This is a genomic window from Veillonellaceae bacterium (assembly GCA_012523975.1).
In the GTDB taxonomy this organism is placed as follows: domain Bacteria; phylum Bacillota; class Negativicutes; order JAAYSF01; family JAAYSF01; genus JAAYSF01.
Genome location: JAAYSF010000050.1, coordinates 1 through 56,774 on the forward strand (window position 1 = coordinate 1; position 56,774 = coordinate 56,774).

The 56,774-nt window shown below is 44.9% G+C and carries 64 protein-coding genes, 8 tRNA genes and 2 other annotated features (1 of these 74 running past the window's edge); of the genes, 68 read left to right on the forward strand and 4 right to left on the reverse strand.

Translation table 11 applies throughout. The annotated features are described in order from the left end of the window. Positions 1-522: 522 nt before the first annotated feature. On the forward strand, positions 523-1,098 hold the full coding sequence (locus GX348_06720; protein NLP41881.1) for a carbonic anhydrase: 576 nt from the start codon (positions 523-525) through the stop codon (positions 1,096-1,098). A 163-nt stretch (positions 1,099-1,261) separates the two neighbouring features. Here GX348_06720 and speD read toward each other — a convergent pair whose 3' ends face one another. Continuing rightward, entirely contained in the window at positions 1,262-1,714 is a 453-nt protein-coding gene (gene speD, locus GX348_06725; protein ID NLP41882.1) for an adenosylmethionine decarboxylase, read from the reverse strand. Between the two features lie 305 nt (positions 1,715-2,019). On the opposite strand from speD, the gene GX348_06730 reads away from it, so the two are divergent. The 7 genes from GX348_06730 to disA all read left to right on the forward strand — a co-directional run bounded on the left by GX348_06730 (position 2,020) and on the right by disA (position 10,205). Next, positions 2,020-2,958, forward strand: coding sequence for an enoyl-[acyl-carrier-protein] reductase FabK (locus GX348_06730; protein NLP41883.1), 939 nt, complete (start codon positions 2,020-2,022; stop codon positions 2,956-2,958). 186 nt (positions 2,959-3,144) lie between these two features. Then, positions 3,145-3,588, forward strand: coding sequence for a CtsR family transcriptional regulator (locus GX348_06735; protein ID NLP41884.1), 444 nt, complete (start codon positions 3,145-3,147; stop codon positions 3,586-3,588). Positions 3,589-3,604: 16 nt separating this feature from the next. After that, entirely contained in the window at positions 3,605-4,117 is a 513-nt protein-coding gene (locus GX348_06740; protein ID NLP41885.1) for a hypothetical protein, read from the forward strand. A 12-nt stretch (positions 4,118-4,129) separates the two neighbouring features. After that, complete coding sequence (locus tag GX348_06745) at positions 4,130-5,206, forward strand: protein arginine kinase (GenBank protein NLP41886.1); 1,077 nt, start codon at positions 4,130-4,132, stop codon at positions 5,204-5,206. Further along, complete coding sequence (locus tag GX348_06750) at positions 5,206-7,644, forward strand: ATP-dependent Clp protease ATP-binding subunit (protein NLP41887.1); 2,439 nt, start codon at positions 5,206-5,208, stop codon at positions 7,642-7,644. Before GX348_06745 ends, GX348_06750 begins: the two co-directional genes overlap by 1 nt. A 120-nt stretch (positions 7,645-7,764) precedes the next feature. Beyond that, positions 7,765-9,126, forward strand: a complete 1,362-nt coding sequence (radA, locus tag GX348_06755) for a DNA repair protein RadA (GenBank protein NLP41888.1) — start codon at positions 7,765-7,767, stop codon at positions 9,124-9,126. Between the two features lie 20 nt (positions 9,127-9,146). Continuing rightward, positions 9,147-10,205 (forward strand): DNA integrity scanning protein DisA, encoded by a 1,059-nt coding sequence (disA, locus tag GX348_06760; GenBank protein NLP41889.1) that lies wholly within the window; start codon positions 9,147-9,149, stop codon positions 10,203-10,205. An 8-nt stretch (positions 10,206-10,213) separates the two neighbouring features. Here the strand turns inward: disA and GX348_06765 are convergent, their stop codons facing one another. The 3 genes from GX348_06765 to GX348_06775 form a co-directional block, all read right to left on the reverse strand. Continuing rightward, positions 10,214-10,555, reverse strand: a complete 342-nt coding sequence (locus GX348_06765) for a stage II sporulation protein P (GenBank protein NLP41890.1) — start codon at positions 10,553-10,555, stop codon at positions 10,214-10,216. A gap of 49 nt (positions 10,556-10,604) precedes the next feature. Further along, positions 10,605-11,789 (reverse strand): stage II sporulation protein P, encoded by a 1,185-nt coding sequence (locus GX348_06770; GenBank protein NLP41891.1) that lies wholly within the window; start codon positions 11,787-11,789, stop codon positions 10,605-10,607. Positions 11,790-11,987: 198 nt separating this feature from the next. Next, entirely contained in the window at positions 11,988-12,383 is a 396-nt protein-coding gene (locus tag GX348_06775; protein NLP41892.1) for a DUF1573 domain-containing protein, read from the reverse strand. A gap of 239 nt (positions 12,384-12,622) precedes the next feature. On the opposite strand from GX348_06775, the gene GX348_06780 reads away from it, so the two are divergent. The 60 genes from GX348_06780 to rpmD all read left to right on the forward strand — a co-directional run. Next, on the forward strand, positions 12,623-13,117 hold the full coding sequence (locus GX348_06780; protein ID NLP41893.1) for a CarD family transcriptional regulator: 495 nt from the start codon (positions 12,623-12,625) through the stop codon (positions 13,115-13,117). Between the two features lie 179 nt (positions 13,118-13,296). After that, positions 13,297-14,361, forward strand: a complete 1,065-nt coding sequence (locus GX348_06785) for a PIN/TRAM domain-containing protein (GenBank protein ID NLP41894.1) — start codon at positions 13,297-13,299, stop codon at positions 14,359-14,361. Between the two features lie 177 nt (positions 14,362-14,538). After that, positions 14,539-15,234: a 2-C-methyl-D-erythritol 4-phosphate cytidylyltransferase gene (ispD, locus tag GX348_06790; GenBank protein NLP41895.1), complete on the forward strand. Its 696-nt coding sequence runs from the start codon at positions 14,539-14,541 to the stop codon at positions 15,232-15,234. After that, positions 15,231-15,707, forward strand: coding sequence for a 2-C-methyl-D-erythritol 2,4-cyclodiphosphate synthase (locus GX348_06795; GenBank protein ID NLP41896.1), 477 nt, complete (start codon positions 15,231-15,233; stop codon positions 15,705-15,707). The genes ispD and GX348_06795 overlap by 4 nt, the downstream gene beginning before the upstream one ends. Before the next feature lie 144 nt (positions 15,708-15,851). Then, complete coding sequence (locus GX348_06800) at positions 15,852-16,118, forward strand: hypothetical protein (protein NLP41897.1); 267 nt, start codon at positions 15,852-15,854, stop codon at positions 16,116-16,118. Positions 16,119-16,280: 162 nt separating this feature from the next. Continuing rightward, positions 16,281-17,750, forward strand: coding sequence for a glutamate--tRNA ligase (locus GX348_06805; GenBank protein ID NLP41898.1), 1,470 nt, complete (start codon positions 16,281-16,283; stop codon positions 17,748-17,750). A 43-nt stretch (positions 17,751-17,793) separates the two neighbouring features. After that, positions 17,794-18,015 (forward strand) — a binding site (T-box leader). Positions 18,016-18,076: 61 nt separating this feature from the next. Continuing rightward, complete coding sequence (cysE, locus tag GX348_06810) at positions 18,077-18,742, forward strand: serine O-acetyltransferase (protein NLP41899.1); 666 nt, start codon at positions 18,077-18,079, stop codon at positions 18,740-18,742. Next, positions 18,739-20,181 (forward strand): cysteine--tRNA ligase, encoded by a 1,443-nt coding sequence (locus tag GX348_06815; protein ID NLP41900.1) that lies wholly within the window; start codon positions 18,739-18,741, stop codon positions 20,179-20,181. Before cysE ends, GX348_06815 begins: the two co-directional genes overlap by 4 nt. Further along, positions 20,178-20,672 (forward strand): ribonuclease III, encoded by a 495-nt coding sequence (locus GX348_06820; GenBank protein NLP41901.1) that lies wholly within the window; start codon positions 20,178-20,180, stop codon positions 20,670-20,672. Before GX348_06815 ends, GX348_06820 begins: the two co-directional genes overlap by 4 nt. Position 20,673: 1 nt before the next feature. Beyond that, positions 20,674-21,348: an FAD-dependent thymidylate synthase gene (locus GX348_06825; protein NLP41902.1), complete on the forward strand. Its 675-nt coding sequence runs from the start codon at positions 20,674-20,676 to the stop codon at positions 21,346-21,348. A gap of 351 nt (positions 21,349-21,699) precedes the next feature. Beyond that, a complete protein-coding gene (rlmB, locus tag GX348_06830) occupies positions 21,700-22,452 on the forward strand; it encodes a 23S rRNA (guanosine(2251)-2'-O)-methyltransferase RlmB (GenBank protein ID NLP41903.1) in 753 nt (250 codons plus the stop codon). Further along, complete coding sequence (locus GX348_06835) at positions 22,449-23,798, forward strand: vanomycin resistance protein VanB (GenBank protein ID NLP41904.1); 1,350 nt, start codon at positions 22,449-22,451, stop codon at positions 23,796-23,798. The genes rlmB and GX348_06835 overlap by 4 nt, the downstream gene beginning before the upstream one ends. Before the next feature lie 30 nt (positions 23,799-23,828). Next, positions 23,829-24,350 (forward strand): NYN domain-containing protein, encoded by a 522-nt coding sequence (locus GX348_06840; protein NLP41905.1) that lies wholly within the window; start codon positions 23,829-23,831, stop codon positions 24,348-24,350. A gap of 143 nt (positions 24,351-24,493) precedes the next feature. Next, positions 24,494-25,222, forward strand: a complete 729-nt coding sequence (gene sigH, locus GX348_06845; protein NLP41906.1) for an RNA polymerase sporulation sigma factor SigH — start codon at positions 24,494-24,496, stop codon at positions 25,220-25,222. Positions 25,223-25,305: 83 nt separating this feature from the next. Beyond that, positions 25,306-26,394, forward strand: a complete 1,089-nt coding sequence (locus GX348_06850; GenBank protein NLP41907.1) for a 6-phosphofructokinase — start codon at positions 25,306-25,308, stop codon at positions 26,392-26,394. A gap of 131 nt (positions 26,395-26,525) precedes the next feature. Next, entirely contained in the window at positions 26,526-27,230 is a 705-nt protein-coding gene (locus tag GX348_06855; protein ID NLP41908.1) for a DUF421 domain-containing protein, read from the forward strand. Between the two features lie 124 nt (positions 27,231-27,354). Beyond that, on the forward strand, positions 27,355-28,152 hold the full coding sequence (locus GX348_06860; GenBank protein NLP41909.1) for an undecaprenyl-diphosphate phosphatase: 798 nt from the start codon (positions 27,355-27,357) through the stop codon (positions 28,150-28,152). Between the two features lie 179 nt (positions 28,153-28,331). Next, positions 28,332-28,416 (forward strand) — tRNA-Tyr (locus GX348_06865). Positions 28,417-28,596: 180 nt separating this feature from the next. After that, positions 28,597-28,672 (forward strand) — tRNA-Met (locus GX348_06870). 88 nt (positions 28,673-28,760) lie between these two features. After that, positions 28,761-28,836, forward strand: a tRNA-Thr gene (locus GX348_06875). 3 nt (positions 28,837-28,839) lie between these two features. Continuing rightward, positions 28,840-28,924, forward strand: a tRNA-Tyr gene (locus GX348_06880). A gap of 179 nt (positions 28,925-29,103) precedes the next feature. Further along, a tRNA-Met gene (locus GX348_06885) sits at positions 29,104-29,179 on the forward strand. A 195-nt stretch (positions 29,180-29,374) separates the two neighbouring features. Further along, positions 29,375-29,450 (forward strand) — tRNA-Thr (locus tag GX348_06890). A gap of 11 nt (positions 29,451-29,461) precedes the next feature. Then, positions 29,462-29,538, forward strand: a tRNA-Met gene (locus tag GX348_06895). A 121-nt stretch (positions 29,539-29,659) separates the two neighbouring features. Beyond that, positions 29,660-30,862 (forward strand): elongation factor Tu, encoded by a 1,203-nt coding sequence (gene tuf / locus GX348_06900; protein ID NLP41910.1) that lies wholly within the window; start codon positions 29,660-29,662, stop codon positions 30,860-30,862. A gap of 234 nt (positions 30,863-31,096) precedes the next feature. Continuing rightward, positions 31,097-31,246: a 50S ribosomal protein L33 gene (gene rpmG / locus GX348_06905; GenBank protein ID NLP41911.1), complete on the forward strand. Its 150-nt coding sequence runs from the start codon at positions 31,097-31,099 to the stop codon at positions 31,244-31,246. A gap of 29 nt (positions 31,247-31,275) precedes the next feature. Further along, positions 31,276-31,351, forward strand: a tRNA-Trp gene (locus tag GX348_06910). Positions 31,352-31,404: 53 nt separating this feature from the next. Then, positions 31,405-31,620 carry a preprotein translocase subunit SecE gene (gene secE / locus GX348_06915; GenBank protein NLP41912.1) on the forward strand — a complete coding sequence of 72 codons (216 nt, stop codon included), beginning with the start codon at positions 31,405-31,407 and terminating at the stop codon, positions 31,618-31,620. 41 nt (positions 31,621-31,661) lie between these two features. Further along, on the forward strand, positions 31,662-32,192 hold the full coding sequence (gene nusG / locus GX348_06920; protein ID NLP41913.1) for a transcription termination/antitermination protein NusG: 531 nt from the start codon (positions 31,662-31,664) through the stop codon (positions 32,190-32,192). Positions 32,193-32,236: 44 nt separating this feature from the next. Next, positions 32,237-32,662 (forward strand): 50S ribosomal protein L11, encoded by a 426-nt coding sequence (gene rplK / locus GX348_06925; GenBank protein ID NLP41914.1) that lies wholly within the window; start codon positions 32,237-32,239, stop codon positions 32,660-32,662. Positions 32,663-32,940: 278 nt separating this feature from the next. Next, positions 32,941-33,645, forward strand: a complete 705-nt coding sequence (gene rplA / locus GX348_06930; GenBank protein NLP41915.1) for a 50S ribosomal protein L1 — start codon at positions 32,941-32,943, stop codon at positions 33,643-33,645. Between the two features lie 28 nt (positions 33,646-33,673). Then, positions 33,674-33,828, forward strand: a sequence feature (ribosomal protein L10 leader region). 20 nt (positions 33,829-33,848) lie between these two features. Beyond that, positions 33,849-34,379 (forward strand): 50S ribosomal protein L10, encoded by a 531-nt coding sequence (locus GX348_06935; protein NLP41916.1) that lies wholly within the window; start codon positions 33,849-33,851, stop codon positions 34,377-34,379. Positions 34,380-34,438: 59 nt separating this feature from the next. Further along, on the forward strand, positions 34,439-34,813 hold the full coding sequence (gene rplL / locus GX348_06940) for a 50S ribosomal protein L7/L12 (GenBank protein ID NLP41917.1): 375 nt from the start codon (positions 34,439-34,441) through the stop codon (positions 34,811-34,813). Positions 34,814-35,301: 488 nt separating this feature from the next. Beyond that, positions 35,302-39,120, forward strand: coding sequence for a DNA-directed RNA polymerase subunit beta (rpoB, locus tag GX348_06945; GenBank protein NLP41918.1), 3,819 nt, complete (start codon positions 35,302-35,304; stop codon positions 39,118-39,120). 22 nt (positions 39,121-39,142) lie between these two features. Beyond that, positions 39,143-43,096, forward strand: coding sequence for a DNA-directed RNA polymerase subunit beta' (gene rpoC / locus GX348_06950; protein ID NLP41919.1), 3,954 nt, complete (start codon positions 39,143-39,145; stop codon positions 43,094-43,096). 229 nt (positions 43,097-43,325) lie between these two features. Continuing rightward, on the forward strand, positions 43,326-43,568 hold the full coding sequence (locus GX348_06955; protein ID NLP41920.1) for a 50S ribosomal protein L7ae-like protein: 243 nt from the start codon (positions 43,326-43,328) through the stop codon (positions 43,566-43,568). Positions 43,569-43,657: 89 nt separating this feature from the next. After that, positions 43,658-44,032, forward strand: a complete 375-nt coding sequence (locus tag GX348_06960; protein NLP41921.1) for a 30S ribosomal protein S12 — start codon at positions 43,658-43,660, stop codon at positions 44,030-44,032. 35 nt (positions 44,033-44,067) lie between these two features. Next, on the forward strand, positions 44,068-44,538 hold the full coding sequence (rpsG, locus tag GX348_06965; protein NLP41922.1) for a 30S ribosomal protein S7: 471 nt from the start codon (positions 44,068-44,070) through the stop codon (positions 44,536-44,538). A 31-nt stretch (positions 44,539-44,569) separates the two neighbouring features. Continuing rightward, positions 44,570-46,648: an elongation factor G gene (gene fusA / locus GX348_06970; GenBank protein ID NLP41923.1), complete on the forward strand. Its 2,079-nt coding sequence runs from the start codon at positions 44,570-44,572 to the stop codon at positions 46,646-46,648. A 28-nt stretch (positions 46,649-46,676) separates the two neighbouring features. After that, a complete protein-coding gene (gene tuf, locus GX348_06975) occupies positions 46,677-47,879 on the forward strand; it encodes an elongation factor Tu (protein ID NLP41924.1) in 1,203 nt (400 codons plus the stop codon). Positions 47,880-48,045: 166 nt separating this feature from the next. After that, positions 48,046-48,357, forward strand: coding sequence for a 30S ribosomal protein S10 (gene rpsJ, locus GX348_06980; GenBank protein NLP41925.1), 312 nt, complete (start codon positions 48,046-48,048; stop codon positions 48,355-48,357). 15 nt (positions 48,358-48,372) lie between these two features. Next, positions 48,373-49,014, forward strand: a complete 642-nt coding sequence (rplC, locus tag GX348_06985; GenBank protein ID NLP41926.1) for a 50S ribosomal protein L3 — start codon at positions 48,373-48,375, stop codon at positions 49,012-49,014. Positions 49,015-49,053: 39 nt separating this feature from the next. Beyond that, a complete protein-coding gene (gene rplD / locus GX348_06990; GenBank protein NLP41927.1) occupies positions 49,054-49,680 on the forward strand; it encodes a 50S ribosomal protein L4 in 627 nt (208 codons plus the stop codon). Next, the gene (gene rplW, locus GX348_06995) at positions 49,680-49,967 is read left to right on the forward strand and encodes a 50S ribosomal protein L23 (protein NLP41928.1); all 288 of its coding nucleotides are present in this window, start codon (positions 49,680-49,682) and stop codon (positions 49,965-49,967) included. The genes rplD and rplW overlap by 1 nt, the downstream gene beginning before the upstream one ends. 30 nt (positions 49,968-49,997) lie before the next feature. Next, entirely contained in the window at positions 49,998-50,828 is an 831-nt protein-coding gene (gene rplB, locus GX348_07000; protein ID NLP41929.1) for a 50S ribosomal protein L2, read from the forward strand. Between the two features lie 68 nt (positions 50,829-50,896). After that, positions 50,897-51,178 carry a 30S ribosomal protein S19 gene (gene rpsS / locus GX348_07005; protein NLP41930.1) on the forward strand — a complete coding sequence of 94 codons (282 nt, stop codon included), beginning with the start codon at positions 50,897-50,899 and terminating at the stop codon, positions 51,176-51,178. A 21-nt stretch (positions 51,179-51,199) separates the two neighbouring features. Further along, positions 51,200-51,532, forward strand: a complete 333-nt coding sequence (gene rplV, locus GX348_07010; protein NLP41931.1) for a 50S ribosomal protein L22 — start codon at positions 51,200-51,202, stop codon at positions 51,530-51,532. Positions 51,533-51,554: 22 nt separating this feature from the next. After that, positions 51,555-52,223, forward strand: a complete 669-nt coding sequence (gene rpsC, locus GX348_07015; protein NLP41932.1) for a 30S ribosomal protein S3 — start codon at positions 51,555-51,557, stop codon at positions 52,221-52,223. Continuing rightward, positions 52,223-52,678 (forward strand): 50S ribosomal protein L16, encoded by a 456-nt coding sequence (rplP, locus tag GX348_07020; GenBank protein NLP41933.1) that lies wholly within the window; start codon positions 52,223-52,225, stop codon positions 52,676-52,678. The genes rpsC and rplP overlap by 1 nt, the downstream gene beginning before the upstream one ends. Further along, positions 52,668-52,871 carry a 50S ribosomal protein L29 gene (rpmC, locus tag GX348_07025; protein ID NLP41934.1) on the forward strand — a complete coding sequence of 68 codons (204 nt, stop codon included), beginning with the start codon at positions 52,668-52,670 and terminating at the stop codon, positions 52,869-52,871. Before rplP ends, rpmC begins: the two co-directional genes overlap by 11 nt. A 51-nt stretch (positions 52,872-52,922) precedes the next feature. Continuing rightward, positions 52,923-53,180, forward strand: a complete 258-nt coding sequence (gene rpsQ / locus GX348_07030) for a 30S ribosomal protein S17 (GenBank protein ID NLP41935.1) — start codon at positions 52,923-52,925, stop codon at positions 53,178-53,180. Between the two features lie 30 nt (positions 53,181-53,210). Continuing rightward, positions 53,211-53,579: a 50S ribosomal protein L14 gene (gene rplN, locus GX348_07035; GenBank protein NLP41936.1), complete on the forward strand. Its 369-nt coding sequence runs from the start codon at positions 53,211-53,213 to the stop codon at positions 53,577-53,579. A 17-nt stretch (positions 53,580-53,596) separates the two neighbouring features. Then, the gene (locus GX348_07040) at positions 53,597-53,932 is read left to right on the forward strand and encodes a 50S ribosomal protein L24 (protein ID NLP41937.1); all 336 of its coding nucleotides are present in this window, start codon (positions 53,597-53,599) and stop codon (positions 53,930-53,932) included. 26 nt (positions 53,933-53,958) lie between these two features. Then, complete coding sequence (rplE, locus tag GX348_07045) at positions 53,959-54,498, forward strand: 50S ribosomal protein L5 (GenBank protein NLP41938.1); 540 nt, start codon at positions 53,959-53,961, stop codon at positions 54,496-54,498. A gap of 13 nt (positions 54,499-54,511) precedes the next feature. Next, positions 54,512-54,697: a type Z 30S ribosomal protein S14 gene (locus GX348_07050; GenBank protein NLP41939.1), complete on the forward strand. Its 186-nt coding sequence runs from the start codon at positions 54,512-54,514 to the stop codon at positions 54,695-54,697. Between the two features lie 22 nt (positions 54,698-54,719). Next, positions 54,720-55,118, forward strand: a complete 399-nt coding sequence (rpsH, locus tag GX348_07055) for a 30S ribosomal protein S8 (GenBank protein NLP41940.1) — start codon at positions 54,720-54,722, stop codon at positions 55,116-55,118. 30 nt (positions 55,119-55,148) lie between these two features. After that, positions 55,149-55,697, forward strand: a complete 549-nt coding sequence (rplF, locus tag GX348_07060) for a 50S ribosomal protein L6 (protein ID NLP41941.1) — start codon at positions 55,149-55,151, stop codon at positions 55,695-55,697. A gap of 25 nt (positions 55,698-55,722) precedes the next feature. Beyond that, positions 55,723-56,091 (forward strand): 50S ribosomal protein L18, encoded by a 369-nt coding sequence (rplR, locus tag GX348_07065; GenBank protein NLP41942.1) that lies wholly within the window; start codon positions 55,723-55,725, stop codon positions 56,089-56,091. Positions 56,092-56,108: 17 nt separating this feature from the next. After that, positions 56,109-56,609: a 30S ribosomal protein S5 gene (rpsE, locus tag GX348_07070; GenBank protein NLP41943.1), complete on the forward strand. Its 501-nt coding sequence runs from the start codon at positions 56,109-56,111 to the stop codon at positions 56,607-56,609. Between the two features lie 12 nt (positions 56,610-56,621). Next, positions 56,622-56,774 carry the 5' portion of a 50S ribosomal protein L30 gene (gene rpmD, locus GX348_07075; protein ID NLP41944.1) on the forward strand. It continues 33 nt past the right edge of the window, so only the first 153 of its 186 coding nucleotides appear in the window; the start codon lies at positions 56,622-56,624; its stop codon lies off the right edge, out of view.

Consider the following 56,774-nt stretch of genomic DNA (forward strand, 5'->3'; position numbering starts at 1 on the left):
GGAATCAAAGATTCCGTTTCGCTGCTTAAGCTCGTAAACGCCTATGGAAGACACTTCGTGTCTTTGAACTTTAGCCTGCGTGTCGCAGAAAAGTGCCATTGATGTAAACTAAATGAATTAGCTTAAGCTAACTTGGCTAGAAACGCCCTGCGACGGCCCTAGACGGGCCTAGTACCGGGCGCGCTATGGAAGGCTAGGCGTACGGTGGGAGGATAGGAAGTTGCCGGTTAGAAAAAAGCACTCGTTCTTTTACAGAGCGAGTGCTTTACTATTTTAAAAAAATAATTTAAATTTGTAATATTACGCTTGTGGGACATTTTCTAATCATATAAAATAAGTTACATCGCATATTATTGATGTATGCTACTTAGCGCCAATCCTCATTACACAGTATGATGGTGTTTCAATAGAATAATACCGGGCTATTGACTACGGCGTGGTTAGCAGTAACTTTTGGATTATTATAAATGCAGCAATATATTCTGCGGCTAAAGGCGGTAATGACTATTAATAGGAGGCAATATGACAACTTTAGAACAAGTACTTAAAGCTAACCGCTCTTTTGTGGATAACCTTCCACAGGCATATGATGATGCGGAAGAAGACAGCAAAAAGCCTAATAAACATCTTGCCATTTTTACATGTATGGATACCAGATTAGTAGATTTTCTCGAACCGGCACTCGGAATTAAGCGCGGAGAGGCTAAGGTAATAAAAAATGCTGGCAATTCTGTTACTGGGCCATTTGAGGCGACGATTCGAAGCTTGATAGTTGGGATTTTTGAATTGGACGTTAAGGAAGTAATGGTTATCGGCCACTATGACTGTGGTGTGGCTCACAGCACGTCACAAGGCGTTGTTGAGAAGATGCTTGCTAGAGGCATAGCACCTGAGGCTATTAAGATGGTAGAAGACGAACTGGAGGCCTGGATAGATACTTTTCACCACCCTTGGGATAATGTCGAGCATGTTGTTGACAAAATTAGAAACAATCCCTTAATTCCAATTGATGTACCAATACATGGCCTAATGTTTAACCCTAAGACCGGTGAAATTGAGGTAGTAGTCGACGGTTATCTTATGGCCAAGACGCTATAAGACTCCCTAGCTTCTTAAGTAAAGTCTTAGCACAAGTCCTGGATAAGTTCGGCTAAGCTTCAGATGAAGCTAATGCTGCATTTGAAAAAAAGTGATAGTATATAACTGCAACTGAATAGAATAATACCGGCTGATATTTCAGCCGGTATATTAAACATTATGCTTATTTAGAAGGAGATAACAGGCGCAGCATTTTTGAGCCGGTATCGCGCACACGACGCATTGGGGTTGCGCTGACTTTGATTTTAGGCTTCATATCGGTTACAGAGCCGAAGTCACCGCGTCTGATATTAGTTGTCTTTACTTTGGTAGGCTTTAAAAAGTCTTTAAGAATTGATACTGCCTTATCAGGACGACTATGATCTCCGCAAGTAAAAACGTCAACAGCTGCATACCCTAATTCCGGGTATGTGTGAATACTCATATGACTTTCAGCAAGTAAAGCTAACGCAGTCAGACCTTGCGGTTCGAATTTGTGGGAAGTAAAATCGAGAAGTGTCATTTGAGCTTCGTTGACAGCAGTTAACATAGCATTCTTGACAAAATCCATATTGTCAAGGCTTTCGAAACTACAGCCGTACATGTCTACAGTAATATGTTTGCCAATTATTTTCATCACACATCGCCCCTTTTCCAGTTCAATTATTCTGAGGCGTATACTTTTCCTCAAAAAAGTTTAAAATTCAGGACTTTTCTAACGAAAAGCGTGATTTCCCGGAAGGATTAGTAGTATTACGCCGCTTTTTATGTGTATTATACAGTTTTTCATTATAAATCGCTTGGCCCCGATTGTAAAGAGCAAAATGAAAAATGGAAATAAAATTATTGCTAATAATAGATATAGTTCACTAAATCAGCAGGAATATTGCTGATTTTAGTGAATTTTTCCAAGGGACATAATTAATGTAAAGGAGATAGGTTATGGCTACTAAACTAACTGAGCTATTAGGAATTCAATATCCAATTATACAAGGCGGTATGGCTTGGGTGTCGGACGCTAATCTGGCTGCAGCCGTATCTGAAGCCGGTGGGGCTGGTATCATAGCAGCAGGCGGCCGAACTACCGAATGGGTTAGGGATGAAATTCGCCGTGCTAAAGCACTTACCAATAAGCCTTTTGGCGTAAACGTTCAACTTATGGCTCCCAATAAGGACGAGATTGTTGAGCTTATATGTGAAGAAAATGTCAGCTTTGTTACATTAGGGGCTGGAAACCCAGTGCCTTACATCCCTAAGTTTAAGGCTGCCGGCGTAAAGGTTATTCCTGTTGTGCCAAATGCAAAGCTAGCCAAACGGGTTCAAGACAGCGGTGCAGATGCTTTGGTGGTCGAAGGTATGGAAGCCGGGGGGCATATTGGTGTTATAACGACCATGGCGCATATGACCCAAGTGGTGCCAGCAGTTGACATTCCGGTCATTGTAGCCGGTGGCTTTGCTGATGGGCGCGGTCTTGCAGCAGCTCTTATCATGGGTGCGGCTGGTGTCCAGTTCGGAACCAGATTTATGATAGCGGAAGAATGCTCTATACACCCGAATGTTAAACAAAAACTGATTGAAGCTGTAGATACCGATTCTGTTGTAACAGGACAGGTTTCCGGACATGGCGTCCGCGGACTTAAGAACAAGTTTACTGAGAAATTCCTAGCTTTAGAAAAACAATGCACACCGCAAGAAGAACTTAATCAATTAGCTGCCGGAACAAACCGTTTGGCTGCAATTGACGGTGATGTTGAGAACGGTATGGTTTTGGCTGGGCAAAGTCTTATTCCTTTAAAGAAAATTGAGCCTGCCGCAGTTATTATTGAGACAATAGTGGCGGAGGCCCGCCAAACACTTGCTAAGGCACCAAATTTAATGTAGGAAACAAAAGGAGCTATATAGCTCCTTTTTATTTTCCCTTACACATATCGTTTACCAAAGGGTGAAACAATAATTAATAATACCGGAATTTTTTTACTAATTTAGTGGCAAAGCTATTGCAAAAAGTCAAAATGTCAAATATAATAATTCTAAAGTCAAAAGGTCAAACTAAATGGTGGTGATGTTTTGGGTAATTTAGCTGATATTATTGAACAATTTATTTTAAGTAAGATGACGAACGGAAATGATGATATAGTGATCCTCCAGCGGAATGAAATTGCCGAAGAAATTGATTGTGCTCCTTCACAAGTTAGCTATGTGCTTAGTACCCGGTTTACTGTAGATCGAGGATTTATTGTCGAATCACGCCGCGGCTCGGGTGGATTTATTCGGATTGCGCGTATCCCCCTGCAAAATATTATCTTTGAAGACGCGGCTGAACAAATTTCGGAAACAACTACTATAGAAGAGATTAAATATATTACAAGACATTTGAATAAATATGGCTTTTTGACAATTAGGGAGGCAAGGTTGTTAGTCAATTTCTACGGTCTGATTTTCAAGGAAGTGGAGCCGGCTAAACGTGCCACTATGATGAAAGAATTATTGTCTTCGTTAGCTTATCTGTAAAAAGGAGGGATGCTTGGTGTTGTGTGATGAGTGTAGAAAACGTCCGGCGTGTATGCATATTACTAAAATCGTAAATAATCAAAAGGTTGAAAAGCATTTATGTGAGCAGTGTGCTTCTGAACATGGTGAAATGAAGATTTCATTTGATGATAACTTTTCGGTCCATGACTTCCTAAAAGGGATTTTTAATACTGTATATGGCGACGGCGGCCAGGTGCAAAGCGAGATAGCCTGCCCGCAATGCAGTATGACTTATCGTGATTTCAGCCGAAACGGTAAAATCGGCTGCAATGTGTGCTATGCTACTTTCGGTGAACGGTTAGTGCCATTGCTTAGACGAATTCATGGCTCTAGTGCTCATACTGGGAAAGTGCCTAAACGCAGCGGAGGAAAAATTGCTGTAAAACAGCAGCTCAAAAAGATGCGGCAAGAACTCGAACATTTCGTAGCAAGGGAAGAATATGAAGAGGCTGCAAAACTGCGTGATCAAATTCGTGTTCTTGAAAAGCAGCTGAATAGAGAAAAATAGGGGGTAAGAAGTATGTCTTTTGATGAGTTGCTTGACCAGCCGGCGGTGCCATGGATGAGCGGCAGCGGTGCTGAGGCTGATATCGCATTATCAAGCCGCATACGCCTGGCCCGCAATTTATGCAGCCTGCCATTTCCTAATCGGGCTGCCGGCGAACAATTGGCTAAGGTGGCCGATCAACTGAAGAGTACAGTAAATGTACTGAGGACGGCCGATAGCCACAACTATATGTATATTAAGATGGATCAGCTTTCAGTTTTAGAACGAAATGTTTTAGTAGAAAAACACATTGTCAGCCCGTACTATGTTGAGCACCCTGAACATCGGGCGCTCATTGTCCGGGATGATGCGGCTGTTAGTATAATGATTAATGAAGAAGATCATCTTCGTATCCAATGTATGAGATCCGGTCTTAATTTAGTAGACGCCCTGGCTTTGGCTAACCAAATAGATGACACAATTGAAGCCAAGCATGATATTGCTTTTAACGAACAAATGGGTTATTTAACAGCGTGTCCAACTAATTTAGGCACTGGGCTAAGGGCTTCTGTTATGGTCCATTTACCGGCATTGGTTATTACTCGGCAGATAAATAGGATTATTAATGCTTCTACCCAGCTTGGGCTGGCTATTCGCGGTTTATATGGCGAGGGTACGGAAGCCGCGGGTAATATTTTTCAAATTTCAAATCAATTAACATTAGGCTATACCGAACAAGGCATAATAGATAATCTGAAAAGCGTTGCCCAGCAGATTGTCGATCAGGAGCGGACAGCTAGAGCATATTTGCTGCGGCATTCATCGCAAACGCTTGCTGATAGGCTGTGGCGGGCATACGGAACGCTTAGTTACGCGCGAAGTATGAGCGGGCAGGAGGCTCTATCACTCATAAGTGAGGTGCGGCTGGGCATCGATCTTAAGATAGTCGATGAAGTTCCCGCGACAATTTTCAATGAACTACTGGTTACCACTAGACCAAATTATTTACTAAAATTTGCCGCCAGAAACGGCATTTCCGAAACTGAGCGTGATAAATTGAGAGCGCAGGTAATTCGTGAGACTATAAAACATGTTAAGGAGGGACGTTAATGTTTAGTAGATTTACAGAAAGAGCAACAAAAGTACTAATCCTGGCCCAGCAGGAAGCAGGTAAATTAGGTCATGATTATATTGGTACAGAGCACCTGTTGCTAGGGCTTATTCATGAGGGAGAAGGAGTGGCCGCCAAAGCCCTGAATTCGTTGAATATAAGTCTCGAGGCTGTACGTAGCAGAGTAGAACAAATAATTGGACGCGGCCAGTCTACTGGGCAGCAGGTAGCATATACACCACGGGCTAAAAAGGTTATTGAACTGGCAATGGATGAGGCGCGGAGTTTAGGTCACAACTATGTAGGCACTGAGCATATTATCCTAGGACTTATTCGCGAAGGTGAGGGGGTGGCAGCTCAAGTTCTCGCCAGTCTTGGCGCAGATATTAATGCTGTGCGGCAACGGGTTATTGAACTATTGGGCGGATTTGCAATGCAGGGCGGCAGTACACCTCAGCCTGCTTCCGGTCAGCACCAACAGGCTAGCGGGAGTACGCCGATGCTTGATCAGTATGGGCGCGATCTTAACAAACTAGCCCAAGCTGGCAAGATTGACCCTGTTATCGGCCGTGAGCAAGAAATTGAGCGGGTTCTTCAGATACTTAGCCGCCGTACCAAAAATAACCCTGTACTTATCGGTGAGCCCGGTGTAGGTAAAACAGCGGTAGCTGAAGGACTGGCTCAGCGGATTATTGATAACAGGGTGCCTGAGATTTTGCGCGGCAAACGAGTAATCTCGCTGAATATGGCCGGCATTGTGGCCGGCGCTAAATACCGGGGTGAATTTGAAGAACGGCTAAAAAAAATTATGGATGAAATCCGCCAAGCCGGTAATGTAATTTTGTTTCTCGATGAACTTCACACTTTGATTGGCGCAGGGGCGGCTGAAGGCGCTATTGATGCCGCCAATATCTTAAAGCCTGCTTTAGCGCGCGGTGAGCTCCAGACAATCGGTGCAACAACCCTTAATGAGTATAAAAAATATATTGAAAAGGACGCTGCCCTGGAACGGAGGTTCCAGCCGGTAATGGTCGGTGAGCCGACAGTCGAGGATGCTATCGCAATTTTGCGCGGTATTCGTGATAAATATGAAGCCTTCCATGGAGTCCAAATAACTGATGAAGCTATTACGGCTGCGGTACAGCTTTCGCATCGCTACATCAGCGACCGGTTTCTGCCGGACAAAGCAATTGACCTTATGGATGAAGCGGCGTCACGTGCCCGCTTAAGCGCCTTTTCAACTCCGCCCGATGTAACTGATATCGAGAAGCGTTTAGAAAAAATCAGGACAGAGAAAGAGGCTGCTATTAACGGTCAAGAATTTGAACAGGCCGCAAAACTGCGCGACGAAGAGCAACGGCTTCGCGAGGAACTTGAGTCTAAACAGCAGGCACGACGTCAGACTGGCGAGCGGACGGTAGTAACTGATGAGGATATTGCTCATGTTGTTGCTACCTGGACCGGAATCCCGGTTAAGAAGTTAGCTGAAGAGGAAGCTGACCGTCTGCTTAAGTTGGAAGATGTTCTTCATGAGCGGGTAGTTGGGCAGCAAGACGCTGTAAAAGCCGTAGCGAGGGCGATTAGGAGGGCGCGTGCCGGCCTAAAAGATCCCAAGCGGCCAATTGGATCGTTTATATTCCTGGGACCGACCGGCGTAGGCAAAACCGAGTTGGCGCGAGCCTTAGCGGAAGCTTTATTTGGTGACGAAGCCAATATGATTAGACTTGATATGTCAGAGTATATGGAGAAGCATACAGTATCGCGCTTGGTGGGCGCGCCTCCAGGTTATGTAGGTTATGATGAGGGCGGTCAGTTAACCGATGCTGTTCGGCGCAAGCCTTACTCGGTAATTCTGCTTGATGAGATTGAAAAGGCGCATTACGACGTCTTTAACATCCTGCTTCAAGTCCTTGAAGACGGCCGGCTTACTGACAGCCAGGGGCGGACAGTTGACTTTAAAAATACCGTAATTATTATGACGTCAAATGTTGGTGCTCAGCATCTTCGCAAAGAAACCTCAGCTATGGGCTTCTTGGCCGACACTAAGAGTGACAATGCCGAGGCTGCAAAAGAACGGGTTATGGAGGAGGTTAAGCGGACTTTCCGGCCTGAATTTGTTAATCGTGTTGACGAATTAATCGTCTTTTCCAGTCTAAATGATACTGAGCTTACGCAAATCGTAGACATTATGCTCAAAGATGTAGAAAAGCGGTTGGCTAATAGCGATATTGAGCTTGAGGTCACTGAAAAAGCTATAGCTGAGCTGCTTAAAGAAGGGCGCGATTATGCATACGGTGCAAGGCCTTTGCGGCGGGCTATTCAAAAAATGGTCGAGGACAGCATAGCCGAGATGATGTTAAGCAGGGAAGCAGGCACTGGCGACACTGTAGTGGTCGACGCCGACGAGCAGGGTAAACTTTTATTCACAAAAAAATAGATTACTAATAACTTCAGATAAATTGGCAGGAAAATCCTAATATTTAACGAAAGCACTCTACAGGTCAGTGCGCTACTGATTGTAGGGTGCTTTTTTAATATGGTGAGGTGCAGTTATCAATTGTCGAAGCTAAAGTTAAAATTTGTTTGTCAGGAATGCGGTTATGATTCGCCTAAGTGGCTGGGTAAATGCCCAAGCTGCAATATGTGGAACTGTATGGTTGAGGAGCCTGTGGTCAAAGCGGATAATAAGTCAGTAGTAACGCGCGCTTCAATTAAACCTTGCCCAATTACTGCAGTTGATACTACTGCATTACCACGACGAGCGACTGGAGTGGACGAGTTTGACCGAGTTTTAGGGGGGGGCATTGTACCGGGTGCGCTAATGCTCATCGGGGGTGACCCTGGAATCGGAAAATCGACGCTGCTCCTGCAGGTCGCGGCAGGGGTAAGTCAAAGGTATGGTACTGTTCTTTATGTATCGGGCGAAGAATCTGCCGCCCAGACAAGAATGCGGGCAGAGCGGTTGGATAAACTAAATGATAATCTTTTGATTATGACTGAAACTAATCTTGATATCATTGCCATAGAAACGGCTAATTTGAAGCCAGCGTTAGTGATAATCGATTCTATTCAAACAATGTATAGTTCGGATGTGGCTAGCGCACCCGGAACTGTAGGTCAGGTTCGGGAATCAACCGGTAAGCTTTTGCGCTTGGCAAAAGAAAGTAACATCCCAATTGCGATTATCGGTCATGTAACTAAAGAAGGTAATATTGCCGGGCCGCGGTTACTTGAACATATGGTGGACGTTGTTCTTTATTTTGAAGGTGAACGAAGTTATTCATTTCGGGTACTGAGGGCAATAAAGAACCGGTTTGGTTCAACAAATGAGAGCGGTATTTTCTCGATGGAGGAAACTGGCCTGGCTGAGGTGCAGAATCCTTCAGCGCTGCTTTTAACTGAGCGGCCTCAAAATACGCCGGGTTCAGTAGTGCTTGCTTATCTTGAAGGTGTTAGACCGCTCTTAATTGAAATTCAGGCACTGGTCAGCACAACCTGTTTTGGTATGCCGCGCCGCATGGCGGCCGGTTTCGACTATAACCGACTAATTCTATTGATGGCCGTACTCGAAAAACGGGTGGGGCTGATGCTTGGCAATCAGGATGCTTATGTTAATGCAGTGGGGGGAATTAAAATAGTAGAACCGGCAGCTGATTTGGCGGTAACCTTGGCAGTTGCATCAAGTTTTCGCAATATACCGATTGACGCTCATACTGTTGTGATGGGTGAAGTGGGTTTAACCGGCGAAGTAAGAATGGTACCGCGTATTGATATGCGTATCAGTGAGGCGGCCACTTTAGGTTTTAAAAAGTTTATAATCCCTGCCGGTAATTTAGCAGGTCTGAAAATTCGTCAGCGCGGGCTTGATATTGTAGGAGTAAGCAGTGTCGTTGAGGCAATGGAGGCAGTTTTTATATGATTTAAACCCGTGAGGAGAAATTGTGGGACGAGAGATTTATAAATACGATAAAATCAGTTGCGCCTGGAACACTGTTAAGAGAAGGACTTGAGAATATCCTGCGGGCAAAAATGGGTGCCTTAGTGTTGATTTGTAATAATCCAGCTGTTATGGAACTTGTTGACGGCGGTTTTGCCCTGAATTGCGATTATACGCCTGCTGGGTTTTATGAGCTTGCTAAAATGGATGGCGCTATTGTATTATCAAACGACGCCACGCGCGTATTATGTGCGAACGCTCAACTGGTGCCTAATTCGGCTATCATAACAAAAGAAACCGGCACACGGCACCGGACGGCTGAACGGGTAGCCAAACAAACGGGAGCGCTTGTTATTGCAATTTCGCAGCGGCGCAATCTTATTACTTTATATTTGGGGAACCTGCGTTATACGTTGAAGGATATTACAGTGATCATTAACCGCGCAAATCAGGCGCTGCAGACGCTGGAAAAATATCGCTCAGTGCTTGTTGCCGGACTTGGTACGCTGACGGCGCTTGAGTTTGATGATTTGGTATCACTTTCGGACGTTGCCGCGCTTATTATCAGAGCCGAGCAAGCCAGACGTATCACCCGCGATATTTCCCGCGATGTTATCGAATTGGGGCGGGAGGGGCGGCTTATAAGTATGCAACTGGAAGAACTGACTCCTGATAAAGATGAGGTTCAGCTTCTGGTTAAAGATTACTGTTTAAGCAGTGATCCGGAAATGTATCTTGAAGTGCGTGAGCAGCTGGCAGAACTGCCGGAAGATTCACTTGACCCCTATACGGTCTGCAGGCTACTGGGATATGGTGTTACCGCAAATGCCATTGACGTTCCGATTGCAGCAAGGGGCTATCGGATACTGCAGCTTATCCCAAGACTGCCGGTACCGGTAATTGAAAATCTTGTTATGCACTTTAAAACGCTTAAAAATATTTATAATGCGTCAATTGCCGAACTGGACGATGTTGAAGGCATCGGCGAAGTACGGGCCAAAACAATAAAAGACGGCCTACGGCGTCTGCGGGAGCAAGCGCTGATGGACCGTCGCTTTTAGCATAAAAATTACGGTGAATTGGCTTTTGGCTGATATTTATCTATCTCGATGTGTTTAATGAACCTGGCGTAGGCCCGGTTTTCTTCGATCCGGACAATCTCGTAATACTTATTTTCTTCTGAGATAACTTCATCGCCAATGCTGACGACGAGCGGCACATACATTATAGTTTGATTAGTCTGCTCATCAATGATTAGATAGTAGTCATATACCTTTTGAGGGGCTTGCTCTGGCTTTTGCTGCACTGAAAAGATATTCATAGGTAGCAAGTGCAGAAATGCCAGCGCAGCGATTATTAAGAATAAGGTAATAATACCGGTAATTAGTAGGGTACGGCGCTTGAGCACCATAATACAGCACAACCCCTTTATCAGCCTGTTCTAGAGGTATTGTAATGTTTTACTTTTTACGTCGGCCGAAGAAATTGGTAAATTCATACTTGCGGAATTTTTTCAGCTTGTTTTTTACTTCCTCCCAACTGCCAGTGCTAAGATACAAGTAAGCAAGTATACCTGCAACTAATGCTGCCAGTGTTAGAACAATATCAGTCAGATAGCTTCTAACCTGTGGCGGAGAAGACTCGGCAGCAGCTTGTCCGGCAGCTTGAGCAGTACTTTGCCCGGAACCTTGGTCGGGAGATTGACCGGCAACAGGACCGGCTTGGGCTGCTCCGTTCCGATTAGGCGCTATCAGGCTAGGGAGGACATCAGCAAAAAGCGTTATACCGCGCTCAGCAGCGGCGCGGGTATTAAATTGCGTACCGACTTCTACTAGCATGGCTCGCGGATTTAAATCCTGATTGTAGTTCCCGCGAGCGATAAATATTCCTCGGACTAAGCCTTTGTACTGCTTGTCAGCCTGCCTTTTTAATTGTCTTGCATAATTCAAGGTTGTATTATGGTTTTGATTTTGCCGGCCAACGACAAGCAGTAGCCGAGCGGTATCTTGACCATTGATTGTCGTTTTATAAACGCTAAGCGGTGCACTGTCACGATGGAGGTCAAATAAGGCTGCAGGCTGTTCCTTAAGCAACTTAGTGAAGGTACGGCGTGAACGATGGTAGGCATTAGCATCGTGCGGATCATGAAGGGTTTTGCTGTGGTTGGTGCTGTAGCCAAGCTGCTGAAGCCGTTCCGCAAAGGCACTTCCAACTTGCATAATACTACCCTTGCCGGCCATATTCGACTTACCGTCTGTTGGGATATAACTTTCATCGGTATGAGTATGGTAGATTGCTATTTTGACAGGGCTATCGACAGGGGCTTGGGCGATTCCCTGCACTACCTGTGCTTGCGCTGGAAGTGCCTCAGGTTCTATACCTAGACTTAAATCATCCCGTATAAAGCGGGCTCTGGCTAGATTGTTGTCGACAGTGAGAATTTGGTAGACGCGATTATCTTCGTTGATAAATTCATCGCCAGGACTGATATTGAGTCCTGTCTGCATTATAATAGCGCCATGCTCGTCAATAATAGTGACGTAACCCGTATGTTCTGAACTGTCATATGGCTCGGCTGAATAGGCTATAGGGCAGGGTTGGATAATGAATAAAAAGGCCAGTGCAAACGATAATAGCCAAGGCATGGCGACACCTCAATACTGTATGATGTTTTTATCATATCCGATGCACCTGGTATTTATGTAACGATATAAACGGCTTAGTCATTCCTGACAATCCCGGCAGAAATTTAGAAACCCCGGCTTGCGCTTTTGTCACCAGAATTTTAGACTTATAATTCTGGTGACAAAAAAAGCACGGTCGTTCAGACCGTGCTTGAAAAATTATAATAAATGATAGAGTCCTAATGTAGTGACTTTCTTATATTCATCATTAATCACCTGAAAAAGATTCAAACCAGACATATTGCAAAGAGCAGCTAAATAAAATATGCTATGCCCTAATTCTTTATTTAATACCTCTTTACAGTTGTCACAAGGCTCACCTGATAAGTGGGAAGACATAAAGTTTTTCAGGTCACTAAATTCGGCATCGGCAGGCACTTGCTGACGACTGGCGTTTATCTGTACACAACCGCATTCAGTTACTGCTTTGGCAAAAGCACGGTTAACGCGGGCGGAAGCCTCCTGGTACTTGGTCAGCACATCGAGAGCACTGCGATGACGAATCAAGTAATCGTCAACAGCGGACTGGAAATCCTGGCAACTTTTCTCTTGCATTTGCGTGACACCTCACTTTGAGTTAATTATATAGACAGATGTTTATTATTGTCAATCACTATTCAGGATTAAAGTGAACTTTAAGGGATGAGTTTTGACATACCGTAACAACTGAGATTGAAAGATGCTAAAAAATGCGAAAATGTTTTATTGACAATAACATAATGCTATGCTAGAATATTAAATTTTGACAAAAAGGTGCCTTTATGCTATAATCTTGATAGTAGGAGGTGCTGCGAATGTTGACAGTTGGGGATAAGGTCGTATATCCGATGCATGGAGCCGGAGTTATTGAGGCTATCGAGGAACATGAAGTGCTGGGTCAGCGTCAGCAGTATTATATTTTGAGTATACCGTATGGCGGAATGAAGGTTATGATTCCGTTGCACAATGTTAATAATGTTGGACTACGAGAAGTTATAGGAGATACTGAAGTAGAAAAAGTTGCTGATATCCTAAAGTCTGAACCTGACCAGGTTAATGCTAATTGGAACCGCCGATTTAACATGAATCTGGCCAAAATAAAAAGCGGCAGTATTTATGAGGTCGCAGAAGTCGTGCGAAATCTTATGCAGCAAGATCACGCTAAAAAACTTTCCACCGGTGAACGGCGGTTATTAGATACTGCTAAACACATCATGGTAAGTGAGTTGGTATTAGCTTGCGGCAAGGATGCCAGCAGGGTTGAAGATTGGGTTAATGGTCTACTTCAAGGAAATACGCCAGGAAACTGACGTATTTTTTTGTTACCAAAGGGGTAAAATAAACCTGTTTCCACATTTTGGCGAATTTATATACGCTTGTGGTAAACGCAAAACTTTATTATAATTAATGCGTAGTGAGGGGAGGTGAAGTTTTGCTCGACAAAATTCTACGTTTTGTTATCACTGCCCTGTCAGGTGTTGCTGGTTTAATGCTAACTGAATGGATTAGTCGTTTTCTTACGACTGCGGTAAATGCTGAATTTTTGCGGATGGGCATGTTTGGCAGCACGGTAGCTACTATCATGTCATTCATCTTTAGCGCTGTAGTAGGTGGTGCCGTTGGTTTCTTAATTGCGCCGTATTTAATCAAGCACCTGTGGCGTTTTACCTACTGGATAGAGGCAAGGCTCAACAAAATGCCAGTTAATGACGTACTGGCGGGAGCTATTGGTCTTGCTATCGGCCTAATAATTGCTAATCTTTTAGGATCGGCTTTTTTGCCTGTTCCGATTGTTGGAAGTTATATTCCGGGAGTAATTAGTATTATACTTGGATATCTAGGTATAAATATCGCTATTCGAAAACGTGACGAATTATTTCATCTATTCGGATCATTACCGTTTGTCGGTAAAGATCGGCCTAAAGACAAACAAGGTGCCAACAACTATCAGTACAAACTTCTTGATACAAGTGTGATTATTGACGGACGAATTGCAGATATCTGTAAAAGCGGTTTTATTGAAGGCACGCTGCTGATACCGGTTTTTGTCCTCGAAGAACTTCAGCACATTGCTGATTCTTCAGATTTGCTAAAACGTAATCGCGGCCGCCGTGGCCTGGATATTCTTAATCGTATGCAAAAAGAACTGGGACTTTACGTCAAAATCGATAACCAGGATTTTGATGATATCGCTGAAGTTGATTCTAAACTTGTTAAACTCGGCCAGAAACTCAATGCTAAGATTATCACTAATGACTATAATCTTAATAAAGTTGCCGAGTTGCAGGGCGTTTCAGTTCTGAATATCAATGAGCTGTCCAATGCTGTAAAACCGGTCGTATTACCAGGTGAAGAAATGACGGTTCATGTCGTTAAAGACGGCAAAGAATTAGGCCAAGGCGTTGCTTATTTGGATGACGGCACAATGATTGTCGTTGACGGAGGCAAGAAGCATATCGGTGAAACAGTCGGTGTTCTGGTGACATCTGTGCTTCAGACGGCTGCCGGTCGGATGATATTTGCCAAACCGAAAGCTATTGAACGAGGGGCGTAGCCCCGTTTAGTGAAATTCAAAGCTATCATTATTAAAAAAACGAAGGTTGTTGATAAAGGTCTAGATGCTAGGCGTGACGAGAACACGAACGCAGGCGTACTGGAAGTACGTCGAAGTAAGTGCTCGCAGGAGTAACGACGCTGATGGGCCTTTAGCGGCGACCGTGGAGTGTGAAGTATGAAGGTGACAGCCATAATCGCTGCCGCCGGTCGAGGTAAACGTATGGGCAGAGGGATAAACAAAGTTTTTATCCCTCTTTCTCATTGTCCGGTGCTTGTACACACTGTCAAAAAGTTTTCACAATGCGAGGAGATTGACAAGCTTGTGATTGTGACCGGGCCTGACGAGGCGGCGGAGGTCAAAGAATTATTAGCTAATGCTGATATTATAAAACCCTGGAAAGTCGTTGCCGGGGGAAGTGAGCGGCAGTATTCGATCGCCAATGCGCTTGCCGTTGTTGATAACGATTGCGAAATTACCTTAGTTCACGACGGAGCGCGCCCGCTAATCGAGTTGGAAACAATTCGAAACGTTATTGCAGCTGCCTGGCAATATCGTGCTGCCGGTGTTGCTGTTCCTGTAAAAGATACGATAAAGACAGTTGATACTGAAGGCTTTATAACTGCGACACCACCCCGTCACACTTTATGGGCAATTCAGACGCCTCAGGCTTTTGCTACCGAGCTGCTGCAACAGGCATATACAAACGCTGCCCGAGATGGTTATTTGGGTACTGACGATGCTAGCTTAGTAGAACGACTGGGTGTTAAAGTCAAAATTGTACAAGGCAGCTATAATAATATTAAAATTACTACGCCGGAGGACCTAATAATAGCCGAGGCGCTGTTAAAACAAGGAGGTAACGGCATATGACGAGGGCAGGTATAGGTTACGATGTGCACCGCTTAGTCGAGAACCGCAAGTTAATATTAGGTGGTGTAGAGATTGAGTATCAGCTTGGTCTTGAAGGCCATTCTGACGCTGATGTGCTGCTCCATGCCATTAAAGACGCGTTATTGGGAGCCGCGGCGCTTGGCGATATTGGTCGGCACTTTCCAGATAGTGATCAGCAGTACAAAGGAGCGTCAAGCCTGATGCTGCTGGCTAGAGTTAAGGAAATCATCGCTGACCATGGTTATGCAGTCAATAATATCGACGCCACAATTGTTGCGCAAAAACCCAAACTAGCCGCCTATATTCCCCAAATGAATAAAAATATTGCCAAGACATTGGAAGTCTCAGACAATCAAGTAAATGTCAAAGCTACCACAACTGAGGGCTTAGGTTTTGTCGGTCAGGGTCAAGGCATTTCAGCTTATGCTATAGCAACTATCATCAAGATTTAACTCATTTATATAAAAGCTGCATTACAGAAACAGTTGAATAAATAGAGCGCATCTACACATATTATAAGTATTCAATAAAAAATTGAAATTATTATAATATTTTTAATGGCACCGTAAGTCGTTTTAACAATAGGAGGGGTGGCGATGCGCCGGTTAATTTTGGTCTTAGCCGCTGCTGTATTGATCCTATGGCCGAATCAAGCTCTTGCTGCTGAATTTAAGGTTAATATAAACATTGTTCGTCAGAATGACGGGGCAACCAGTACTGAGTTTTGGTATAATGATCGTGTTGTATGGCGTTTAACCATATTAGCCGATGGAGCCCAGCCTGTGTCGACGGGCAGTCAGGCTAACACGACTTTCATTACGCCGGATATTGTTAAGGGTCTGTTTCTGTTAAAGGTTCAGTGAAAAAAGGCGCTTAGCTTTTGGTCCAGTGGGAACTTCCCTGCGGCGAAAGCTAAGTGCCTTTTTTGGCGTTTTATATTTCTACTTAATTTCACTTTTGCACAACTCAGGACAATCTGCTAAAATTAGAATAAACTGCAAAACTTCATGGAGGTATCTTTACATATGTCACAACAAGAACTTCGGGTACGGTTTGCGCCCAGTCCAACCGGACCTTTTCATATTGGTGGCGCTCGCTCGGCGCTGTTTAACTGGCTGCTCGCTAAAAAGCATGGCGGCAAACTTATTCTTAGAATTGAAGACACTGACCGGGAACGCTCAAGCAAAGAATCCGAAGAAAATATTAAAGAAGCCCTGCGGTGGCTTGGCATAACATGGGACGAAGGGGTTGACGTTGAAGGTCCTTATGGTCCTTATGGTCCTTACCGTCAGACTGAACGGCTTGATATTTATCGTAAATATACCCATCAATTACTCGAAAGCGGAAAGGCTTATCACTGCTATTGTACTGAAGAAGAAATTGAAGCAGAACGGCAGGCTCAGATGGCTAAAGGCGAAACTCCATGCTATTCGGGACGCTGCCGCAATTTGACGGAGGAAGACAAAGCACGCCTTGTAGCTGAAGGCCGCAAACCAGTCGTGCGGTTCCACGTTCCTCCCAATAAGCCGATTATCTTTACCGATATGGTTCGCGGCACAGTAAGTTTTGATTCCAATGGCGTCGGTGACTTTGTTATCGTCAAATCAGATGGAATTCCGGTCTATAATTACGCGGTTGTCCTTGATGATGCCCTTATGCATATTACTCATGTTATTCGAGCCGAGGAACATTTGTCCAATACCCCGCGGCAAATTCTGCTTTATGAAGCGCTGGGATTTGAACTGCCTAAGTTTGGTCATATATCGCTTATTTTGGGTAAGGATCGCACTAAAATGAGTAAGCGCCATGGCGCAACCTCAGTTGAGCAATATCGCAAATTAGGCTACCTGCCGGAGGCTATCGTCAACTTCCTGGCACTTTTGGGCTGGGCTCCGAACTCAGAACAAGAAATCTTTTCGCTTGAGGAGCTTGTTGAGCAGTTCTCTATGGATCGTGTAGCCAAAAATCCTGCTGTGTTCGATCTCGATAAGCTTAATTGGATTAATGCGCATTATACCAAACAGGCCGCCCCGGAACTCATTACTGAACTGGCTCTTCCGCATCTAAAAACAGCCGGCTATATTGATGAGCTTTCAACCGAACAATGGGCTTGGCTGGTTAAAGTAGTTGCTGTTTTGCAGGAATATATCAGCTATGCGGCGCAAATCGTTGACCATATTGATATATTCTTTAATGACAATGTCGAATTTGAGACTGATGAAGCTCGCGAAATCCTGCGTGACGCTGACATACCAAACGTAATGGCGGCTTTCCGCACTAAACTGGAGGCGCTTGACACTGTCGACGCCCCCGAAATAAAAGCATTGCTTAAGAGCATTACCAAAGAGCTTAAACTAGGCGGCAAAAAGGTTTTCATGCCGATCCGCGTAGCGATAACCGGAAAGATGCATGGGCCTGACCTTGATAAGATAATTCCGCTTATCGGCCGCGAGCGAGTTTTGAAACGGGTTGAATTAATCTTAAGCAAATTGTAATTGACAGGGTAACGTACTGTTAATATAATGCATATATATAAATGATAATGCAATGATTGGGAGAAGTAAGCGTTAACCTACCCTTCAGAGAGGTATTGCCACCGGCTGTAAGCAATACCGGGATAAGAAGCGCCCAAATGCACCCATGAGCTGACGGCTGACTGTGAATACTGTAGGTCGTCCCGGTGGCACCCGTTACCGTGCAGTAAAGCGGCGTATTGAAAGATGCGCTAGCAGAGTGGAACCACGGACCACCGTCTCTGTATTGGAGATGGTGGTTTTTTATATTCCGCATTAATCAGCGTGAAGATGGAGGTTTGCAGGTGATGTTTGACCGTATTAAAAAAGACTTAAAAGTTATCTTTGAACGCGATCCGGCGGCAAGAAGCGTATTTGAGGTGCTACTCTGTTATCCTGGGCTTCATGCTATCTGGCTGCATCGTATTTCCCACTATCTTTATAAACGGGGCTGGATAATTCTGCCGCGGATGATATCCAATTTGGGCCGATTTTTGACCGGGATAGAAATTCACCCTGGGGCAAAAATTGGTGAAGGACTATTTATTGATCATGGTACAGGCGTTGTTATTGGTGAAACAGCAGAACTAGGCGATAATGTTACCTTGTATCAAGGGGTGACTCTCGGCGGTACCGGCAAGGAAAAAGGTAAGCGGCATCCGACGATCGGTAATAATGTTGTAGTAGCCAGCGGTGCAAAAGTGCTTGGCTCTTTTAAAGTTGGCGACGGCTCTAAAATTGGGGCAGGGTCAGTCGTCCTCAAGGAAGTCCCGCCTAATTCGACCGTTGTCGGTATTCCGGGTAAAATAGTATGGCATAATGGAAAAAAGGTTGGCAGTGCATCCTCCGAAATTGATCTAGAACACAATGATCTTCCTGATCCGATGGCAGAAATGATGATGTGTATTCAGCGTAATATGACTAGACTAGAAAAACGCGTGGAAGAATTAGAAAAGGAGTTGAATAAAGATTGACCTTAAAAGTATATAACACGTTAACAAAGCAAAAAGAAGAATTTACCCCAGTAGAGCCGGGCAAAGTCAAAATGTATGTCTGCGGTGTAACGCCTTATAATCATCCGCATATCGGGAACGCCCGTCCATTCATCACTTGGGATGTTATCAAGAGATATCTTGAAAAACGCGGTTATAAAGTACTGCATGTTCAGAACTTCACTGACGTTGACGATAAAATAATTAATACAGCGAATGCCGAGAATGTGAGCTGGGACGTAATCGCTAACCGGTATATAGCATCATATTATGAGGTTATGGATAAGCTCAATGTCAAACGGGCAGATATATATCCCACAGTATCCGGGCATATGAACGAGATAATTGAGATGGTCCAAAAGCTGGTTGATAAAGGGTTCGCATATGTAGTAGACGGCGATGTTTATTACTCGGTTGCCAAATTTGAAGGCTATGGTAAACTTAGCGGCCGCAGTTTAGACGATATGAAAGCCGGTGCCAGGGTGGACGTCGATGATCGTAAAAATCACCCGATGGATTTTGCCTTATGGAAAAGTGCTAAGCCTGGCGAACCGTCATGGGATAGTCCGTGGGGTAAGGGACGGCCGGGCTGGCATATTGAATGTTCGGCAATGTCACTTAAGTATTTGGGAAATAGTTTTGATTTTCATGGGGGCGGCAGTGATTTAATTTTCCCCCACCATGAGAATGAAATTGCTCAGTCCGAAGCCTATACCGGTAAAGAGCCGTTTGTCAGATATTGGTTGCATAATGGGTTTATCACTGTCAATGAAGAGAAGATGAGTAAATCGTTAGGAAATTTCTTCCTGGTGAAAGATATCTTAGCGCATTATCCGCCCGAGGTGCTCCGGTTCTTTATCTTGGCTACACACTACCGCAGCCCGCTGGATTTCAGCGATGAACGGCTTACTGAGGCGGGGCGCAGCCTTGAACGTCTCAAGAATGCAATTGATAACATGCGGTCGTTAGAAGCGCTGCCTAGCGGTGAAGCAAGTGCAGAATCAGCCGCACTTAGAGCAGCTGCCGAAAGAGCTGAGATTGATTTTAATGCGGCAATGGACGACGATTTTAATACTGCTTTGGCCATCAGTGTTATGTTTGGCTTAGCGAAGGAAATAAATATTTATCATGGCGCAGCGGCAGCCGGTAAAGTTCCGTACGACCCTGCTGCTGTCGGCGAAGCGCGTGATATATATTATGGTATGGCTGAGGTATTGGGCCTGCTGGTGAATGAACGTCAGGGAAAACTGGATGGGGCTGATATGCTGGTCAATCAGTTAATGGATATCATAATTGATATTCGGCAGGAGGCTCGCAAAAAGAAAGATTGGGCTACAGCTGATAAAATCCGGGACAGTTTAGGCGCCGCCGGTATTGTCATAGAAGACTCGCCGCAAGGCGCTAGGTGGAAAAAGCGATGAATTTTGAACACTTCCAGTTTCTAAAGCAGAATATGTTTGGCGCGGGCGCCGTCGACGGCGCTCCGCCTGCTAAATACAGCAAAATCGAACCAAACCAATTACCGGCGCTGGTTTTGGCTTATGTGGGTGATGCTTTTTTTACGCTGTATGTGCGGACAAGACTGCTTTCATATGAGCAAAATAAAGTGCGGGTATTACATACTTATGATGCAAAAATTGTTTCGGCTGCTATGCAGGCTGTAGCTTACCGGGAACTGGAACAAATGCTGACGGAAGAGGAATTGGCCGTCGTAAGACGCGGCCGTAATGCCAAATCTAATGTACCTAAGAGTGCTACAGTAAGTGAATACCGGTATAGTACCGGCTTTGAGGCTATGCTGGGCTATTTGTATTTAAACGGAAATTATGACCGAATGTCGGAAATTGCTGAGAAGGCTTTCGTGATTATTTCCCGGGAAATGACAAATCTAAACAAGAATAGCGGTGAATAGAATGAAGGTAAAATTAATAAGCCACACTCCTGAACCCCAGCGGGCAGTGGCTATGTCGGCGAGGCTATGTTATTCGCCGGTGGGAGCGGAACAGCTTGTTGAAAAAATGTCAGATGCGCAGGTCGAAAAATTAGTAACTAAAATTGTCGACATGGGTCATAGTTCGACTCTAGAACATGCAAGTTTTACCTTTGCAATTGAAGGCGTATCGCGGGTGCTTACCCATCAACTGGTTCGTCACCGGATTGCATCATATTCCCAGCAATCACAGCGTTATGTAAGCGAGCATGATTTTGAATATATCCTGCCGCCTACAGTCGCGGCAAATCCTGCGGCTAAGGAAAAGTTTGAGGCGCTGATGGATAATATCAGAGCCACCTATGATGAGTTGGTCGAACTCGGTGTCCATAAAGAAGATGCCCGGTACTGCCTGGCTAACGCAACAGAGACTAAAATTGTCGTAACAATGAATGCCCGCGCCTTGCTGAACTTTTTTTCCTTGCGCTGCTGTACGCGGGCGCAATGGGAAATCCGCAAAATGGCCGAGTTAATGCTGGCCGAAGTTAGAAAGGTAGCGCCGCTGCTATTCGAAAAAGCCGGCCCAACCTGCGTGACTTCAGGGTACTGCGGTGAAGGGGAACTGACCTGCGGGCGGTTGGCGAGAATGAAAAGATAAGACTTGGCTAGGCCAAGTCTTTTTCTAAACTCTTTCCATTCGCCACATAGCGTGGTTTGGAGAGACGGCTATTGTGAAGCCCGTGCTTTTGTCTTGATACAAAAGCACCAAAATCCATCCCTTCGGGACCGACCGCTGCCTTAAGGGTCGATAAGGGTACGAAAAAACGAGAATAACAAAACTATGCTTTTTCGTACATAAACCATGGTGCTTTAATGGCCTTTTCTGGAAGACTGGGCCTAGACTTTTTTTGTTACTTTTTGGGGCAATGCCAAAAGTAACTCCCTATACATAATTAACATAAATAATGGAAAAGATAAAATGCCGCGAGAGCGGCGAGGAGGATATTATATGGCAGAATCTAGTGAGATTATCATAGGCCGCAATAGTGTGGCAGAAGCCTTAAAGAGCGGGCGGTCAATAAATAAATTATTTGTGGCAAAGGGGCAGCGCCAGGGCTCGGTAAAAACGCTCATCGGTGAGGCGCGCGAGCTTGGATTGGTAGTGCAAGAAGTCGACTCGGCAAAACTTGACGAACTGGCCGGCAATAGCCGGCATCAGGGTATAGTAGCTATGGTGGCGCCTATCACCTACGTTGAAGTTGAAGATATTTTAGCAGCAGCGGCTGCCAAAAATGAGCCGCCGTTTATTGTAATCCTTGATGAATTGGAAGATCCCCATAATGTTGGTGCTATACTGCGCAGTGCTGATGCTGCCGGTGTACATGGCGTTCTTCTGCCAAAACGCCGAAGCTGTCCGATTTCGGCTACGGTGGCTAAAACCTCGGCCGGTGCTGTTGAATATGTGCCGATTGCCAGAATCGGCAATATCACTCAGACAATTAAGCAGCTCAAGGCTGCCGGTTTATGGATTGTCGGTGCTGATATGGATGGCGCAAAAGAGTATTATGATACCGATTTGACAGGTCCAGTCGCTGTAATAATTGGCAGTGAAGGAAAAGGTATGGGGCGGCTCATTAAGGAGCAATGCGACTTTATAGTGCGAATTCCAATGAGAGGCCAGATAAACTCATTAAACGCTTCAGTAGCATGTTCACTATTATTGTACGAAATCTTGAGGCAACGGGAGCTGAAGACTAGGTGAACAAACGGTGGCTGCGTACCGTGGCAGCCTTAGCGATACTAGCATCTCTGACGGGCGGTTATGCTTTAACGAAGCCGCTTTTTGGGGACAGAGTATACGCTGGGGTAGCCTTAGAAGGAGTAGAACTTGGCGGTCGGGGCAAAGAAGAAGTTAAACAAATTCTGGCTGTTTGGAATAAGCAGCAGCAGAATAAGCAAATTACCGTTTACTATGGCGATACAATTTTTAAAGTTGACGCGCAGAGTATTGAATTTACCATCGATGTTGATGGTACCCTTGAGGAAGTGTGGGGAGTCGGCAGACGCGGTACACTCCTTGAACGGATAAAAAATATTCACGCAGCGCTTAATCAGGGGTATCGCATCCCCCTGCGTGTCAGCTATAATGAGAGTAAATTGGATAATTTGGTAGATGTATGGCGTGATGAAATTGACCGACCGGCTAAGAACGCAGCTCTCAGTATTGTTACTGGCGGTATAATTCCCCAGGAACAAGGCCGGAAACTTGATATAGAAGGTCTTCGCCCTCTTGTTTTACAGGCGCTTAAACGGCCTGAGGTTAATAATGTTCCCCTGCCGGTAACGCTCGTTTATCCGTCCATAACGGTAAATGATGTAGCGCGAACGGGAATTAAGGAACTTCTCGGCAGTTATACAACTGCTTTTAATACCAAGGAAAGTAATCGAACGGCAAATATAAAACTAGCTGCATGGAAAATTAACGGGCATATAGTTTATCCTGGCGAGACTTTTTCCTTTAATGAAATAGTTGGGCCGCGGGAAAAAGACTATGGGTTTAAGGAAGCTATGGAATTTGTCGACGGTGAACTGGTTCCAGGCATTGGCGGGGGAGTCTGCCAAGTATCTTCAACCATTTATAATGCCGTACTCTTGGCTAACCTAAATGTTATTGAGCGCTATAATCATTCCAAGCCGCTTGGTTATGTCCCGCTCGGACGCGACGCCACTGTTGTTTATGGCGCGCTTGACTTTAAATTCTCCAATAATACTGATAAGCCTATCATGGTAATGGCTGAGGTTGAGGGTAATAAATTGCATGTGGGTATATTTGGCCAAACCCGCCTGCCGGAAAGTATCGAAATATTATCGGCCAACAAACAGGTTATTCCCCCGGCCGTTGTCAAACAGCCAGATGCTACCTTGTTTTTAGGTGAAACAAAAGTGGACAAGCAAGGGAAACCTGGCTATGAGATAACAACTATCAGAGTAGTTCGTCAGGGCGGCCAGGAAATAAGACGGGAAGTATTGTCAAAGGATCGCTATCTGCCTGACAATACCATAATTAAGGTTGGCAACAAATTGCCGCCGTTTGCTGTTAATAAATGAAGTACTGATTGAAGAATGGGAGAGCGCAATATGGGTAAAGACAAAGAAGCCCTGCTTGTTGACGGGTATAATGTTATAAACGCCTGGCCTGAGCTTATGGTGCTTAATGATCTTGAACATTCCCGCGATAAGCTAATAGATATTATGGCTAACTATGGTTCATATCATGGTTATAATGTTTTGATCGTTTTTGATGCGCATGGTGTGTCCGGGGCTGTCACCGAGCAGCATATTTATAATGACGTAAATGTAGTTTTTACCGGTGAAGGTGAGACTGCTGATAGTTATATTGAAAGAACAGCCTACAACCTGGTTCGCCAGGGTGAGAGGGTCTATGTGGTGACGTCTGATTGGGCTGAACAGCTGGTAATATTGGGGGCGGGGGCTTTTCGGATTCCAGCGCGGGAACTAATCTGCGATGTGAAACGGGTTAACAAACTAGTACAGGAAAGGTTTGCCGAGTCGGCCTTGAAATCTCGGCGTCATGAACTGGGAAACCGCTTAAACAGTGAGGTCGCTAAACGCTTGGACGACCTCCGGCGCGGACGTTAGGAAAGAAGTTGGGCTTGACTAAGTAAAGGGGGGTAGGGTATAATTTGCTTGAATGAAGCATGTACCCGTTATTTTTTAGGCACTAATTAGCTTTTAGTGCATTTTCTTTTTCTTAGTGTAATTTGGAAAGTGGGGGAGATGCGATGCGGGTTAATACTCAATGCGCACTGTACAGTTCTTTTGAGAATATGACTGATGAAGAAATAGTTGCTGATGCCAAAGATAACAACAATACAGTCGCACTGGATTATCTTATTAACAAGTACCGCAACTTCGTTCGAGCTAAAGCCAGATCATATTTTTTAATTGGTGCCGACCGTGAGGATATCATTCAAGAAGGCATGATTGGATTATATAAAGCGATCAGGGATTTTCGGAACGATAAACTCTCGTCTTTTAGAGCTTTCGCGGAGTTATGCGTAACCAGGCAGATTATTACGGCTATAAAGACAGCGACCAGGCAAAAGCATATTCCTTTGAACTCATATGTTTCATTAAATAAGCCGATATATGATGAAGATTCTGACCGTACCCTATTAGATGTGCTGTCAGGCTCTAAAATTACCGATCCGGAGGAACTTGTAATCAGCCGGGAAGAGTTTATCGATATCGAAGAAAAGATGGGGCAGATTCTAAGCGACCTTGAATGGAAGGTACTCATGGCCTATCTTGATGGTAAGTCGTATCAAGAGATAGCTATTGAGCTTAAACGACATGTTAAATCAATTGATAATGCTTTACAGCGGGTTAAGCGAAAGCTTGAGCGCTACCTTGACAATCGTGGTGAGGAAACTGCCGGTAGTTGTACTAAGAGCATAAATACTAAAGAACTGCAAATGGGATTTAGTGAATACCATATCGACGAAGACTAGTTATACAAAAATGACATCCAAGCGGGTGTCTTTTTTTGTAATCTTAGATGTATTGAGAAAATGTGATTTTGAGGTGAATATAGATGAACAAAATCAAGCGTATCGGCGTTCTAACGGGCGGGGGCGATTGTCCGGGTTTAAACGCTGTTATCCGAGCAGCAGCTCGTACGGCGCTCGGTTATGGTATCAAAGTAACGGGGATTAGGAATGGCTTTGGCGGGCTTGTTGAGAATCAGATGGTTGAATTAACTTTAGCTCATGTTTCGGGCATCTTGCCAAGAGGCGGCACTATACTGGGAACAACTAATCGGGATAATCCATTCAGCTATCGGGTAACAGAAAACGGACAAACCACTTATCGCGACATGTCAGGGCAAGCGCTGCAGAATCTTAAAGCGGCAAAGATAGATGCTTTGGTAGTCATCGGTGGCGACGGTACGCTTAAGATAGGTGCTGAGTTTGGCGATTTAGGTTTTCCGGTAGTTGCTGTTCCTAAAACAATTGATAATGACATAGCCGGTACTGAGCGGACGTTTGGTTTTGACACAGCCGTATCAATAGCTACCGAGGCTTTAGACCGCTTACATACAACAGCAGAATCTCACCACCGGGTCATGATCTTAGAAGTTATGGGCCGCTATGCCGGGTGGATTGCCATTCATTCGGGGTTGGCCGGCGGAGCTGACTGCATTTTAATTCCTGAGATTCCGTACGACATTTCAGCAGTGCTGGCTAAAATTCAACAACGTAAAGAACAAGGTAAACTTTTTAGCATCATTGTAGTGGCCGAAGGGGCTAAACCTGTCGGCGGAGAGTTGGTTGGAACAGCTGCTGCTACCGGAAGTAGCGAGAAAATTCGTCTAGGCGGTATTGGCGAGAAACTGGCTAAGGAAATAGAGATTCTTGGCAATGTTGAAACGAGATGCACTGTCTTGGGCCACCTTCAGCGCGGCGGCAGCCCGACAGCCTTTGACCGGGTTCTAGCTACCCGGTACGGGACAGCGGTAATTGAATGTTTACTGCAAGGCAAAAGTGGACATATGGTAGCGCTTGAGAAAAACCATATTATTAGTCTGCCGTTCCGCCAAGTTGCTGGTAAGGCGAGTAATGTGCCAATAGACGGTGAACTTGTAAAGGCGGGGCGTCTAATTGGTATTTGCTTTGGGGACTAACATATTTCAGACTAATATTGCATAGGGTTGAATAGTTTTAACTATAAGGAACACTTGCATAGTATGCCGGCACCGGATAATACCATAGGCTAGGGGAATAATAGGCCTAACGACGGTATGGGGGATTAGCGGTGCAGACGCTTGGCATTACGGTGTTTCACATTATTGTTACAATGATTGTTCTGCTGGCTATGTCGCTCCTAATGGGTAAGCGACATGTTGGCGAACTTACCCTACTGGACTTAATTGTTTCGATAACTATTGGCACGGTTGCCGGTGCTGGGATTGTTGACCCAAGCATTGATTTAGTCACAGTAGTTATTAGTATCGTAATCCTGGGTTTTGCTCAATATATTATAAGCTGGGTTACAATAAAGGACCGTAAATTACAGCGCAAAATCATGCACGAACCTACTGTGCTTATTGAGAATGGCGTGATAATTAAGGCCAATCTGCAAAAAGTAAGGTTGCCGCTTGAAAGTGTGCTGGGCCTTTTACGTGAAAAGGAGATATTTGATATAACCGAAGTAGAACTGGCCATATTAGAGCCCCATGGTAAGCTAAGTGTTCTCAAAAAGGCTAAATTTAAGCCGCTGAATGCTTCGCAGGTCAATCTTGCTGTTCCTTCGAATAAAATCTTAACGCCTGTAATAATCGAAGGTGAATTACAAACGAAAAACCTCGAACAAATGGGATTTTCAGCCTCTCAGATTGAAGAGTTTGGTAAGCAGTACCAAGAGATACTCGCCAATGTGTTTGTAGCTTTTATGGATCAGGATCGTAAGTTGTACGTTTTTAACCAAGACGCGAAGGAAAAGGGGATTTTCTGCCATTAGTTTAAATGCAGTATATATAATGGGGCTTTTGCCGATTCTTAGTGGATTTAAATTGTTGAAATTAGCATTAATTGGTGTATAATGAGACGTGCATGCTTGGAACTAACTACAAAGGTGGGGAATGATGGACCAGAATATTATTGCAGTGATTATCGGCATTGTAGAGGGCTTGACCGAGTTTTTGCCAATTTCTTCGACCGGACATATGATTCTAGTCGGGTCGCTATTAGATTTTGAAGGTGAAGTTGCCAGTGTGTTTCAGGTGTTTATTCAACTGGGCGCTATTTTATCAGTGTTTATTTATTATCGTGAAAAGTTTATGACCATGCTGAGCCCGCGCCGAAGCCGTTACAGCGGCGGTTTATCGCTTATACATATTGCTGCCGGCATAGTTCCGGTAGCAGGGGTTGGCTTTTTATTGCATAGTCTGATTAAGAACTATCTATTCTCGTCATTCACTGTTATTATCGGCTTGGTGCTAGGTGGTTTGCTCATGCTGGTAGCAGAGAAATTTGCCACTCGTATAACTGCGCGGACAGTTGACGATATCACACTAAAACAAGCCTTTTTCGTAGGCTTATTTCAAATTCTTTCGCTGTGGCCGGGTTTTTCCCGTTCGGGCTCGACGATTGCCGGTGGACTATTTTTAGGCATGAGCAGAACAGCAGCTGCGGAGTTTTCTTTTATAATAGCGGTGCCGTTAATGCTGCTAGCTTGCATATATGATTTGCTCAAAGTGTTACATAAACTGTCGATTGCCGATTTAGAGATGTTTGCGATTGGCTTTATAGTATCGTTTATTGTTGCCTATGTTTCAATTGTGTGGTTTCTACGGTTTCTTAATAACTCGACACTGGCCTCCTTTGCCTACTACAGATTTATTTTGGCAGCATTCTCGTATTATTATTTCTTCCTGAGGTAAACAATAAGGATATTTTAATTCGGTAAAACAGGTACGCAAAGGCGGTCGTTGCGTACCTGTTTTATTTCCGCCGGTTAGTAGTCGTTTACATATATTACAAGTGTCTTTCGCTTTACAAGTCTAAAATTCTGTGCTAGTATTATGTATTGTGACTAGGAATTAAATCTGTCGCCAAAAATGGAGGGATTCCCGAGTGGTTAAAGGGAGCAGACTGTAAATCTGCCGGCTCTGCCTTCGAAGGTTCGAATCCTTCTCCCTCCACCAGTTTTTTCAAGCAGTAGGTATGGTGAACTATTCAACTAGTGCCACCAGACCGATGGCTGAAGATAAATGTTCAGATGCTAGGCGGAAGCGAGGAGGCGCAGCGCGGCGTACTGGAAGTACGTTAGCAAGCCCCCGGAGCGACAACGACGCAGATGAGCGTTTAGCTTCTGACATCTATATCGCGGGGTGGAGCAGCTGGCAGCTCGTCGGGCTCATAACCCGAAGGTCACAGGTTCAAATCCTGTCCCCGCAACCAATCTAATAGTAATAACTTATTAAAAAGTTATTGACATAAAAGATTCAATGTTATATAATTAGATTCGTCACTGAAACAAGCTTAAAATGCTGGCTTAGCTCAATTGGTAGAGCAGCTGACTTGTAATCAGCAGGTTGGGGGTTCAATTCCTCTAGCCAGCTCCATATGGAGGGATTCCCGAGTGGTTAAAGGGAGCAGACTGTAAATCTGCCGGCTCTGCCTTCGAAGGTTCGAATCCTTCTCCCTCCACCATTTTGTTTCAGAATGATATTGGTGGATGATTGACTAATGCCACCAAGCCAATGGCTGGATAGAAATGACTAGATGCTAGGCACGACGAGTACCGTAGCGGAGGCGTACTGGGAAGTACGTCGAGCAACGGAACGCAGGAGTAACAACGCAGATGGTCGTTTATATACAGACATCTATATCGCGGGGTGGAGCAGCTGGCAGCTCGTCGGGCTCATAACCCGAAGGTCACAGGTTCAAATCCTGTCCCCGCAACCAAGTAATTAAAGCGAAAGCATTAAAATAGATTTTAAGTTGCGCTGGCTTATATTGGCACAAGGCCGCAAACGGATTAGTGGTGTGCAGATGCTAGGCGCGACGAGGATCGTAGCGGAGACGTAATGGAATTACGTCGAGCAACGAACCGCAGGAGCAACAACGCAGATGTGCGCCAATAAGCTGGTTGCCTGACGTGCTGGTGTAGCTCAGTCGGTAGAGCGTATCCTTGGTAAGGATAAGGTCACCGGTTCAATCCCGGTCATCAGCTCCACAATACTATATGGCGGCGTAGCTCAGTTGGCTAGAGCATGCGGTTCATACCCGCAGTGTCCGGGGTTCAAATCCCTGCGCCGCCACCAAATTAAGAAATATTCCTCGCTATATGCGAGGTTTTTTGTATTTTCAGCAGGAGAATTAAATTGTGTGATAGAATTTAATTTTCTGACAGTTAGTATGCATCAAGAGGGAGCTGAAAGTAAAATGGCAAAAAAGAAGTTTGAGAGAAACAAGCCACACGTTAATATTGGTACAATAGGCCATGTTGACCATGGTAAGACTTCACTTACAGCAGCTATTACGCTTACGCTTTCTAAAATTGGCGGCGCGCAGTTTATGGCCTATGATCAAATTGACAGGGCCCCTGAGGAAAAAGAACGCGGGATAACCATTAATACTTCCCATGTAGAGTATGAGACGCCTAATCGTCATTATGCTCATGTAGACTGCCCAGGCCATGCTGACTATGTAAAAAACATGATTACCGGTGCAGCCCAGATGGACGGAGCTATTTTAGTGGTAAGCGCTGCTGATGGCCCGATGCCGCAGACGCGTGAGCATATATTGCTGTCCCGTCAGGTTGGTGTTCCGGCTATGGTCGTATTCTTAAATAAAGCTGACTTGGTTGATGATCCGGAGCTTATGGAACTTGTTGAAATGGAAGTTCGTGAACTTTTATCCAGTTATGAGTTTCCAGGTGACGATATTCCGGTAGTTTCCGGCTCTGCAGTTAAGGCACTGGAGTGCGGCTGTGCGAAGGCTGAGTGTGAATGGTGCGGAAAAATCCATGAACTGATGGAACATGTAGACGCTTATATTCCTACGCCTGAGCGGGCTACTGATAAGCCTTTCCTGATGCCGGTCGAAGACGTATTTACAATTACTGGCCGGGGTACTGTTGCCACCGGACGTGTAGAGCGCGGCGCGATAAAAGTCGGTGATACTATTGAGATTGTAGGGATGGCTGAGAAACCCAGATCGACAGTCGTAACTGGGGTTGAAATGTTCCGGAAACTTTTAGATCAAGCGGTAGCCGGCGATAATATCGGCGCTTTGTTGCGTGGCGTTGACCGGAAGGAAATTGAACGCGGCCAAGTACTGGCCAAGCCGGCCAGTATTAAACCACATACTAAATTTAAGGCCGAAGTTTATGTTTTGACTAAAGAAGAAGGTGGTCGCCACACACCGTTCTTTTCTAACTATCGTCCGCAGTTTTATTTCCGGACAACCGATGTTACCGGTGTGGTAAATCTACCTGAGGGCGTTGAAATGTGCATGCCTGGAGATAATATCCAAATGTATATCGAACTTATTACGCCAATTGCGATTGAAGAAGGCTTGCGCTTTGCTATTCGTGAAGGCGGACGTACTGTCGGTGCTGGTGTTGTAACTTCAATAACAGTTTAAAATATAGGCCCCTAACTTTTGCAAGTTAGGGGCCTATTTAGTAAAATTGTGAATCTTGGAGGTAGTATAAAAAACAGCATCACTGGATATATGTATATAAGTAGGACAAGGCTTCGACTTAAGTTTTACAGCATGCCTGGATACGTGGTATTGACATGCCGTTATAAGTGTGCTAAATTGTATTAGTGACATTTTGAAGTGTTGTCATATTTAGTGGTAAGAGAGGTGCAAAGGATGCGCAATGCCGTGACATTGGCCTGTACTGAATGCAAACAACGCAATTATCAGTCCAATAAGAACAAAAAAAATGACCCGGATAGAATTGAACTAAGCAAGTACTGCAAATTTTGCAAAAAACATACTTTACACAAAGAAACAAAATAATTTATAATAAATTTTGTATTGACATAAGTAGGGGTGTAGCTCAATTGGTAGAGTAGCGGTCTCCAAAACCGTTGGTTGCGGGTTCGATTCCTGCCGCCCCTGCCAGAAAGCTTTGTGTTAAATAATGATTTGGCAGTACAAAACGGGGATGTGAGAAAATGGCTGCCCAAGAGACGGCTGTTCAAACAAGCGTTTCACGCTGGAAAAAGTTTTTGCGTGAAGTTAGAGCTGAACTTAAAAAAGTATCTTGGCCAAATAAGAAAGAACTACTTTCCTATACAGGGATAGTTTTTGTCTCTGTAGTGGTTGTTGGTGCACTGATTTGGATTATTGATACTGCTTTTACTGAGGCGCTTAAAGGGCTTATTAAGTAATCTAAGGGGGTGGGGGACGTACCTGGACGTCCCTTGAGACAATGGAATCCGAAAAAAAATGGTATGTAATCCATACATATTCGGGATATGAAAATAAGGTTAAAGCCAACCTTGAGCGGAAGGTTCACTCCATGAATATGGAGAATGAAGTTTTCCGGGTACTTGTGCCTATGGAAGATGAGGTGGAAGTCAAGGACGGCAAGAAGAAAGTAACCAAGAAGAAAGTATTCCCGGGTTATGTATTGGTTGAAATGATTGTTAATGACAGGTCTTGGTATGTTGTTCGCAACACACCAGGAGTAACAGGTTTTGTTGGCTCAGGTACTAAGCCTATCCCACTAACTAGCGCTGAAGTTAAGCACATCCTTAAATCGATGGGAATGGAAGAAACTAAGCCGAAACTTGATATCAAAGTCGGTCAGCCGGTGAAGATTAATTCCGGTGCATTTGAGAATTGGACGGCGACTGTCCTTGAAATTCATTCTGATCGTAACAAGCTAAAGGTGCTTGTTAATTTGTTTGGTCGCGAGACTCCTGTCGAGTTAGATTTTTCTCAAGTAGAAAAAATTTAATCCCGAAAGGGTTTATGTTGTATTATATTAAGGAGGTGTAATTAATGGCAAAGAAGGTTGTTAAACTTGTAAAATTGCAAGTTCCTGCTGGTAAAGCTACCCCAGCGCCTCCGGTCGGTCCTGCGCTCGGTCAAGCTGGTGTGAATATCATGGCGTTTGTTAAAGAGTTTAATGAAAGAACTGCCAAGCAAGCCGGTTTAATCATCCCGGTAGAAATTACCGTGTTTGAAGATAGATCATTTACATTTGTGACTAAGACCCCTCCGGCTGCTGTTCTTCTCAAAAAAGCTGCAGGTATTGAAACTGCATCAGGTGAACCTAACAAGAAAAAAGTTGCTAAAGTAAATCGCGCTAAAGTACGCGAGATCGCTGAAAGCAAAATGCAAGACCTCAACGCCGCTAGCGTCGAAGCCGCTGAGCGTATGATTGAAGGCACCGCCCGCAGCATGGGCATCGATGTCGTTGACTAATTAGTGCCTTTAAATAAGGCCGAAGCTAATTAGTGACGATTGGCTGGAAACTGTTCAAAAGCTGCCAGATGCTAGGCGCAATGAGCACGCGCGCGAAGTCGTACTGAAAGTACGTCGCAGCAAGCGAGCGCAGTGGTAAATGCGAAATCCTTGGCACTTTAGTGCCTTAGAATTTCGGCTTACCCCTTGCGGGTGCGATGCAGATGGTAGGTTTTCAACAGGTTCTGAAGTGGGAGGAATTTCCGTTATCTACCACATTTAACTAGGAGGATTTAAACATGCCTAAGTTTGGAAAAAAATATCAAGAAGCTGCTAAGCTTATTGATGATGTAAAGCTCTATGAGCCAGAAGAAGCTATTGAATTGGTTAAAAAAACCGCTACTGCAAAGTTTGACGAAACAGTAGAAGTTGCTGTAAGATTAGGCGTAGATCCTAAACATGCAGATCAACAAGTTCGTGGTGCAGTAGTGTTACCATATGGTACCGGTAAAACTAAGCGCGTTTTGGTATTTGCGAAAGGCGCAAAGGCTAAAGAAGCTGAAGATGCTGGTGCTGATTTCGTCGGTGCAGAAGATATGGTTGAAAAAATCCAGGGTGGTTGGACTGATTTTGATGTAGCAGTTGCTACTCCAGATATGATGGGTACTGTCGGTCGTCTGGGTAAGATCCTTGGTCCTAAAGGTTTAATGCCGAACCCTAAGGTTGGCACTGTTACTATGGATTTGACAAAAGCTATCAATGAGATCAAAGCCGGTAAGATTGAATACCGCACCGATAAAGCTGGTAATATCCATGCTCCGATCGGAAAGGCTTCGTTTGATAATGAGAAGCTCCTGAAAAACTTCTACACCCTGATCGATACATTAATTAAGGTAAAGCCTGCTGCTGCAAAAGGTCAGTATATGCGCGGCGTTACCCTGAGCACTACAATGGGACCTGGCGTTAAAGTCAATCCGCTTCGTGCCAGTGGAAAGAAAGACTAGACACTTAATTAATCCTCGCCCATACAACTAAATACTTAAATTTAGGCTGTAGACCGCAGGTTCTTGCTAGTAGTATGGCAAGTTTAATGGAAGTATCCGCCTGCCGAGGCCGGGGATTAGTTTAAGGCATTATGCCATAAATCGGCCTCCGGTTACTGCCGGGGGTCGTTATTGTTTCTAAATTAGTAAAGGAGGTGGATTTGATGGCTGTAACATCAGAAAAACAAGCGTTAGTCGAAGAATTGAAAGAAAAGCTGTCGAATACCAAAGGTGCTGTATTAACCAACTATCGCGGTCTTAATGTAGCCCAGGATACCAAACTGCGCCGCAAACTGCGTGAAGCTGGAGTTGAGTATCGGGTAATTAAAAATACTATGATGCGCATCGCAGCAAAAGAAGTTGGTCTGGAAGGCTTGGAAGAGTCTCTGGAAGGCCCGACCGCTATTGCGATATCTTTCACTGATCCGGTAGCGCCGGCAAAAATTATCTCAGAGTTTGTTAAAGAAAACAAACTTCAAGCCTTAGAAGTAAAAGCTGGTTTGGTAGAAGGTAAAGTTATTGACGCTCAAGGCGTTAAAGCTCTTGCCAGCCTACCGCCGCGCGAAGTGCTTATTGCCAAAGCTCTTGGCAGTATGCAAGCTCCGATTACTGGATTGGTCAATGTCCTTCAGGGATCTATCCGCAACTTGGTGTATGCGCTTGACGCTGTACGCCAACAGAAGGAATCGGCTTAAGCCGAGTTTTGGGATCTTAAAATAAATTTTAAATTTTAATTAAAGTGAGGTATTTTTAAATGACTAAAGAAGAAATCATGCAAGCGATTGAGAACATGACTGTTCTCGAATTATCCGAACTGGTAAAAGCTCTGGAAGAAAAATTCGGCGTATCCGCTGCTGCTCCTGTGGCTGTAGCTGCTGCTCCTGCTGCTGCTGCTGCCGGTGCTGCTGCTGAAGAACAAACTGAATTCGACGTAATCCTTGCTTCCGCTGGTTCCTCTAAAATCAACGTTATCAAAGTTGTACGCGAAGTTACCGGCTTAGGCTTGAAAGAAGCTAAAGAACTTGTTGACGGAGCTCCGAAACCTGTGAAAGAAAAAATCTCCAAAGCTGACGCTGAAGCTCTTAAAGCTAAGTTGACTGAAGCTGGCGCAACTGTAGAAGTTAAGTAATTTAACTTAAATTACAAGTTCCGCATTCAAAATATAAAGAGTACCAGTTTTGGTACTCTTTATATTTTTTGGCTTAAGTATACTTGACAAAATATTACATGTATGATATTATTTTTTACTGCAATATGTATTTGTCTTAACACCGTTTTTGCACACATATTTGTCATTTATATTGCCAATTTATACAATTTCAAGGCAAATTACAAATGTATCTTTGAATAATGTATAAATTAGCGAATGGCAGGAAATAGTAATATAATGGAGGATGAATTTATTTCATTCGTATTAAAAAAAGCAAGGTCTTACCTGACTTGAAGAGCCTTGCCTTTTTTTCGTATGCTGCCCTCGGCATAATATTTTATTTAATATGCGCCGTATAGGGTGAATTTTTACTTTGTTTTAAAATCTTATTGCTATTATTTGCTAACAAGCATTACTTTATGTGTTGTCTTTGTTTAACCAAATTGGGCTAAGGGGTGAAGGATTTAATGTTCAATCCTGTTCCGGTGGGTAAAAGGATCCGATACAGTTATGGCAAGATTAATGAAGTATTGGACATGCCCAACCTCATTGAGATCCAAAAAAACTCGTACAGCTGGTTCTTAAAAGAAGGGCTGCAGGAAATTTTCCACGACATTTCGCCAATTCAAGATTTTACTGGCAATTTAGTATTGTCGTTTGAAACTTTCGCGCTTGGTGAGCCCAAATACGATGTTGAAGAGTGCAAAGAGCGGGATGTTACTTATTCCGCACCTTTGCGTGTCAATGTGCGGCTAATCAATCGTGAAACCGGCGAAATTAAGGAACAAGAGGTTTTCATGGGTGATTTCCCGCTGATGACCGAGAATGGCACTTTTATTATCAACGGGGCAGAACGTGTAATTGTTAGCCAATTAGTCCGCTCGCCTGGTGCATACTATGGGGAAACGATTGATGCCAGCGGCAAAAAGCTTTACTCATCTACCGTTATTCCAAATCGCGGTGCCTGGCTCGAGCTGGAAACGGACGCTAACGATGTTGTCTCAGTCCGGGTAGACCGAACCCGTAAACTGCCGGCAACTGTCCTTATCAGGGCTATTGGGTATGCGTCCAATGCATCGATTCTCGAGTTGTTTAATGATGATCCGCGCATTTTGGCTACGCTGGAGCGTGACAATACTGAATCCAAAGAAGAGGCGCTTATTGAAATATACAAACGTTTGCGTCCTGGCGAACCGCCGACGGTAGACAATGCTACCCAACTCTTAGAGTCCCTATTCTTTGATGCTAAACGATATGACTTGGCGACTGTTGGACGTTACAAGTTAACTAAAAAATTAGGCTGGCGCCGCCGCTTAATGGCTAAGACGCTGCACGAGTCTATTGTTGATAAAGAAACTGGTGAGATTATTGTACCAGAAGGTACGCTTGTCACTGAACGAGTACTCGATAAGCTGGAAGAAAGCGGTGTATTTGATGGTACCAACTTGATTGACATTAAGATCAGGAAAAAGGACGGTACTGCGGTTAAAATGCTCTGCAACCCATCTTTACCGTTTACGCACCGGACCATAACCCGAGAAGATATTGTAGCTTCAGTTAACTATCTTCTTAATCTAATGGACGGCTTTGGCAATCCTGATGATATTGACCATCTTGGCAACCGTCGGCTCCGATCAGTTGGCGAGCTCTTGCAAAACCAGTTCCGGATTGGTTTGTCTCGGATGGAACGCGTCGTCCGCGAGCGCATGACCATTCAGGATGTTGATGTTATTACACCGCAGGCACTGATTAATATCAGACCAGTTGTTGCAGCAATAAAGGAATTCTTTGGTTCTAGCCAACTTTCACAGTTTATGGACCAAACAAACCCGCTGGCTGAGCTTACTCATAAACGCCGGCTGAGCGCCCTCGGACCAGGCGGCTTGAGCCGTGAACGTGCCGGCTTCGAAGTTCGTGACGTTCATCACTCCCACTATGGTCGTATGTGTCCGATTGAAACCCCGGAAGGCCCGAACATCGGTCTTATCGGTTCACTTTCAACTTTTGCCCGGATTAATCAGTTTGGTTTTATTGAGACTCCTTACCGCCGGGTTGACAAGGAAAGCCGCAAAGTAACTGATGAAGTTCGGTACTTGACGGCTGATGAAGAGGATGAAATGATTGTTGCCCAGGCTAACGAAGAACTGGACGAGAATGGCTGGTTCGTAAAGCCCAAGGTAACAGCTCGCTATAGGTATGATGTCCTTGTTGTTCCGGCCGAGCAAGTTGACTATATGGACGTTTCCCCAAAACAGGTTGTATCCATTGCGACAGCTATGATTCCGTTCTTAGAGAATGATGATGCTAACCGTGCGCTGATGGGCGCAAACATGCAGCGTCAGGCAGTCCCGCTTTTAAGAACACAGGCTCCGCTAATTGGAACCGGTATGGAATATAAAGCAGCCCGCGACTCAGGGGTAGTCGTGCTTGCTAAAAACGGTGGCTGGGTCGAAAAGGCTACAGCTAATGAGATAACGATTCGAAAAGATAACGGTGGACTAGACACCTACAAGCTTTTGAAATATCTAAGATCTAACCAAGGCACTTGTATAAATCAAAAACCGATTGTATATGCTGGCGAACGAGTAGAAAAGAATCAGGTTCTGGCCGACGGTCCGGCAACCGACAAGGGTGAATTGGCGCTTGGCTATAACGTACTAGTTGCCTTTATGCCTTGGGAAGGTTACAACTATGAGGATGCTATTCTGCTTAGTGAAAAGCTTGTTAAAGAAGATATTTTCACTTCAATTCACATTGAAGAATATGAATGCGATGCGCGGGACACTAAACTCGGACCTGAAGAAATTACCCGCGATATTCCGAACGTAGCTGAAGATGCTCTACGTGACATCGATGATCGCGGCATCATTCGTATCGGTGCCGAAGTACGCCCGGGTGATATTCTGGTTGGTAAAGTAACACCGAAAGGCGAAACAGAATTGACTGCCGAAGAACGCCTCTTGAGAGCAATATTTGGAGAAAAGGCCCGTGAAGTACGCGACACTTCACTTCGAGTACCGCATGGCGAAGCCGGCAAAATTGTCGATGTTAAGGTTTTCACCCGCGAAAATGGCGATGAACTGCCGCCGGGCGTTAACCAACTGGTAAGAGTTTATATCGCCCAAAAGCGTAAAATCTCTGAGGGTGATAAAATGGCCGGCCGGCATGGTAACAAAGGTGTTGTTTCCCGCATAATGCGTGAAGAAGACATGCCGTTTATGCCTGATGGCAGACCGGTGCAAATTGTACTTAACCCGTTGGGCGTTCCCTCCCGTATGAATATCGGCCAGGTGCTTGAAACCCACCTTGGCATGGCGGCAGCCGCTTTTGGTCTTCAGATTAAAGAAGGTGTGCCGGATGTTGGTGAACGTCTTCAGGCGCTCGGCTATGACGTAGAGAAGAACGGCCTGCCTAAACCTGATGTTGCCGGAATCCACATGGCAACACCGGTTTTCGACGGTGCTCATGAACATGAGATTTTTAAAACCTTGAAATATGCCGGTCTGTCTGATGACGGAAAGACTAAACTCTATGATGGTCGTACCGGTGAAGCTTTTGATAATCCGGTAACTGTCGGCTATGTATATATGCTTAAGCTGGCCCACTTAGTTGATGACAAAATTCATGCCCGCTCAACCGGGCCATACTCGCTGGTTACTCAGCAGCCTTTGGGTGGTAAGGCTCAATTCGGCGGTCAGCGATTCGGTGAGATGGAGGTTTGGGCGCTGGAAGCTTATGGCGCAGCCTACACCTTACAAGAACTGCTAACTGTTAAATCCGACGATGTTGTAGGCCGGGTAAAAACCTATGAGGCTATTGTTAAGGGCGAGAATGTTCCTGAGCCAGGCGTTCCGGAATCCTTTAAAGTATTGATTAAGGAACTACAAAGTATCGGGCTTGATGTTAAAGTGCTAACTGAAGATGCGCAAGAGATCCTTATTCGCGATTCGGACGATGACGTTCATGAAACTGCCAAAGAACTAGAACTTAGTATTGGCGGCGAAGAAGTGCAGGTGTCGTCTGTTGAGCGCAAACAAGCTGACATTGAACCTGACATGTTGGATGAACTCGAAGCGAACGATGGTATAGAGCCCATGGAAGAAGAATTAGATATAATCGCTGAAATTGGCGATATGGGCGGAGAAAAAGATGAGATTCCCGCAATGGATGAAGACGATGATTTTGAAGCTGAGCTGAGTAAGATTCCCAAGAAAACAAAGCTCAAGGAAAAGAAGCTTAATCCGCGTGATTTCATAGAAGACACTGATGACGACGACTTCGAGTAATTGAGAAGGGAGTGGTATCCCCTTGTTGGATGTAAACAATTTCGACTCAATGCGTATTGGTCTGGCATCGCCCGAACAGATTCGTAAATGGTCGCACGGGGAAGTAAAAAAGCCGGAAACAATAAACTATCGTACACTCAAACCTGAGCGTGACGGCCTATTCTGTGAAAAGATATTTGGTCCAACCCGCGACTGGGAGTGTCACTGCGGTAAATATAAGCGCATCCGTTATAAAGGCATTGTCTGCGATCGCTGCGGGGTTGAAGTAACCCGCTCAAAAGTGCGTCGTGACCGGATGGGTCATATTGAATTGGCGGCGCCTGTATCACATATTTGGTATTTCAAAGGAATTCCTAGCCGCATGGGCCTGATTCTTGATATCTCGCCCCGTTCGCTCGAGAAAGTGCTGTATTTTGCCGCATATATCGTAATCGATCCGGGCGATACACCTTTAATGAGAAAACAGCTGCTTAATGAAAGCGAGTACCGCGACTACCGTGATAAATACGGTAACGCTTTCAAAGTAGGTATGGGTGCTGAAGCTATCAAACGGCTGCTGGAAGAACTTGATTTAGAAAAAATGGGCAAAGAGCTTCGACAGGAACTCAAGGAAGTCAGCGGACAGCGTAAAATTCGCGCCATCCGCCGCCTGGAGGTTGTAGAAGCCTTCCGTAAATCGGGCAATAATCCCAGTTGGATGATTATGGATGTTATTCCAGTAATACCGCCTGAACTGCGGCCAATGGTTCAGCTTGATGGCGGTAGGTTTGCAACATCTGACCTTAATGACCTATATCGCCGAGTAATTAACCGTAATAACCGCCTAAAGCGTTTATTAGATCTTGGCGCTCCTGATATTATTGTCCGGAATGAAAAACGGATGCTGCAAGAAGCTGTTGATGCGTTGATAGATAATGGCCGCCGCGGGCGTCCGGTAACCGGGCCAGGCAATCGTCCCCTTAAATCACTCAGTGATATGCTTAAAGGTAAGCAGGGACGCTTCCGTCAGAACCTACTCGGTAAACGGGTTGACTATTCAGGTCGTTCGGTAATCGTTGTTGGGCCTGAGCTCAAACTTCATCAATGCGGCTTACCTAAGGAAATGGCTCTGGAATTGTTCAAACCGTTTGTAATGAAGAAACTGGTCAATGCCGGCCATGCTCACAATATAAAAAGCGCCAAGCGGATGGTTGAACGGGTACGCGGCGAAGTATGGGACGTTTTAGAAGAAGTTATCAAGGAACATCCTGTACTGCTTAACCGTGCTCCGACGCTTCACCGCCTTGGTATTCAGGCCTTTGAACCTGTTCTTTCTGAAGGCCGCGCCATTAAGATTCACCCGCTGGTATGTACCGCCTACAACGCTGACTTTGACGGCGACCAAATGGCTGTTCACGTACCCCTATCGGCAGAGGCTCAATCAGAAGCCCGCTTGTTAATGCTATCGGCGCATAATATACTTGCGCCTAAAGATGGTAAACCAATTGCTGTACCTACTCAGGATATGGTATTGGGCGCATACTATCTAACGATTGAAAAGCCTGGTGCAATGGGTGAAGGTAAAATCTTCGGCAACTATAACGAGGCTCTTCTAGCCTACTATCATAAAGAACTGCATCTGCAAGCTAAAATTAAAGTCCGAGTTCCGAAGTATGGCCTTGTAAATACTACGGTTGGCCGTATGATCTTCAACGAAGTGCTGCCGGAAGAAATCCGGTATTATACGCAAAAAGAAGACGGCTGGTACTTGGGCATTCTCATGGATAAGAAACAGCTAGGCAAGCTTGTTGCTGAGAGCTACCAACAGTTTGGCACGTCTAAGACAGCTAATGTCCTGGATGCCATTAAAAAGCTAGGTTATGCTTTTGCCTGCCGTGCTGGTATCACTATCGCTGTTTCAGATATTAAGATACCGCCTGAAAAGCAAGAAATCCTTAAAAATACTGATGCCCAAGTAGAAGACATCGACCGGAAATACCGCCGCGGTCTTATCACCGAAGAAGAGCGGTATAAGAAAACTATTGAGCTGTGGACCAAAGCAACTGATGATGTTACTAAGGCTATGCTCAATAACCTTGATCCTTTCAACCCGGTTTACATGATGGCTAATTCTGGCGCTCGCGGTAATATCCAGCAGATTCGTCAGCTGGCCGGTATGCGCGGTCTTATGGCAGACCCGTCCGGCCGAATCATCGACTTGCCTATTAAAGCTAATTTCCGCGAAGGTCTTACCGTACTTGATTACTTCACATCAACACATGGCGCTCGGAAAGGCTTGGCCGATACTGCACTCAGAACAGCCGACTCAGGTTATCTTACCCGTCGTCTGGTTGACGTTGCACAAGATGTCATTGTCCGTGAGGACGACTGTGATGTTGTGGGTATTAACCTTATCAGGGAACGGGCTAAACTTGCGCAATCAAGTGCAAGTGCAATCGACTTCCTCAAAGATACCCTCTTAGGACGTGTCTTGGCTGAAGATGTTATTGATCCTAAGACCGGTGAAATATTGCTGCCGCAAGATACAATGCTTGACGATGACAATCTCCGGTTAATTGGTGAGCAGGGCGTGCCTGAGATTGTGGTGCGCGGTTTGTCGACAAACATCGAAGAAGATGTCAATCCATCAGCTATCAACGAAACAATTGTGCTTGGACAGCCGGAAGAACATGTCCGCACTACGCTCAAGCAAGCTATGGTTCGTGAAATGCTCGGCAAAAATACAATTGAGGCGATTACCTCTAGTGACGGCGTAGAAATCGTTCCGGCAGACACACCGCTTAGCGAGGAACATATAGAACAAATTTTGGCTAGCGATGTCCGGGAAGTAAAAGTTCGCAATAACAAGATTAAGGGCATCGAAGTATCAGCTATCAAAGAAGGTAGCGGGGTCATTGAACCGCTTAAAGATCGGATTATCGGCAGAATATCGGCTGAAACTATTACCGACCCTGAAACAGGCGAAGTTATTGTTCCTATGAACGCTATGATCGATGAGCAATTGGCTGAAAAAGTCGTAAAAGTTCGCGATAAGGTTAAGATTCGTTCAGTACTGACTTGTAAATCGCGTTACGGGGTTTGCATAAAATGTTATGGGCGTAATCTGGCCACAGGAAATGAAGTAGATGTCGGCGAAGCCGTAGGTATTATAGCTGCGCAATCTATCGGTGAGCCTGGTACCCAGCTTACAATGCGTACCTTCCATACCGGCGGTGTAGCTGGCGATGACATTACGCAAGGTTTGCCGAGGGTCGAGGAACTGTTTGAAGCTCGTAAACCTAAGCGCCCGGCAACAATTACAGAAATTGACGGCCGCGCCGAAGTTAGAGATGTAAAAGGCGCGCGCAAAGTAACCATTATTCCGGACGTCGGTGAAGAACGCATCTATCCGATTCCTTATGGTGCTAGGCTGATTGTCAAAGAAGGCGATATCGTCAAAGCTGGTGATCGTCTGACCGAAGGTTCGGTTAACCCCCACGATATCTTACGGGTTAGCGGTTTAGAGGCAACTCAGCGCTATTTGGTTTATGAAGTACAAAAAGTATATAAATCACAGGGCGTTGAAATTAACGATAAACATATCGAAGTAATGGTCCGCCAGATGATGCATAAGGCTAAAGTCGAGGAAGCCGGTGACACCACTCTTCTGCCGGGTGAATATATCGACATTAATACCTTTGAGGCTGAAAATGATATGGCTGTAGCCGAAGGCGGCGAGCCTGCTGTTGCCAGGCCGATTCTCTTGGGTATCACCAAAGCTTCGCTGGCTACCGATTCCTTCCTGTCAGCAGCGTCCTTCCAGGAAACAACTCGGGTCCTGACTGATGCTGCCATTAAAGGCAAAGTGGACCCGCTCTTAGGTCTGAAAGAAAACGTAATTATTGGCAAGCTTGTACCGGCCGGTACTGGTATGAGCCGCTATCGCAATATCAAAATTACTCGTCAACAAAACGAGCTGAATGGAGCAGTAGACTAATAATTTCTGTTCCGGGAAGAATAAACACTGGCATTTGTAAGGTGATGCCAGTGTCTTTTTTAGACACAAATGACACTCCTGGGGGCGTGGGTATAAAAACAGCGTGAAAAACTAGGAAAATCATAAGATTCTTGTTTAACTTTATTGACATTGACTTACGGTAATGTTAAGATATTAAAGTGCCTTGAGAGAATTGGATTTGTTTGTTAATTAAGGAGTGTACCGAATGATGTTCGAGACGCTGAAAACTGCCAAAAAAGTAATAGGCGTTAAGCAAACAACCAAAGCTGTTGAAAAGGGATTAGCTTGCGTTGTCTATGTAGCGCAAGATGCTGACAGCAGAGTAACTCAGCCGCTGAAAGAACTGTGCAGCCGAAAGGGTGTAAAGTTAGAATGGGCGTCAAGCAAAGTCGAACTAGGCAAGGCTTGTGCCATTGAAGTGAGCGCTGCGGCGGTAGCTGTTCTGAAGTAGCTAACAATCGTTAAATATTTTGTCTCCTTCTAAAGAGTGAGGCAGAATTTTTAATAATAAATTTCGATGTTTGGGAAGGAGGTGTCGTAATGCCGACAATTAACCAATTGGTCCGCAAAAGCAGAACTGTTCTGGAAAGAAAATCCACTGCGCCGGCGTTGAAAGAATCGCCGCAAAAGCGTGGTGTTTGTACAAGGGTATACACTAGCACTCCGAAAAAACCTAACTCAGCACTTCGTAAAGTGGCGAGGGTTCGTCTGACAAATGGTATTGAGGTGTCTGCTTACATCCCTGGTATTGGTCATAACTTACAGGAACACTCTGTTGTTCTTATCAGAGGTGGCAGGGTTAAAGACTTACCTGGTGTTCGTTATCATATTATCCGTGGTGCGCTTGACACTGCTGGTGTTCAAAACCGTAAGCAAGCCAGATCCAAATATGGCAGCAAGCGTGCGAAAAAGTAGCTTTTAATTGTAGTTTTGTTTAAAGGAGGGATAATATGCCAAGAAAAGGTCCTGTACCTAAGCGTGATGTGTTACCGGATCCGGTGTACAATTCGAAACTTGTTACCAGATTTATCAACAAGGTTATGCTTGATGGTAAAAAAGGTGTTGCTGAAACTATCGTTTATGAAGCGTTTGATATTATCCGGGCTAAAACCGGTAAAGATCCGTTGGAAGTATTCGATGCTGCGCTTAAGAATGTTATGCCAGTGCTCGAAGTTCGCGCTCGCCGTGTAGGTGGTGCTAACTATCAAGTGCCGGTTGAAGTTCGTCCGGATCGTCGTTTATCGCTAGGAATTCGCTGGCTGGTAAACTACACAAGATTGCGCGGTGAAAAGACAATGCGTGAAAGATTGGCGGCTGAACTTTTAGATGCGGCCAATAATACTGGAGCGTCGGTTAAGAAAAGAGAAGATACCCATAAAATGGCTGAGGCAAACAAAGCATTTGCTCATTACCGTTGGTAATTTAGAGAATGCAGTGTAAGGAGTGATAATGGTGGCCAGAAAGTTTCCTCTCGAAAGGACAAGAAACATTGGCATCATGGCACACATTGACGCCGGCAAGACCACTACAACCGAACGCATTCTGTTTTATACTGGTAGAGTACACAAGATTGGTGAAACGCATGATGGCGGTGCCACTATGGACTGGATGGTGCAGGAACAAGAGAGAGGGATTACAATCACTTCTGCTGCAACTACAGCTCAATGGAAAAACCATCGTATAAACATTATTGATACACCAGGGCACGTGGACTTTACTGTTGAGGTAGAACGCTCGCTTAGAGTGCTTGATGGCTCTGTGGCCGTATTTTGCGCCAAGGGTGGTGTTGAACCGCAATCAGAAACGGTTTGGCGTCAAGCTGATAAATACGGGGTGCCCCGTATGGCGTATGTTAACAAAATGGATATACTCGGCGCTGATTTTTATCGCGTTGTTGATATGATGAAAACCCGGCTGGGTGCGAATCCAGTGCCTATTCAACTTCCGATTGGTTTTGAAGATACTTTTAAAGGTATCGTTGATTTAGTTGAAATGAAGGCAATCATCTATACCGATGATCTTGGTAAAACTAGCGAAGAAACTGAAATTCCGGAAGATATGATGGAGAATGTTGAGCTCTACAGACAAAATCTGTTGGACGCTGTAGCTGAAAGTGATGACGAGCTTATGATGAAGTACCTCGAAGGTGAAGAGCTCACTAAAGAGGAAATTAAAGCCGGTATCCGCAAAGCTACCATTGCCTGCAAAATGACTCCGGTAGTATGTGGCTCATCTTACAAAAACAAAGGTGTTCAGCCGCTTCTGGACGCAGTTGTTGAATACATGCCTGCTCCGACTGATATTGCGGCGATTAAAGGTGTGCATCCTGACACTGGTGAAGAAGATGAGCGTGATTCAAGCGATGATTTACCGTTCTCAGCGTTGGCTTTCAAAATCATGGCTGACCCTTATGTTGGTAAATTAGCTTTCTTCAGAGTTTACTCTGGTACACTGAGCTCCGGATCGTATGTATACAACTCAACTAAAGGCAAAAAGGAACGCATTGGCCGTATCCTGCAGATGCACGCTAATCACCGCGAAGAACTTGATATTGTTTACTCCGGTGACATTGCTGCAGCCGTTGGTCTGAAAGATACAACTACCGGTGACACTCTGTGCGATGACAAAAACCCGATTATTCTTGAATCCATGGTCTTCCCGGAACCGGTTATCTCGGTAGCTGTTGAACCGAAGACTAAAGCTGACCAAGAAAAAATGGGCATTGCGCTGGTGAGGCTGGCAGAAGAAGATCCTACTTTCCGGATGAGTACTGACAAAGAAACTGGTCAGACCATCATTGAGGGCATGGGAGAATTGCATCTTGAGATTATTGTTGACCGGATGTTAAGAGAGTTCAAAGTGGGTTGCACTGTTGGTAAGCCGCAGGTTGCTTATCGTGAAACAATCCGCAAGGCTGTCAAAGCTGAAGGTAAATTTGTTCGTCAGTCTGGCGGTCGTGGTCAATATGGTCACTGCTGGCTGGAAATCGAACCGCAAGAACCGGGCCAAGGTTTCGCTTTTGAAAACAAGGTTGTCGGCGGTGCTATTCCGAAAGAATACATCGGACCAATCGAAAATGGTGTTAAGGAAGCTATGGAAAACGGCGTTGTAGCCGGTTATCCAATGGTTGATATTAAAGTCACCGTATATGACGGTTCGTACCATGATGTTGACTCCTCGGAAATGGCGTTTAAGATTGCCGGTTCAATGGGCTTTAAAGCCGGTGCGCAAAAGGCAAGCCCGGTACTGTTAGAACCATATGTAAAGGTTGAAGTGACTGTTCCGGAAGAGTACATGGGGGATGTTATCGGCGACCTTAACTCCCGCCGCGGACGTATCGAAGGCATGGAACCGCGCAATGGCCTTCAAACCATTAAGTCGTTCGTTCCGCTTTCCGAAATGTTCGGATATGCAACTGACCTTCGTTCCAAAACTCAAGGCCGTGGCAACTACTCCATGGAATTTGATCACTATGAAGAAGTGCCTAAGAACATCGCTGAAGCGATTGTCACAAAAGTAAAAGGCGCATAAATAAGGATATTAAGGAGGCAAATAAACAATGGCTAAAGCTAAGTTTGAAAGAAACAAACCCCACGTAAACATTGGTACTATCGGTCACGTTGACCATGGTAAAACTTCTCTTACCGCTGCTATCACTATGACTCTTGCTAAGCATGGTGGTGCTCAATTCATGGCATATGACCAGATTGACAAAGCTCCTGAAGAAAGAGAACGCGGTATTACAATTAATACCTCTCACGTAGAGTATGAAACTGATAACCGCCACTATGCACACGTTGACTGCCCGGGCCATGCTGACTATGTTAAAAACATGATCACCGGTGCTGCTCAAATGGACGGCGCTATCCTGGTCGTAAGTGCTGCTGACGGCCCGATGCCGCAAACTCGCGAGCACATTCTTCTTTCCCGTCAGGTAGGCGTGCCTGCAATGGTAGTATTCCTTAACAAAGCTGACCTTGTTGATGATGCTGAACTTATGGAATTAGTTGAAATGGAAGTTCGCGAGCTGCTTTCCAGCTATGACTTCCCTGGCGACGACATTCCTGTAATTACCGGTTCTGCTGTAAAAGCTCTTGAGTGTGGCTGCGCTACCAAAGAATGCGAATGGTGCGGTAAAATCCTTGATCTGATGGCTAAAGTTGACGAATACATTCCTACTCCTGAGCGTCCTACCGATAAGCCGTTCTTGATGCCTGTTGAGGACGTATTCACTATCACTGGCCGTGGTACTGTTGCAACTGGCCGTGTTGAGCGTGGAACTGTTAAAGTTGGTGAAACTGTTGAAATCGTTGGTATGGCTGAAAAAGCTAAATCCACAGTTGTAACCGGCGTTGAAATGTTCCGTAAACTTCTTGATTCAGCTGTTGCTGGCGACAACATCGGTGCTCTGCTCCGTGGTGTTGAGCGTAAAGAAATCGAGCGTGGCCAAGTTTTGGCCAAGCCTGGCAGCATTAAGCCGCACACTAAATACAAAGCCGAAGTTTACGTACTGACTAAAGAAGAAGGCGGCCGTCATACTCCGTTCTTCTCCAACTACCGTCCGCAGTTCTACTTCCGTACAACTGACGTTACCGGTGTTGTAAATCTTCCTGAAGGCGTAGAAATGTGCATGCCTGGCGACAACATTCAAATGCATATCGAACTTATCACTCCGATTGCAATTGAAGAAGGTCTCCGTTTCGCTATCCGCGAAGGCGGTCGTACCGTTGGTGCTGGCGTTGTAACAGAAATCGAAGCATAATTACTGCTGAATTTAGCAGGTTGATCTAAAGGTAGGGGCGGCCTCCGGTCGCCCCTATAAAAAAGTTTGTTTCAAATGCGATGACGTGGAAGGTTGCCTTGAAACAAGGGGGAAATTTCCACGGAGAAATGTCCGCTCTAGAAACGGGCGATAAGGAGGAAACACAATGGCTAAACAACAAAAAATCAGAATACGCCTTAAGGCGTATGACCACAAGGCGCTTGATCAAAGTGCCGTAAGAATCGTAGAAACCGCCAAAAGAACTGGCGCGTTAGTTTCCGGGCCAATTCCGCTTCCAACCGAAAAGAATATCTTTACTATCCTGCGTTCGCCGCATGTTAATAAAGATTCTCGGGAACAGTTCGAGATGCGCACTCATAAACGTCTAATCGATATTCTTGAACCCACATCCAAGACGGTTGATGCCCTGATGCGTCTGGATCTTCCGGCTGGTGTGGATATCGAAATCAAGCTGTAGGAGGAGGTGGCGATAATGGCAAAAGGAATTTTAGGTAAAAAGCTTGGTATGACTCAAATTTTTACTGAAGAAGGCAAAGTAATTCCGGTTACAGTAATTGAGGCCGGCCCGAATGTAGTAGTGCAAAACAAAACTGTTGAAACTGATGGATATAATGCGGTGCAATTAGGTTTTGGCACTGTTAAAGATAAAAAGGTTACCAAACCGCAAAAAGGACATTTCGCCAAAGCAGGTGTAAAACCTGTGAAATTTATCCGCGAAATGCGTCTGCCCAGCGCGCCTGAGTTCACTGTCGGCCAAACCATTGGTGTTGACACCTTCAGTGCAGGTGAACTGATCGATGTAGTTGGTACTGCAAAAGGTAAAGGCTTTGCCGGCGGTATTAAACGGCATAACTTTAGACGCGGACCAATGGGCCACGGTTCGAAATCGCATCGTGAGCCAGGTTCAATCGGACCTATGACTAGCGGCGGTGGCGGTAAAGTATTTAAAGGCAAAAAATTGCCTGGCCGTATGGGCGCTCATCGTGTTACTATTCAACGTCTAAGCATTGTAAGAGTAGATGCTGAACGTAACCTAATGCTTATCAAAGGCGCAGTTCCCGGACCAAAAGGCGGCTTTGTTGTTATAAAAAGTACCGTAAAGCCTAAAAAATAGGTTCGGCTGATTTCGAACATCGAAAGGAGGATGTGCTATATGCCGAAAGTAGCAGTATATGATATCACCGGTAAAAAATCCGGTGAAATGGAGTTAAATGATAACGTTTTTGGCGTAGAAGTAAATGAAGCTGTACTGCATCAAGCAGTTGTTATGCAGCTTGCAAACCAACGTCAAGGCACAGCTGCAACTAAGACAAGAGGTTTTGTTCGCGGCGGTGGCAGAAAGCCTTGGAGACAAAAAGGCACTGGCCGTGCTCGTGCAGGCAGCATTCGTTCACCATTATGGGTAGGTGGTGGTACGATATTCGGACCGCAGCCCCGTTCGTATGCATTCAGCATGCCGCGTAAGGTTCGCCGTTTGGCTCTTAAATCGGCTTTAACCGCAAAAGTTGAAGGTGGAGAAATGTTTGTTGTTGAAAATATCGACTTCGACGCTCCTAAAACAAAAAATGTGGTTAAAATGATGGCTGATTTTGATGCAGCTGATAACAAAGCTTTAATTGTTACCGCTGAAACACTTGAAAATGTTGAGAAATCATCTCGCAACATTCCTGGGGTTAAAGCAACTACTTCCGCTGGTCTGAACGTATATGATCTTTTGTATCATGATAAAATCTTCATTACAAAAGATGCAATCTCCAGAATTGAGGAGGTGCTTGCATAATGGAAAATCCACGTGACGTACTGATTCGTCCGCTTATTACTGAAAGAACCGCTAGCTTGATGGAGGATAACAAATATACTTTTGTAGTTCCGCTCAAAGCTAACAAGGTTGAGATTCGTCAAGCGGTAGAACAAGTTTTCAAAGTAAAAGTTCTCGACGTTAACACTATTCGGGTTATGGGCAAGACCAAGCGCATGGGCCGTACCCAAGGCAAGCGTCCGGACTATAAAAAAGCCATTGTTAAACTGGCTCCCGGCGAACGTATTGAGTTCTTTGAAGGTGTGTAGCCTTAAATTAGAGAAGAAGGAGGAGCTCTTATGGCAGTAAAAAGCTTCAAGCCGTATTCTGCTGGCCGAAGATTCATGACAGTAGCTAGTTTCGACGAAATTACTACTGATAAACCTGAACGCTCGCTTGTTGAAAGACTTCAAAAGCATGGCGGACGGAATCAGCAGGGCCGCATGACTGTACGCCATCAAGGCGGTGGTCATAAGCGTCTGTATAGAATTATTGATTTTAAAAGAAACAAAGACGGTATTCCCGCAAAAGTTGCCACTATCGAGTATGATCCTAACCGTTCTGCTCGGATTGCCCTTTTAAATTATGCTGATGGTGAAAAACGTTATATTTTAGCTCCGGAAGGACTAAAAGTAGGAACCACCGTTATGAGTGGTCCAGAGGCTGATATTAAAGTCGGCAACGCTCTGCAGCTTAAAAACATTCCGGTTGGTACATTGCTTCATAACATTGAGATGAAAATCGGCAAAGGCGGCCAAATGGTTCGTTCGGCCGGTGCTGGCGCTCAGTTGATGGCAAAAGAAGGCGATTATGCACTTCTTAGACTGCCTTCCGGTGAACTTCGCAAAGTTCATGTAAACTGTAAAGCTACAATCGGCCAAGTTGGCAATCTGGAGCATGAAAACATCACTATCGGCAAAGCCGGTCGTGCACGTTGGTTGGGCGTTCGTCCTGCAAACCGCGGTGTATCTATGAACCCGATTGACCATCCGCATGGCGGTGGTGAAGGTCGTTCACCTGTCGGTCGTAAACATCCTGTTACTCCTTGGGGTAAAGTTGCTATGGGGGCTAAAACCCGTAAGAAAAAAGCTTCAGATAAGCTTATTGTTAAACGCCGTAATAAAAAGTAATTGTTTATTTAAGCCGGCCTGAAATAATGGCGGCTTAAAATAAGCAATGATCGAAGGGAGGCTGTACAGTGTCCAGATCAATTAAAAAAGGACCTTATGTGCATGAAAGCTTGCTTAAAAAGATAGAAGCCATGAACGAAAAGAATGAGAAGAAAGTTATTAAGACCTGGTCCCGCAGCTCGACAATTCTCCCCAGCTTTGTTGGTCATACAGTTGCCGTTCACGACGGACGTAAACATGTACCGGTATATATTACCGAAGACATGGTAGGACACAAATTGGGCGAATTTGCACCGACCCGTACCTATAAAGGTCACAGCGGATCAGAAAGATCCACCTCACTGAGATAGTCGCTGAAAGGAGGCTAATATATGGAAGCCAAAGCAGTTGCTAGACACATCCGCATTGCACCGCGCAAAGTCCGTATTGTTATTGATCTTATCCGCGGTAAGAATATCGGAGAAGCATTTGCTATTTTGAAACATACGCCGAAAGTTGCGTCTGAAGTTTTAGAAAAAGTGCTTAAATCGGCGGTAGCCAATGCAGAGCATAATTATGACATGAATGCTGACAAACTTTATGTTGCTGCTGCATATGTTGACCAAGGACCGACACTTAAGCGCATTCATCCTCGGTCACGTGGCCAAGCATTTAAAATTTTAAAGCGCACCAGTCACGTAACCCTTGTTGTAAAAGAAAGATAACTGGTGAAGGAGGGAAACAAAAGTGGGTCAAAAAGTTAATCCGCATGGTCTGCGTCTTGGTATTATTAAAACATGGGATGCCAAGTGGTATGCTGACAAAGACTATGCAGCAAATCTGCATGAAGACTTAAAACTCCGTAAATATATTAAAGCAAAGCTTTTCACATCCGGTATTTCTAAAGTTGAAATAGAGCGGGCTGCTAATCGCGTTAAAATTAATATCCATACTGCTAAGCCTGGTATGGTAATCGGCCGCGGCGGCTCAGGTATTGAAGCACTTAAAGCCGGTTTGAAAAAACTTTCAGATAAGCATATTGATATAAATATCGTTGAAGTAAAACAAGCTGAACTAGATGCAACCCTGGTTGCTGAAAATATCGCATCTCAATTGGAAAGACGTATTGCTTTCCGTCGGGCGATGAAACAATCCGTTAGCCGTACCATGAGAATGGGCGCTAAAGGAATTAAAGTAATGGTCGGCGGTCGTTTGGGCGGAGCTGAAATTGCCCGTTCCGAAAGCTATCGCGAAGGAAGTATTCCTCTTCACACTTTAAGAGCCGACATTGATTATGGCACTGCTGAAGCTCACACCACCTACGGCCGTATCGGTGTAAAAGTTTGGATCTATAAGGGTGAGGTTCTGCCTGAAGCGAAGAAAACCGCTGCTGCCGTGGAAGGGAGCGAAAAGTAATGCTACTGCCGAAAAGAGTAAAACACCGTAAACAGTTTCGTGGACGTATGAAAGGCAAAGCTAATCGAGGCAATACCGTATCGCATGGCGAATTCGGTCTTGTCGCATTAGAGCCAGCTTGGATTACAAACCGCCAGATTGAGGCAGCCCGTATTGCTATGACTCGTTATATCAAACGTGGCGGTAAAGTCTGGATTAAAATATTCCCTGATAAGCCGGTTACTGCAAAACCTGCCGAAACTCGTATGGGTAGCGGTAAAGGATCACCCGAATACTGGGTAGCTGTAGTTAAGCCAGGCCGCGTTATGTTCGAAATGGATGGAGTAAGCGAAGAACTAGCTAGAGAAGCTATGAGACTTGCCGCTCACAAACTTCCGATCAAAACCAAGTTTGTTACTAAGGAACAAACAGTTGCGGCGCAAGATAAAGTGGGTGGTGAAGTAAATGAAGGCTAAAGACATTCGCGATATGAGCGCAAGCGAGCTTGCACAAAAGCTTGTTGGACTCAAAGACGAGTTATTTAACCTCAGATTCCAGCTTGCTACCGGCCAACTGGAAAATCCAATGCGGATCAAAGAAGTCAAAAAGACCATTGCCCGCGTAAAGACTATCCAGCGTGAGCAGGAACTGAAAAGCCGCAAGGCGTAATATTCGTTCTTAGGATAAAAGATAGTAAGAACGGAAGGAGGCAAATAGGACGTGAGCGAAAGAAATGAGCGTAAAACCCGTATAGGTAAAGTGGTTAGCAATAAAATGGAAAAGACGGTTGTTGTAGCTGTAGAGCGTCTCGTACGTCATCCGCTGTATAACAAGTCTATAAAGAATACTGTTAAGTTTAAAGCCCATGATGAGCAGAATGAATGTCGTGAGGGCGACACTGTTGAAATTATGGAAACTCGTCCGCTGTCTAAAGATAAGCGCTGGAGAGTCGTGGAGATTCTTGAAAGAGCAAAATAGGACTGGATCGGCTACAAAGGAGGGATAAGAATGATCCAACAGCAGTCAATGCTGAAAGTTGCTGACAATACTGGTGCTAAAGAAATTATGTGCATACGGGTATTGGGCGGTTCGTTCCGCAGATATGCCAACATCGGAGATGTCATCGTAGCTTCTGTTAAAAGTGCAACACCCGGTGGCGTGGTCAAGAAAGGCGACGTAATTAAAGCAGTAGTCGTTCGTTCCCGCAAGGGTCTACGCCGTCCGGACGGTTCATATATCCGTTTCGACGAGAATGCTGCAGTAATTATTAAAGAAGATAAAAGCCCCCGCGGTACACGTATATTTGGGCCAGTAGCGAGAGAACTGCGTGAAAAAGACTATATGAAGATTATCTCGCTGGCACCGGAAGTAATCTAAGGTAGGAGGTGTCCGGAATGCTAGTTAATAAACTGCATGTTAAGAAGGGCGACAATGTAGTTGTTTTATCCGGTAAGGATAAAGGCAAAAAAGGCAAAGTTATCGAAGCTATGCCCAAGAAAGGCAAAGTTGTCGTTGAAGGCGTTAACAAAGTAAAACGTCATACCAAACCAAGCCAGTCAGTTCCTCAAGGCGGCATCATCGTAAAAGAAGCGCCGATTAACTCGGCTAAAGTTATGCTGGTGTGCCCAGAGTGCAATAAGCCAACCCGTATTAAGAAGACTCCTCTGGCTAGCGGAGCAATGGCTAGAACTTGCAAACACTGTGGCGAAATCGTTGATAAAGATAAATAATCGCGCGGAAAGGAGGTAACTACCGCATGGACAGATTAAAAGAAAAATATCTAAATGAAGTAGCTCCTGCTTTAATGAAAAAGTTTGGCTACGCAAACGTAATGGAAATCCCTAAGATTGAAAAAGTCGTTCTGAACATGGGCGTGGGTGAAGCTGTCGGCAACCCGAAAGTGCTTGACGCCGCAGTAGCTGACATGACCCAAATCTCTGGTCAAAAGCCTGTTATAACCCGCGCGAAGAAGTCGATTGCAGCATTTAAGATTCGTGAAGGTATGCCGATTGGGGCGAAAGTTACCCTGCGCGGAGAGCGCATGTACTTTTTCCTTGATAAGCTGTTCAACATTGCGCTGCCCCGTGTACGCGACTTCCGTGGCGTAAGCCCGCGTGCATTTGACGGTCGCGGCAACTATACTTTAGGGGTAAAAGAGCAACTGATATTCCCTGAAATCGATTATGATAAAATCGATAAAATTCGTGGTATGGATATCATCATCGTTACCAATGCGAAAACCGATGAAGAGGCTCGCGAATTACTGAAACTTATGGGAATGCCATTCAGCGCGTAAAGGAGGGACAGTTGTGGCCAAAAAGGCAATGATTCAAAAATGGGCCAAAGAACCGAAGTTTAAAGTACGTCGTTACAATAGATGTAAAGTTTGCGGACGTCCGCATGGCTATCTTCGTAAATTCGAAATGTGCCGTATTTGCTTTAGAGAACTGAGCTACAAAGGTGCCATACCAGGGGTTACCAAAGCTAGCTGGTAGAAACAGGAAGGAGGTATGTTCAATGGTAATGACCGACCCAATTGCTGATATGCTAACCCGTATTCGCAATGCTAATTCGGTTTATCACGATAAAGTAGAAATACCGGCCTCTAAAATTAAGCAGGCTGTTGCTGAAATGTTGAAACATGAAGGCTTTATCAAAGATTACGAATTAATTAAAGACGATAAGCAGGGTGTATTGCGGATATCTTTAAAATATGGACCCAATCGTGAAAAAGTAATCACAGGCATTAAGCGTATTTCCAAACCGGGACTTCGTGTGTATGCAAAGAATGATCAAATTCCTCGCGTACTTGGTGGTCTTGGAGTTGCCATCATTTCGACTTCGAAAGGAATCATGACTGACAAGCAAGCTCGTAAAGAGGGTCTTGGCGGCGAAGTAATGGCCTACGTTTGGTAAGTTGACTTTTTTGAGCTAGGAGGTGCACATATGTCGAGAATTGGTAGGATGCCGATTGCTATCCCTGCTGGTGTAACAGTAAAGCTGGATGGCAATGTGCTATCGGTTAAAGGCCCTAAAGGCGAGCTAACTCGTGAACTTCCCAAGGAAATGATTATTGAAATTGAAGATAACACTATCCTTGTGAAACGGCCTTCCGATGAAAAAGAACACAGATCACTGCACGGTTTAACCCGTACATTAATATCAAACATGGTTGTCGGAGTAACTGAAGGTTTTAAAAAGACGTTGGAAATCGTTGGCGTAGGTTACAGGGCAGCTAAACAAGGTACTAAACTCGGATTGACTCTTGGTTTTTCACATCCGGTTGAAGTTGTACCGCCCGCAGGTGTCACAATTGACGTTCCAGCTCCCAACAAAATCGTTATATCGGGTATCGATAAAGAAGTTGTTGGGCAATTGGCCGCTCAAGTTCGTGGCTTTAGAGAACCGGAACCTTATAAAGGTAAAGGTGTTAGATACGAGGGCGAACGCGTTCGCCGCAAAGTTGGTAAAGCCGGCGGTAAAGGTAAGAAGTAAGATTTAAGCGAAAGGAGTGAATACCTTGCTTCGTAAGGATAACAAGAACGCAGCACGCCAAAAGCGTCATTACAGAATGCGCCGTAAAGTCGTTGGCACTGCTGAAAGACCACGCCTGAATGTATTTCGCAGCTTAAGCAACATCTATGCGCAAATTATCGACGATGTGTCAGGCACTACGCTTGTAGCAGCCAGCACAATGGATAAAGACATTCGTGAATCCGTTGAATACGGTGGAAATATCGAAGCAGCTAAGGTCGTTGGCGAGGCTATCGCTAAACGGGCATTGGCAAAAGGAATCAATCAAGTAGTATTTGACCGCGGCGGATATATCTACCATGGTCGCGTAGCTCAGCTTGCAGAAGCAGCACGTGAAGCAGGGCTGAAATTCTAGGAAAAGGAGGTAAGGTAATGGCCAGAATTGATTACTCAACTCTTGAACTTAAAGAAAAAGTTGTATTTATTAATAGAGTTGCAAAGGTTGTAAAAGGCGGACGCCGTTTCTCATTCAGCGCTTTAGTGGTTGTTGGTGATGAAAATGGTCATGTCGGCTACGGTTTAGGCAAAGCATCTGAAGTTCCTGAAGCTATCAGAAAAGGTGTTGAAGATGCTAAGAAGAATCTTATTAAGATTCCTATTGTTGGAACTACTATTCCTCACGAAATTACCGGCATTTTCGGCGCAGGCAAAGTGCTCTTGAAGCCGGCCTCAGAAGGTACTGGTGTTATAGCAGGCGGTCCTGTTCGTGCCGTACTTGAGCTTGCAGGTATTCACGACATTCTGACTAAATCCTTAGGATCATCAAATGCTAACAACATGGTGCGCGCTACTTTCAAAGGTCTGGAACAGCTGAAACGGGCTGAAGAGGTTGCTGCACTTCGTGGTAAAACTGTTCAGGAACTTTTGGGCTAAGGAGGTAACATCATGGCAAAATTCAAAATCACCCTTACCAGAAGCCTGATCGGCAGACCTGAAGACCAGCGTGCTACTGTAAAGGCTTTGGGTTTAGGAAAAACAAATAGTTCAGTTGTACAAGATGATACTCCCGTAATCCGGGGTATGATTCGTAAAGTAGAA

Bases quoted from the DNA above. Each gene is read 5' to 3' on its own strand.
- GX348_06720 (NLP41881.1), top strand. From the start codon at position 523: ATGACAACTTTAGAACAAGTACTTAAAGCTAACCGCTCTTTTGTGGAT.
- speD (NLP41882.1), bottom strand. From the start codon at position 1,714: ATGAAAATAATTGGCAAACATATTACTGTAGACATGTACGGCTGTAGT.
- GX348_06730 (NLP41883.1), top strand. From the start codon at position 2,020: ATGGCTACTAAACTAACTGAGCTATTAGGAATTCAATATCCAATTATA.
- GX348_06745 (NLP41886.1), top strand. From the start codon at position 4,130: ATGTCTTTTGATGAGTTGCTTGACCAGCCGGCGGTGCCATGGATGAGC.
- GX348_06750 (NLP41887.1), top strand. From the start codon at position 5,206: ATGTTTAGTAGATTTACAGAAAGAGCAACAAAAGTACTAATCCTGGCC.
- GX348_06765 (NLP41890.1), bottom strand. From the start codon at position 10,555: ATGGTGCTCAAGCGCCGTACCCTACTAATTACCGGTATTATTACCTTA.
- GX348_06770 (NLP41891.1), bottom strand. From the start codon at position 11,789: ATGCCTTGGCTATTATCGTTTGCACTGGCCTTTTTATTCATTATCCAA.
- GX348_06775 (NLP41892.1), bottom strand. From the start codon at position 12,383: ATGCAAGAGAAAAGTTGCCAGGATTTCCAGTCCGCTGTTGACGATTAC.
- GX348_06780 (NLP41893.1), top strand. From the start codon at position 12,623: ATGTTGACAGTTGGGGATAAGGTCGTATATCCGATGCATGGAGCCGGA.
- GX348_06785 (NLP41894.1), top strand. From the start codon at position 13,297: ATGCTAACTGAATGGATTAGTCGTTTTCTTACGACTGCGGTAAATGCT.
- ispD (NLP41895.1), top strand. From the start codon at position 14,539: ATGAAGGTGACAGCCATAATCGCTGCCGCCGGTCGAGGTAAACGTATG.
- GX348_06795 (NLP41896.1), top strand. From the start codon at position 15,231: ATGACGAGGGCAGGTATAGGTTACGATGTGCACCGCTTAGTCGAGAAC.
- GX348_06800 (NLP41897.1), top strand. From the start codon at position 15,852: ATGCGCCGGTTAATTTTGGTCTTAGCCGCTGCTGTATTGATCCTATGG.
- GX348_06805 (NLP41898.1), top strand. From the start codon at position 16,281: ATGTCACAACAAGAACTTCGGGTACGGTTTGCGCCCAGTCCAACCGGA.
- cysE (NLP41899.1), top strand. From the start codon at position 18,077: ATGTTTGACCGTATTAAAAAAGACTTAAAAGTTATCTTTGAACGCGAT.
- GX348_06820 (NLP41901.1), top strand. From the start codon at position 20,178: ATGAATTTTGAACACTTCCAGTTTCTAAAGCAGAATATGTTTGGCGCG.
- GX348_06825 (NLP41902.1), top strand. From the start codon at position 20,674: ATGAAGGTAAAATTAATAAGCCACACTCCTGAACCCCAGCGGGCAGTG.
- rlmB (NLP41903.1), top strand. From the start codon at position 21,700: ATGGCAGAATCTAGTGAGATTATCATAGGCCGCAATAGTGTGGCAGAA.
- GX348_06840 (NLP41905.1), top strand. From the start codon at position 23,829: ATGGGTAAAGACAAAGAAGCCCTGCTTGTTGACGGGTATAATGTTATA.
- sigH (NLP41906.1), top strand. From the start codon at position 24,494: ATGCGGGTTAATACTCAATGCGCACTGTACAGTTCTTTTGAGAATATG.
- GX348_06850 (NLP41907.1), top strand. From the start codon at position 25,306: ATGAACAAAATCAAGCGTATCGGCGTTCTAACGGGCGGGGGCGATTGT.
- GX348_06860 (NLP41909.1), top strand. From the start codon at position 27,355: ATGGACCAGAATATTATTGCAGTGATTATCGGCATTGTAGAGGGCTTG.
- tuf (NLP41910.1), top strand. From the start codon at position 29,660: ATGGCAAAAAAGAAGTTTGAGAGAAACAAGCCACACGTTAATATTGGT.
- rpmG (NLP41911.1), top strand. From the start codon at position 31,097: ATGCGCAATGCCGTGACATTGGCCTGTACTGAATGCAAACAACGCAAT.
- secE (NLP41912.1), top strand. From the start codon at position 31,405: ATGGCTGCCCAAGAGACGGCTGTTCAAACAAGCGTTTCACGCTGGAAA.
- nusG (NLP41913.1), top strand. From the start codon at position 31,662: ATGGAATCCGAAAAAAAATGGTATGTAATCCATACATATTCGGGATAT.
- rplK (NLP41914.1), top strand. From the start codon at position 32,237: ATGGCAAAGAAGGTTGTTAAACTTGTAAAATTGCAAGTTCCTGCTGGT.
- rplA (NLP41915.1), top strand. From the start codon at position 32,941: ATGCCTAAGTTTGGAAAAAAATATCAAGAAGCTGCTAAGCTTATTGAT.
- GX348_06935 (NLP41916.1), top strand. From the start codon at position 33,849: ATGGCTGTAACATCAGAAAAACAAGCGTTAGTCGAAGAATTGAAAGAA.
- rplL (NLP41917.1), top strand. From the start codon at position 34,439: ATGACTAAAGAAGAAATCATGCAAGCGATTGAGAACATGACTGTTCTC.
- rpoB (NLP41918.1), top strand. From the start codon at position 35,302: ATGTTCAATCCTGTTCCGGTGGGTAAAAGGATCCGATACAGTTATGGC.
- GX348_06955 (NLP41920.1), top strand. From the start codon at position 43,326: ATGTTCGAGACGCTGAAAACTGCCAAAAAAGTAATAGGCGTTAAGCAA.
- GX348_06960 (NLP41921.1), top strand. From the start codon at position 43,658: ATGCCGACAATTAACCAATTGGTCCGCAAAAGCAGAACTGTTCTGGAA.
- rpsG (NLP41922.1), top strand. From the start codon at position 44,068: ATGCCAAGAAAAGGTCCTGTACCTAAGCGTGATGTGTTACCGGATCCG.
- tuf (NLP41924.1), top strand. From the start codon at position 46,677: ATGGCTAAAGCTAAGTTTGAAAGAAACAAACCCCACGTAAACATTGGT.
- rpsJ (NLP41925.1), top strand. From the start codon at position 48,046: ATGGCTAAACAACAAAAAATCAGAATACGCCTTAAGGCGTATGACCAC.
- rplC (NLP41926.1), top strand. From the start codon at position 48,373: ATGGCAAAAGGAATTTTAGGTAAAAAGCTTGGTATGACTCAAATTTTT.
- rplD (NLP41927.1), top strand. From the start codon at position 49,054: ATGCCGAAAGTAGCAGTATATGATATCACCGGTAAAAAATCCGGTGAA.
- rplW (NLP41928.1), top strand. From the start codon at position 49,680: ATGGAAAATCCACGTGACGTACTGATTCGTCCGCTTATTACTGAAAGA.
- rplB (NLP41929.1), top strand. From the start codon at position 49,998: ATGGCAGTAAAAAGCTTCAAGCCGTATTCTGCTGGCCGAAGATTCATG.
- rplV (NLP41931.1), top strand. From the start codon at position 51,200: ATGGAAGCCAAAGCAGTTGCTAGACACATCCGCATTGCACCGCGCAAA.
- rplP (NLP41933.1), top strand. From the start codon at position 52,223: ATGCTACTGCCGAAAAGAGTAAAACACCGTAAACAGTTTCGTGGACGT.
- rpmC (NLP41934.1), top strand. From the start codon at position 52,668: ATGAAGGCTAAAGACATTCGCGATATGAGCGCAAGCGAGCTTGCACAA.
- rplN (NLP41936.1), top strand. From the start codon at position 53,211: ATGATCCAACAGCAGTCAATGCTGAAAGTTGCTGACAATACTGGTGCT.
- GX348_07040 (NLP41937.1), top strand. From the start codon at position 53,597: ATGCTAGTTAATAAACTGCATGTTAAGAAGGGCGACAATGTAGTTGTT.
- rplE (NLP41938.1), top strand. From the start codon at position 53,959: ATGGACAGATTAAAAGAAAAATATCTAAATGAAGTAGCTCCTGCTTTA.
- rpsH (NLP41940.1), top strand. From the start codon at position 54,720: ATGGTAATGACCGACCCAATTGCTGATATGCTAACCCGTATTCGCAAT.
- rplF (NLP41941.1), top strand. From the start codon at position 55,149: ATGTCGAGAATTGGTAGGATGCCGATTGCTATCCCTGCTGGTGTAACA.
- rpsE (NLP41943.1), top strand. From the start codon at position 56,109: ATGGCCAGAATTGATTACTCAACTCTTGAACTTAAAGAAAAAGTTGTA.